This window comes from Massilia orientalis (assembly GCF_030411975.2).
Taxonomy (GTDB): domain Bacteria; phylum Pseudomonadota; class Gammaproteobacteria; order Burkholderiales; family Burkholderiaceae_D; genus Telluria; species Telluria orientalis.
The window spans coordinates 115,344-173,014 of the sequence record NZ_JASNRB020000012.1 but is presented as its reverse complement, the minus strand read 5'-3'; the positions used below and the strand labels follow the sequence as shown (position 1 = coordinate 173,014).

General features: G+C 66.0%; 45 protein-coding genes (1 of these 45 only partly in view). 30 read left to right on the top strand and 15 right to left on the bottom strand.

Annotated elements, in window-relative coordinates:
- Nucleotides 1-59: 59 nt before the first annotated feature.
- The 6 genes from QPK29_RS19980 to QPK29_RS19955 all read right to left on the bottom strand — a co-directional run bounded on the left by QPK29_RS19980 (nucleotide 60) and on the right by QPK29_RS19955 (nucleotide 7,805).
- Entirely contained in the window at nucleotides 60-938 is an 879-nt protein-coding gene (locus QPK29_RS19980; protein ID WP_105378297.1) for an NmrA family NAD(P)-binding protein, read from the bottom strand.
- 183 nt (nucleotides 939-1,121) lie between these two features.
- Nucleotides 1,122-1,397, bottom strand: a complete 276-nt coding sequence (locus QPK29_RS19975) for an Rrf2 family transcriptional regulator (protein ID WP_219845308.1) — start codon at nucleotides 1,395-1,397, stop codon at nucleotides 1,122-1,124.
- A gap of 783 nt (nucleotides 1,398-2,180) precedes the next feature.
- Nucleotides 2,181-2,396, bottom strand: coding sequence for a hypothetical protein (locus QPK29_RS19970; protein ID WP_371770852.1), 216 nt, complete (start codon nucleotides 2,394-2,396; stop codon nucleotides 2,181-2,183).
- Nucleotides 2,397-2,467: 71 nt separating this feature from the next.
- Nucleotides 2,468-2,836 carry a hypothetical protein gene (locus tag QPK29_RS19965; protein WP_258848608.1) on the bottom strand — a complete coding sequence of 123 codons (369 nt, stop codon included), beginning with the start codon at nucleotides 2,834-2,836 and terminating at the stop codon, nucleotides 2,468-2,470.
- 166 nt (nucleotides 2,837-3,002) lie between these two features.
- The gene (cphA, locus tag QPK29_RS19960; protein ID WP_371770851.1) at nucleotides 3,003-5,573 is read right to left on the bottom strand and encodes a cyanophycin synthetase; all 2,571 of its coding nucleotides are present in this window, start codon (nucleotides 5,571-5,573) and stop codon (nucleotides 3,003-3,005) included.
- A 54-nt stretch (nucleotides 5,574-5,627) separates the two neighbouring features.
- Nucleotides 5,628-7,805, bottom strand: a complete 2,178-nt coding sequence (locus QPK29_RS19955; RefSeq protein ID WP_371770850.1) for a cyanophycin synthetase — start codon at nucleotides 7,803-7,805, stop codon at nucleotides 5,628-5,630.
- Between the two features lie 307 nt (nucleotides 7,806-8,112).
- On the opposite strand from QPK29_RS19955, the gene QPK29_RS19950 reads away from it, so the two are divergent.
- Both QPK29_RS19950 and QPK29_RS19945 read left to right on the top strand, forming a co-directional pair.
- The gene (locus tag QPK29_RS19950; RefSeq protein WP_160410266.1) at nucleotides 8,113-10,401 is read left to right on the top strand and encodes a cyanophycin metabolism-associated ABC transporter; all 2,289 of its coding nucleotides are present in this window, start codon (nucleotides 8,113-8,115) and stop codon (nucleotides 10,399-10,401) included.
- Nucleotides 10,402-10,404: 3 nt separating this feature from the next.
- The gene (locus QPK29_RS19945) at nucleotides 10,405-10,872 is read left to right on the top strand and encodes a cyanophycin metabolism-associated DUF1854 family protein (protein WP_056136659.1); all 468 of its coding nucleotides are present in this window, start codon (nucleotides 10,405-10,407) and stop codon (nucleotides 10,870-10,872) included.
- A 44-nt stretch (nucleotides 10,873-10,916) separates the two neighbouring features.
- Here QPK29_RS19945 and QPK29_RS19940 read toward each other — a convergent pair whose 3' ends face one another.
- Nucleotides 10,917-11,087: a hypothetical protein gene (locus QPK29_RS19940; RefSeq protein ID WP_371770849.1), complete on the bottom strand. Its 171-nt coding sequence runs from the start codon at nucleotides 11,085-11,087 to the stop codon at nucleotides 10,917-10,919.
- Here QPK29_RS19940 and QPK29_RS19935 point away from each other — a divergent pair.
- Together QPK29_RS19935 and QPK29_RS19930 are read left to right on the top strand one after the other, a co-directional pair.
- A complete protein-coding gene (locus QPK29_RS19935; protein WP_371770848.1) occupies nucleotides 11,086-11,205 on the top strand; it encodes a PEP-CTERM sorting domain-containing protein in 120 nt (39 codons plus the stop codon). The two genes, QPK29_RS19940 and QPK29_RS19935, sit on opposite strands and share 2 nt — an antisense overlap.
- 6 nt (nucleotides 11,206-11,211) lie before the next feature.
- The gene (locus QPK29_RS19930; RefSeq protein WP_371770847.1) at nucleotides 11,212-12,054 is read left to right on the top strand and encodes a sterol desaturase family protein; all 843 of its coding nucleotides are present in this window, start codon (nucleotides 11,212-11,214) and stop codon (nucleotides 12,052-12,054) included.
- Here the strand turns inward: QPK29_RS19930 and QPK29_RS19925 are convergent.
- On the bottom strand, nucleotides 11,999-13,603 hold the full coding sequence (locus QPK29_RS19925; RefSeq protein ID WP_371770846.1) for an ABC-F family ATP-binding cassette domain-containing protein: 1,605 nt from the start codon (nucleotides 13,601-13,603) through the stop codon (nucleotides 11,999-12,001). The genes QPK29_RS19930 and QPK29_RS19925 overlap by 56 nt on opposite strands.
- A gap of 137 nt (nucleotides 13,604-13,740) precedes the next feature.
- Between QPK29_RS19925 and QPK29_RS19920 the strand changes: the two genes are divergently transcribed.
- From QPK29_RS19920 to ahpF, 9 genes are all read left to right on the top strand, one after another.
- Nucleotides 13,741-14,994, top strand: coding sequence for a nucleotide disphospho-sugar-binding domain-containing protein (locus tag QPK29_RS19920; protein ID WP_371770892.1), 1,254 nt, complete (start codon nucleotides 13,741-13,743; stop codon nucleotides 14,992-14,994).
- A 27-nt stretch (nucleotides 14,995-15,021) separates the two neighbouring features.
- A complete protein-coding gene (locus tag QPK29_RS19915; RefSeq protein WP_371770845.1) occupies nucleotides 15,022-16,101 on the top strand; it encodes an SDR family oxidoreductase in 1,080 nt (359 codons plus the stop codon).
- 439 nt (nucleotides 16,102-16,540) lie between these two features.
- Nucleotides 16,541-19,066, top strand: a complete 2,526-nt coding sequence (locus QPK29_RS19910) for an excinuclease ABC subunit UvrA (protein ID WP_371770844.1) — start codon at nucleotides 16,541-16,543, stop codon at nucleotides 19,064-19,066.
- Nucleotides 19,067-19,176: 110 nt separating this feature from the next.
- Nucleotides 19,177-22,647 carry a response regulator gene (locus QPK29_RS19905; RefSeq protein WP_371770843.1) on the top strand — a complete coding sequence of 1,157 codons (3,471 nt, stop codon included), beginning with the start codon at nucleotides 19,177-19,179 and terminating at the stop codon, nucleotides 22,645-22,647.
- A gap of 8 nt (nucleotides 22,648-22,655) precedes the next feature.
- Entirely contained in the window at nucleotides 22,656-23,483 is an 828-nt protein-coding gene (locus QPK29_RS19900) for a CheR family methyltransferase (protein ID WP_160410269.1), read from the top strand.
- Entirely contained in the window at nucleotides 23,480-24,112 is a 633-nt protein-coding gene (locus QPK29_RS19895) for a chemotaxis protein CheB (RefSeq protein WP_056136672.1), read from the top strand. The genes QPK29_RS19900 and QPK29_RS19895 overlap by 4 nt, the downstream gene beginning before the upstream one ends.
- Nucleotides 24,109-25,326 (top strand): hybrid sensor histidine kinase/response regulator, encoded by a 1,218-nt coding sequence (locus tag QPK29_RS19890; RefSeq protein ID WP_056136674.1) that lies wholly within the window; start codon nucleotides 24,109-24,111, stop codon nucleotides 25,324-25,326. Before QPK29_RS19895 ends, QPK29_RS19890 begins: the two co-directional genes overlap by 4 nt.
- A 154-nt stretch (nucleotides 25,327-25,480) precedes the next feature.
- Nucleotides 25,481-26,044, top strand: coding sequence for an alkyl hydroperoxide reductase subunit C (gene ahpC / locus QPK29_RS19885; RefSeq protein WP_056136676.1), 564 nt, complete (start codon nucleotides 25,481-25,483; stop codon nucleotides 26,042-26,044).
- A gap of 217 nt (nucleotides 26,045-26,261) precedes the next feature.
- A complete protein-coding gene (ahpF, locus tag QPK29_RS19880) occupies nucleotides 26,262-27,839 on the top strand; it encodes an alkyl hydroperoxide reductase subunit F (protein WP_371770842.1) in 1,578 nt (525 codons plus the stop codon).
- Nucleotides 27,840-27,923: 84 nt separating this feature from the next.
- On the opposite strand, the gene QPK29_RS19875 is transcribed toward ahpF, so the two are convergent.
- The 4 genes from QPK29_RS19875 to QPK29_RS19860 all read right to left on the bottom strand — a co-directional run bounded on the left by QPK29_RS19875 (nucleotide 27,924) and on the right by QPK29_RS19860 (nucleotide 32,175).
- The gene (locus tag QPK29_RS19875; protein ID WP_371770841.1) at nucleotides 27,924-28,541 is read right to left on the bottom strand and encodes an NF038129 family PEP-CTERM protein; all 618 of its coding nucleotides are present in this window, start codon (nucleotides 28,539-28,541) and stop codon (nucleotides 27,924-27,926) included.
- 11 nt (nucleotides 28,542-28,552) lie between these two features.
- Nucleotides 28,553-30,052: a glycoside hydrolase family 30 protein gene (locus tag QPK29_RS19870; protein WP_400189808.1), complete on the bottom strand. Its 1,500-nt coding sequence runs from the start codon at nucleotides 30,050-30,052 to the stop codon at nucleotides 28,553-28,555.
- A 76-nt stretch (nucleotides 30,053-30,128) separates the two neighbouring features.
- Nucleotides 30,129-31,355, bottom strand: coding sequence for a glycoside hydrolase family 30 protein (locus tag QPK29_RS19865; RefSeq protein ID WP_056136922.1), 1,227 nt, complete (start codon nucleotides 31,353-31,355; stop codon nucleotides 30,129-30,131).
- Between the two features lie 373 nt (nucleotides 31,356-31,728).
- Nucleotides 31,729-32,175 carry a response regulator gene (locus QPK29_RS19860; protein ID WP_371770839.1) on the bottom strand — a complete coding sequence of 149 codons (447 nt, stop codon included), beginning with the start codon at nucleotides 32,173-32,175 and terminating at the stop codon, nucleotides 31,729-31,731.
- A gap of 437 nt (nucleotides 32,176-32,612) precedes the next feature.
- Between QPK29_RS19860 and QPK29_RS19855 the strand changes: the two genes are divergently transcribed.
- The 6 genes from QPK29_RS19855 (at nucleotide 32,613) to QPK29_RS19830 (ending at nucleotide 41,469) form a co-directional block, all read left to right on the top strand.
- The gene (locus tag QPK29_RS19855) at nucleotides 32,613-34,325 is read left to right on the top strand and encodes a RecQ family ATP-dependent DNA helicase (RefSeq protein ID WP_371770838.1); all 1,713 of its coding nucleotides are present in this window, start codon (nucleotides 32,613-32,615) and stop codon (nucleotides 34,323-34,325) included.
- Nucleotides 34,326-34,344: 19 nt separating this feature from the next.
- Entirely contained in the window at nucleotides 34,345-35,385 is a 1,041-nt protein-coding gene (locus QPK29_RS19850; protein ID WP_371770837.1) for a ligase-associated DNA damage response exonuclease, read from the top strand.
- Nucleotides 35,378-37,009: an ATP-dependent DNA ligase gene (locus QPK29_RS19845; RefSeq protein ID WP_371770836.1), complete on the top strand. Its 1,632-nt coding sequence runs from the start codon at nucleotides 35,378-35,380 to the stop codon at nucleotides 37,007-37,009. Before QPK29_RS19850 ends, QPK29_RS19845 begins: the two co-directional genes overlap by 8 nt.
- A complete protein-coding gene (locus QPK29_RS19840) occupies nucleotides 37,006-39,492 on the top strand; it encodes a ligase-associated DNA damage response DEXH box helicase (protein WP_371770835.1) in 2,487 nt (828 codons plus the stop codon). Before QPK29_RS19845 ends, QPK29_RS19840 begins: the two co-directional genes overlap by 4 nt.
- A complete protein-coding gene (gene pdeM, locus QPK29_RS19835; protein WP_371770834.1) occupies nucleotides 39,489-40,154 on the top strand; it encodes a ligase-associated DNA damage response endonuclease PdeM in 666 nt (221 codons plus the stop codon). The genes QPK29_RS19840 and pdeM overlap by 4 nt, the downstream gene beginning before the upstream one ends.
- 214 nt (nucleotides 40,155-40,368) lie before the next feature.
- Nucleotides 40,369-41,469 (top strand): glycine zipper 2TM domain-containing protein, encoded by a 1,101-nt coding sequence (locus QPK29_RS19830; RefSeq protein ID WP_371770833.1) that lies wholly within the window; start codon nucleotides 40,369-40,371, stop codon nucleotides 41,467-41,469.
- Between the two features lie 72 nt (nucleotides 41,470-41,541).
- Here QPK29_RS19830 and QPK29_RS19825 read toward each other — a convergent pair whose 3' ends face one another.
- The 3 genes from QPK29_RS19825 to QPK29_RS19815 form a co-directional block, all read right to left on the bottom strand.
- On the bottom strand, nucleotides 41,542-42,336 hold the full coding sequence (locus QPK29_RS19825) for a Crp/Fnr family transcriptional regulator (protein ID WP_371770891.1): 795 nt from the start codon (nucleotides 42,334-42,336) through the stop codon (nucleotides 41,542-41,544).
- A 419-nt stretch (nucleotides 42,337-42,755) separates the two neighbouring features.
- Nucleotides 42,756-43,400, bottom strand: a complete 645-nt coding sequence (locus QPK29_RS19820; protein ID WP_036232923.1) for a response regulator — start codon at nucleotides 43,398-43,400, stop codon at nucleotides 42,756-42,758.
- Nucleotides 43,401-43,535: 135 nt separating this feature from the next.
- Nucleotides 43,536-44,000 (bottom strand): universal stress protein, encoded by a 465-nt coding sequence (locus QPK29_RS19815; RefSeq protein ID WP_056136694.1) that lies wholly within the window; start codon nucleotides 43,998-44,000, stop codon nucleotides 43,536-43,538.
- 369 nt (nucleotides 44,001-44,369) lie between these two features.
- Here QPK29_RS19815 and QPK29_RS19810 point away from each other — a divergent pair, with 369 nt between their 5' ends.
- The 11 genes from QPK29_RS19810 to trpB form a co-directional block, all read left to right on the top strand.
- A complete protein-coding gene (locus QPK29_RS19810) occupies nucleotides 44,370-45,242 on the top strand; it encodes a protein phosphatase CheZ (RefSeq protein WP_371767587.1) in 873 nt (290 codons plus the stop codon).
- Complete coding sequence (locus QPK29_RS19805) at nucleotides 45,242-47,140, top strand: chemotaxis protein CheA (RefSeq protein ID WP_371770832.1); 1,899 nt, start codon at nucleotides 45,242-45,244, stop codon at nucleotides 47,138-47,140. Before QPK29_RS19810 ends, QPK29_RS19805 begins: the two co-directional genes overlap by 1 nt.
- Before the next feature lie 230 nt (nucleotides 47,141-47,370).
- Nucleotides 47,371-48,771, top strand: coding sequence for a 3-isopropylmalate dehydratase large subunit (leuC, locus tag QPK29_RS19800; RefSeq protein WP_371767585.1), 1,401 nt, complete (start codon nucleotides 47,371-47,373; stop codon nucleotides 48,769-48,771).
- A gap of 66 nt (nucleotides 48,772-48,837) precedes the next feature.
- A complete protein-coding gene (locus tag QPK29_RS19795; protein ID WP_082577193.1) occupies nucleotides 48,838-48,960 on the top strand; it encodes an entericidin A/B family lipoprotein in 123 nt (40 codons plus the stop codon).
- A gap of 2 nt (nucleotides 48,961-48,962) precedes the next feature.
- Complete coding sequence (leuD, locus tag QPK29_RS19790; RefSeq protein ID WP_371770831.1) at nucleotides 48,963-49,610, top strand: 3-isopropylmalate dehydratase small subunit; 648 nt, start codon at nucleotides 48,963-48,965, stop codon at nucleotides 49,608-49,610.
- 14 nt (nucleotides 49,611-49,624) lie between these two features.
- On the top strand, nucleotides 49,625-50,695 hold the full coding sequence (leuB, locus tag QPK29_RS19785) for a 3-isopropylmalate dehydrogenase (RefSeq protein ID WP_371770830.1): 1,071 nt from the start codon (nucleotides 49,625-49,627) through the stop codon (nucleotides 50,693-50,695).
- A 49-nt stretch (nucleotides 50,696-50,744) separates the two neighbouring features.
- Nucleotides 50,745-51,866 (top strand): aspartate-semialdehyde dehydrogenase, encoded by a 1,122-nt coding sequence (asd, locus tag QPK29_RS19780; protein WP_082577194.1) that lies wholly within the window; start codon nucleotides 50,745-50,747, stop codon nucleotides 51,864-51,866.
- 243 nt (nucleotides 51,867-52,109) lie between these two features.
- Nucleotides 52,110-55,052 carry a FimV/HubP family polar landmark protein gene (locus QPK29_RS19775; protein ID WP_400189807.1) on the top strand — a complete coding sequence of 981 codons (2,943 nt, stop codon included), beginning with the start codon at nucleotides 52,110-52,112 and terminating at the stop codon, nucleotides 55,050-55,052.
- 11 nt (nucleotides 55,053-55,063) lie between these two features.
- On the top strand, nucleotides 55,064-55,885 hold the full coding sequence (gene truA / locus QPK29_RS19770; RefSeq protein WP_160410285.1) for a tRNA pseudouridine(38-40) synthase TruA: 822 nt from the start codon (nucleotides 55,064-55,066) through the stop codon (nucleotides 55,883-55,885).
- A gap of 188 nt (nucleotides 55,886-56,073) precedes the next feature.
- Nucleotides 56,074-56,769: a phosphoribosylanthranilate isomerase gene (locus tag QPK29_RS19765; protein WP_371770828.1), complete on the top strand. Its 696-nt coding sequence runs from the start codon at nucleotides 56,074-56,076 to the stop codon at nucleotides 56,767-56,769.
- On the top strand, nucleotides 56,750-57,671 hold the 5' portion of the coding sequence (gene trpB, locus QPK29_RS19760; RefSeq protein ID WP_160410287.1) for a tryptophan synthase subunit beta. Its footprint extends 335 nt past the window's final position; 922 of the gene's 1,257 nt are visible here — the first part of the coding sequence; it begins with the start codon at nucleotides 56,750-56,752; its stop codon lies off the right edge, out of view. Before QPK29_RS19765 ends, trpB begins: the two co-directional genes overlap by 20 nt.

Sequence of the window (57,671 nt, the reverse complement as noted above, 5' to 3'; positions counted from 1 at the left end):
CGACCGGCCGGCTGGCCGGTCCTTGAATCGAAGAATGGCGACCAGGCGGCCGTCTGTGCTCAGCCGAATGCGGCGCGGTGCTTGTCCACGAACGCCTGTACCGTCATCGGAGGCGTTCCGGTGAGACGCTCGATGACCTGGTCGGTGCCTTCGAACACGCCGTTGCTGCAATCGATGCCCACTTCCACGAGGTGCTGGATGAGGTAAGGCCACAGCCCGCTTGCAGCGAGACGTTCGCGGTAGTCATCGATGGAAATCGGTTGGTAGCGCACGGTCTTGCCGAGCGCTTCCGAGACCGCGGCGGCAATACCGTGTTCGTCCATCTCGACCGGGCCATTCAGCACATGGGTCTTGCCGATGTGCTGCGCCGGATCGGCGAGGATGGCGGCGATCGTGCGGCCCTGGTCCTCGGCCGCAATGGGCGCGTGGCGGCCATCGCCGAAAGGCAGCTTGATCGCGCCTTCCTCGCGGATTCCGGCGCGCACGTGCGGATACAGCAGCCATTGCGCGAAATAGGTGGGACGCACGTGTACCGTCGGCACGTCCGACCAGTCCAGAATGCGTTCGCCGATCCAGTGATTGCGTGCGGCGTTGCTGGCTGCGTCGCGGCGCGCGGAGATCTGCGACATGTTGACGACGACCGGAGTCCCGACTTCCTTGGCAGCCTGGGCGAAGTAGGCGGTGGCGTCCAGCAATCCCGGGCGCAGGGGATAGACGAAATAGGCGCCCGCAGCGCCGTCGAGCGCGGTTTTGACGCTGTCGATGTCGAGCAGGTCGCCCTGGACGATGTCCGCGCCGGCCTTGCGTAGCGCGTCGGAACGCTCGTCGAGAGTGTGGACGAAAGCGCGCACGCCCAGCCCCCGGTCGAGCAGGGAAAGGGCGGTATGGCGGCCGGTATCGCCAGTGGCGCCGGTAATCAGATAGGTTTTGGTGGTCATTGCAGCTCCTTGGATGCGCTCTAATTAAGATGTCGAGCGACATCTTAATTAGAAGCCCTGCACCGTAGCTGCGTCAAGGCGCCACCGGCGGCTGCCTTGAATGCTTCCGCGGTTTTTTTGAACGTTCTTCGGAGATTCGGCGTCGATCACCACTGACACCACACGACGGCCAGCGCCGACGCTTCAGTCCGGCGCGCCGTTGGCCGTGTGGATCTCGGTCAGCAGCGCAGCCAGCGTCTGCTGCCCCAGCGCCGCCTCGAACGCGACCTGGGCGTGATCGAGCATGCCCGTCATCGCGGGGCGGATCGCCACGCTGACCGGGCAGTCCGGCTGCAGCGGATAGGCGTGCGGGATCGCGGCCGGAGGCGCCTCGGCGGCGCGGTAGATATCGAGCAGGGTAATCGCCTCGGGAGGACGGGCCAGGGTGCACGCGCCGGTCTTGCCGCGCGTGGTCGTCACCAGGCCGCCGGTGCTTTCACCAACTGGCTGTCAACGATGCCCGCCGAAGGGGGGACCTCGTGTCGTTCACACATCCGGTCGAGCATTAGGGCCAGATCGTAGATCGTTCGCAACAAGAAGCGTCGCATCAGGCGTCTGAACCAGTAACACACCGCCTGGTAGGGAGGAAATCATTGGGCAGCGTGCGTCATTTGCAGCCCGATCTCACCAGGTAACGCAGCGCATTGATCACCTCGCGAAGCGATGTTTTTCGTGGGTCCCCGGTACGGGCCGGAGGAATGCTGGGAGCCGTAACTTGAGCAGCCGAACTCTCTCCTAAATCGAGTAAACAGTATAAATCATTTGCCTCGTTGACTCGACTCTATCGCGCGAAGAAAGTGGCCCATATTGCGCTTGCAGTGACAAGAAGCGTCGCGAGAATCAACGAATTGCCGCGCTTCATCGGCGTAGCATCCGGCGTAGGTTTCCCTGATTATCCCGGTTTCTCAGTCGAGAACACACCCATGCATCATCGGGGTGTGCTTTTCGGTCGCGAGGCGTTTGGCCGCGTCGGCGTTGATTTCGCGTGGAACGTTCATGTGGTCAAGATCGGGAACAGCGGGGCAGGGGGGGCGCCAAGTCCGAACTTTGCGGGGAGAGCGGATCGTACGGTTTTGCGACGTTTGTGGGGATACGGCCCACGGTGTGCACGGCTGGGCGACAGCGTGCTGGTGACGGAATGAAATCCAGGAAGCGAACGGGGCGTGAACACGGTCAGACTTGGCGCCCCGCAGAACCGTTTGTTCAGGTCGGCATGTTTCTTCTCCGGGCGCCCGGTACCGCCAACACCCTGAGCGCCGTCTCCAGCTGCACGCGCCGGTACTCCATCGCCCTTGCCGCCGCATGCACACCCCGCGCTCGCAACGCATCCTGCACGTTCTCGGCCGTCCAGCGGTCGATTCGCCGTTCACCCAGCATTTTCTTCAGCAAACCCTGGTCGTCGATCCATCGATAAGTCATGACGTCCTCCTTGTGGTTGAGGACCTCAGTTTCTCGTCAATTGCACCAGGGTAATTTACTGAGCATCAAGCTCAGGACAGCCGCGCGTGATTGAGGATGAGCCAGGCCACCGTGATGACGACCATGCCGGTAAAGGTCACGCACGACCAAGTAAAGAACCAGGCGGACACGATCCCGGCCTGCAGCACCTTTTCGAACAGGATGCCGAGCGCGAAATCGAACGCGGTGAGAAAGGACCAGCGCCGCAGGTAGACGGGCAGGTAGCGGCTCATCTTGCGGTTGTGCTGGCGCGCGGCATGCCGTTCGATGCGGTCGCGCGCGGCGCTGACGTCGCGGAACAGCCAGTCGAAGAACAGGAAGCGGTACAGGAGGCGCCGGAACGGCATCTCGGGGGCCGGGTCGTTGTCGGCAACGGGGTGGGATTGCTTGTCGATCGTCATGGTTGCACCGCTCGCTCGAATTCTCACTCATGGTATGCCAGATGCCGCGTCTAGCCACGTTCGTTTCCTAACGTAGCGTGCGCGGCGTCCGACGTTTCTGCGCGGCACCAACAAAAAGCAAAACGGGCGCACGCGGCGCCCGTTCAGCAACAACACGACAAAGACCTTAGCCTTCCTTGACCCGCTTGGCGATGTGCGCCAGCGCCTCGTCCACCTGGTCGATCAGGATCAGCGCCAGGTCGCCCGGCTGCAGGCGTTCGAGCGCCTTGTCGATGGCGACGAACTCGCCCTTGATCTCGTCGATGTGCGTCGTCCGGGGCGCGCCGGCGAGGCCCTCGCGCAGCAGGCCGACGACTTCGCCCTCGAGGCGGCCGCGCTGGCACTGGTCTTCGTACAGCAGCACGTCGTCGAACGCTCTGCCCAGGATGCGGGTCTGGTCGCGGATGTCCTCGTCGCGGCGGTCGCCCGCGCCGGAGATCACCACCGCGCGGCGCTTGGCCGGCATCGATTCGACGGCGTTCACGAGGGCCTGGATCGCGTCCGGGTTGTGGCCGTAGTCGGCGATGACGGTGGCGCCGCGGTAGTCGAACACGTTGAAGCGGCCCGGGGCATTGTCACTTTCGCCGACGAACGTCTTGAGGCCGACGCGGATCGCATCCCACGAGATGTTCACGGCCCAGGCGGCGGCCACGGCGGCCATCACGTTCTCGACCTGGAAGCCGATCACGCCGCCGCGGGTGATGGGCACGTCAAGCAGCGGCACGCGTTCTTCGTTCTTGCCCTGCGCCGCGACGAGGTGGCCCTTGTCGACGTAGACGATGCGGCGGCCCTGCGCGCGGTGCTTCTGCATGACGGGCAGCGAGGCGTCCGCGGCGAAGTAGGTGATGTCGCCCTTCGTGTTCTCGGCCATGCCCGCGACGATCGGGTCGGCCGCGTTCAGCACGGCCATGCCGTTCGGCGCGACGTTCTGGACGATCACGCGCTTCAGGACCGCGAGGTCTTCCAGGGTGGTGATGAAGTTCAGGCCCAGGTGGTCGCCGGAGCCGATGTTCGTGACCACGCCGACCTGGCAGCGGTCGTACGCGAGACCCTCGCGCAGGATGCCGCCGCGGGCCGTCTCGAACACGGCCGCGTCGACGTCCGGATGCAGCAGCACGTTGCGCGCGCTGCGCGGACCGCTGCAGTCGCCGCTGTCGATGCGGCGGCCCTGGATGTACACGCCGTCCGTGTTCGTCATGCCGGTGCGCAGGCCCGAGCTCGCGAGGAGGTGCGCGATCAGGCGCACGGTCGTCGTCTTGCCGTTCGTGCCCGTCACGGCGACGACCGGGATGCGGCCGTCGTCGCCCGGACCGTACAGCGTGTCCATGATGGCTTCGCCGACGGCGCGGCCCTTGCCGAACGACGGCGAGATGTGCATGCGCAGGCCCGGCGCGGCGTTCACTTCGACGATGCCGCCGCCCTGGTCCTCGATGGGTTTCAGCACGCTGTCGCACACGAGGTCGACGCCGCAGATGTCCAGGCCGACCATGTGTGCGGCCGCGATGGCGCGCGCCGCCACTTCCGGATGCACGTCGTCCGTGACGTCCGTCGCCGAGCCGCCCGTCGACAGGTTGGCGTTGTTGCGCAGGGTGACGCGCTGGCCCTTCGGCGGGACCGATTCCGCGTCATAGCCCTGCTTCGCCAGCGAGCCGAGGGCGATGTCGTCGAAGCGGATCTTGGTGAGCGACGTCGCGTGGCCGTCGCCGCGGCGCGGGTCCTTGTTGACGATGTCGACGAGCTGGCGCACGGTGTGCACGCCATCGCCCACCACGTGCGGCGGGTCGCGGCGCGCGGCGGCGACGAGCTTGTTGCCGACGACGAGCAGGCGGTAGTCATGGCCCGGCAGGTATTTTTCGACCATGATCTCGTCGCGGAACTCGGACGCGGCGGCAAAGCCCTTGTCGAGCTGCGCGCGCGTGGTGACGTTCACGGTCACGCCCTTGCCCTGGTTGCCGTCCTTCGGCTTGATCACGACCGGCAGGCCGATTTCCTGCGCGGCGGCCCACGCGTCGTCCGGATCGCTCACGCTGCGGCCCAGCGGCACAGGCACGCCGGCCGCGTTCAGCAGGGTCTTGGTCAGTTCTTTATCTTGCGCGATGGATTCCGCGATGGCACCCGTGGCGTCGATCTCGGCGGCCTGGATGCGGCGCTGGCGGCTGCCCCAGCCGAATTGCACGAGGCTGCCCTCGGTCAGGCGGCGGTACGGGATGCCGCGCGCGACGGCGGCGTGCACGATCGAACCCGTCGACGGGCCGAGGCGCACGTCCTCGTCCAGGTCGCGCAGCTGCTTCAGGGCCGCATCGAGGTCGAATGGCTGGTCGTTGCGGGCGGCGGCGCACAGCTGTTCCGCCAGTTCCATCGCGAGGCGGCCCACGTCTTCTTCGCTGTACTCGACGACGACCTGGTAAATGCCGCGCTCCAGCGTGGCGGTGGTGCGGCTGAACGTGACGGGGCAGCCGGCCTGCGCCTGCAGGGCCAGCGCGGCGACTTCCAGCACCTGGGCCAGCGGGATCGTGTCGTCATGGCCGGTCGGCTGCAGCGGCCAGATTTCCGGGAACAGGGCGCGCAGGCGCGTCTCGAAGCCGGGCAGGGCGCCGATCGATTCCTCTTCCGGCAAGCAGGCGACGATCGCCTCGATCGACGTGTGGTGGCTCCAGAGGTTGGGACCGCGCAGGGCGCGTACGCGTGATACTTCCATAAGTCTTTCCTTTAGGGTCTTGCGGCATCGGCCCGGTCAATGCCGGGCTCGTCATCAGGCCTTTTTCTTTTTGCCGGCCGGGTCGAACGTGCGCAGGCCGGCGCAGATCAGGTCCGTCGGCACGTCCAGCGCCCAGCCGGCCAGCGCGGCCGCGAGCAGGGCATTCGGCTGCGCGGCGGTGGCGGGCTTCACTTTGTCGATGCCCAGCAGCGGCATTTCCTCGCTGCCCTGGGCCAGGACGATGTGGTGGTTGCGCACGAATGCGACGCGGCCGCCGCCCGCGCGGTGCGCGGCCAGGGTGGTGTTGGCTTCGTCCGGCGCGTAGTACAGCACGGCGCCGTCGGACAGTTCGGCCAGCGCGGCCACGCGTTCATCGGCCGCGTTCAGCACGGCCGCGCCATCGGACAGCACGACGTCGACCTGGCTGCGTACGACGTTGTAGAGCGCATCGTCGTCGCGCACGTACAGGTCGGCCACGTCGGCCACGTCGCCCATGTCGGTCACGATGCCGACGAGGCAGCGGTCGTACGGCAGGCCCTCGGTCAGGATCGTGCGCGCGTTCGATTCGAACACGGCGGCCTGCACGGTGCGGTTGATCAGCAGGCGCTGGCCGGCGTCGAAGCGGGTGCCGTCCTGCGCCGTGACCTGGCGGCCGTCGAGGAACAGGCCCTCGCGGTTGGCCACGCCCACGTGCTTGCCGGCCAGGTTCAGCACGGTGCCGACGAGGCGCGCGGCGAGTGCGGCGTCCGTGGTGCCCGTGACGCCCACGAGCGGAATGCGGCCCGTCTCGCCCTCGGCAAACAGGTGCTCGACGATGGCCTTGCCCACGTTGCGCGGCTCGCCCTGGGCGGGCTTGATGTGCGCGAGCAGGCCGGGGCTGGAATTGACTTCGATGATGGCGCCGCGCTGTTCTTCCAGCGGACGCGAGATGTCCTCGCACACGAGGTCGATGCCGGCGATGTCCAGGCCCACGACGCGCGCGGCCAGCGCGGCCACGTGCGCGACTTCCGGGTGGACCTCGTCCGTGACGTCGTCGGCCACGTTGCCGTTCAACTGGATCAGCACTTTCTGGCCCGCCTGCGGGACCGAATCCGGCGTGAGGCCCTGGCGTTTCAGGTCCAGCATGACTTCATCGCTTTCGGCCGGCACGACGGGGCTGAGCGGGAATTCTTCGGAATTGCCGCGGCGCGGGTCGATGTTGATCTGGCTGTCGCACAGCTGGGTGACGGTGGAGGTGCCGTCGCCGACGACCCACAGCGATTCGCCTTTGGCGGCGGCGACGACTTTCGAACCGACGACGAGCAGGCGGTGTTCGTTGCCGGGAATGAAGCGCTCGACGAGGACGGCGCTGGAATCGCCTTCTTCGGCCGCGATGGCGTAGGCGGCATGCACGTCCGCTTCCGACATCAGGTTCAGCGACACGCCGCGGCCATGGTTGCCGTCGACGGGTTTGATGGCGACGGGCAGGCCGATGTCCTGCGCTTCTTCCCACGCCGCTGCCGCGCTGCGAACCACCGACCCCTCGGGGACTGGCACGCCGCAGGAGGCGAGCAGGGTCTTGGTGAGGTCCTTGTCGCTGGCGATGGATTCGCCGATGGCGCTCGTACGGTCCGTCTCGGCCGTCCAGATGCGGCGCTGCGCGCTGCCGTGGCCCAGCTGCACGAGGTTGCCTTCGGTCAGGCGGATAGAGGGGATGCGGCGGTCGGTGGCGGCGTCGACGATGTGGCCGGTCGACGGACCCAGGCAGTAGCGGTCGACCAGTTCCGTCAGCTCATCGACCTTGGCCTGCAGGTCGAACGGGGTGTCGTTGATGGCGGACATCAAGAGCGCGTGGCCGGCTTGCAGGGCGGCACGGCCGACGGTCTCGTCGCGTGTGCGGAATGCCATTTTATAAATGCCGTGGTCGGCGGTGGAGCGGGTCTTGCCGAAACCGGTCTTCATGCCGGCCAGGTTCTGCAATTCGAGGACAATGTGTTCGAGAATGTGACCGGACCAGGTGCCGTCGCGCAGGCGCTCCAGGAAGCCGCCCCGTTCGCCGACGCCGCAGCGGTGTTCGATCAGGCCCGGCAGCCAGGCGGTGAGGCGTTCATACAGGCCGGGAAGTTTATTCGAAGGACATTCTTCGAGTTCGCCGATGTCGAGCCACGTTTCGATGACAGGGCGGTAGGTCCAGATGTTCGGTCCACGCAGGTGGTTTACACGAAGAATTGCAATGTCTTTCTTATTTGTCATGAAAATATCCAGCCACGCGACGACCGCTCTCTCATCGCGTGGCATTGCCTAAGTTTGCACATCGATGGCCAAAGACGCTGCCGGATCGCGGCCCCGTCTTCCTCTCTTTCCATAATGCACATGTTGTATACTTGCCGGAACGAAGCTTACCGTGCCGAACCGATTTCTGCCACTCTGGCCCCTCCGATAGAATACCGTACACGCCGAAGCGCCGCGTTTCGGAAGGTGCGCGTGTCAACGGCAACACCGCCCTCAACGTTCCATCGTACAGATCAGAACCAAAACTCGCCTTTGCCGGCGGCATCACATGACAACTCAACAACTTGTTCCCTCCGGTCCGCAGGCGTCGACCGCCGGTTTCCTGCCTGAGCACTGGCAGGCGGACGTCGCGAAGAAGCTTGCGCCAGGGGAAAACGTTTTAAACAGCGTCGAGGTTGACCTCGATGCGAAATTACGTTTCACCAAAGGTATTCTTGTCGTCACGAATTACCGCCTGCTGACCCGCGCGCCCGGCGACACGATGTGGCGCGACTGGCCGTATCGTGCCGGTTTGACAATGCGCCACCACGACCATGCGGGCGTCGGCCACCTCGAACTCGTCGACCAGAACGGCCTGCTGGCTGCCTGGCGCTTTACCTTGGGCCAGAACCTGCAAGCCATCCGCGTCGTCGACCAGTTCGAGGACCAGGTCGAAAGCCACGTCAGCGGCGTCGCCGTGCAAGCGCCCGAGCAACATACTTGCCCGAGTTGCAAGGCGCCGCTGGAACCGGACCAGGAAGACTGCCCGATCTGCACCAAGGTGCTGCATACGCCGCCGTCGACCTGGACCCTGTTCCGCCTGTGGCGCTTCGCCCGGCCATACAAGGGTCAATTGCTCCTCGGATTCTTGCTTATGTTGGCAAGTACCGGCGCACACATGATTCCGCCGTATCTGACGATGCCGCTGATGGACAATGTGCTGATCCCTTACCAGAACGGCAAGCACATCGACACGCACCTCGTCTACATGTACATGGGCGGCCTGTTCGCATCGAGCATGCTGGCCTGGGCGCTGGGCTGGGGCCGCACGTACATCCTCGCCCTCGTGTCCGAGCGGATGGGCGCCGACATGCGTTCCGAGACCTATGAACACCTGCTGAGATTGTCGCTGGAATTCTTCGGCGGCAAGCGCACGGGCGACCTCATGTCGCGCATCGGCAGCGGCTCGGACCGCATCTGCGTGTTCCTGTCGCTGCACCTGCTGGACTTCCTGTCCGACGTCCTCATGATCATCATGACGGGCGTGATCCTGTTCAGCATCAATGCCAAGCTGGCCCTGATCACGCTGGTGCCGCTGCCGTTCATCGCGTGGATGATCCACGTCGTACGCGACAAGCTGCGCACGGGCTTCGAAAAGATCGACCGCGTGTGGGGCGAGGTCACGAACGTGCTGGCGGACACGATCCCCGGCATCCGCGTCGTGAAGGCGTTCGCGCAGGAGCACCGCGAGGCGTCGCGCTTCCGCGAGGCCAATAAACACAACCTGGCCGTCAACGACAAATTGAACAAGGTGTGGTCGCTGTTCTCACCGACCGTGTCGCTGCTGACGGAACTGGGCCTGCTCATCATCTGGTGCTTCGGCATCTGGCAGGTCAGCCAGCAGGAGATCACCGTCGGCGTGCTGTCGGCGTTCATCGCGTACAGCGGCCGCTTCTACGTCCGTCTCGATTCGATGAGCCGCATCGTGTCCGTCACGCAGAAATCCGCGTCGGCCGCGAAGCGCATCTTCGACATCCTCGACCACGTGTCGAGCGTTCCCGACCCCGTCAATCCGGTCAAGCTGGACAAGGTCGAGGGCAATATCGCGCTGCGCGAAGTGGGCTTCCGCTACGGCAACCGCGCCGTCAACCGCGGCATTTCGCTGAACATCAAGGCCGGCGAGATGGTGGGCCTCGTGGGCCACTCCGGCTCGGGCAAGAGCACCCTGGTCAACCTGATCTGCCGCTTCTACGACGTGGCGGAAGGCGCGATCCTGCTGGACGGCCGCGACATCCGCAGCTTTGCCGTCGCGGACTACCGCCGCCACATCGGCCTCGTGCTGCAGGAGCCGTTCCTGTTCTTCGGCACCATCGCGGACAACATCGCCTACGGCAAGCCGGATGCGACGCGCGAAGAGATCATCGCCGCCGCCCGCGCCGCGCACGCCCACGAATTCATCCTGCGCCTGCCGCAGGGGTATGACTCGATGGTCGGGGAGCGGGGCCAGGGCCTGTCCGGCGGCGAGCGCCAGCGCATCTCGATCGCCCGCGCGCTGCTGATCGACCCGCCGATCCTGATCATGGACGAAGCGACGTCGTCCGTCGACTCGGAAACGGAAAAGGAAATCCAGAAGGCGCTGGACAATCTCGTGCAGGGCCGCACGACGATCGCCATCGCGCACCGCCTGTCCACCTTGCACCGTGCCGACCGCCTCGTCGTGCTGGACCGCGGCCAGGTGGTGGAAGAGGGCAACCACGACGAACTGATGGCGCGCGAAGGCGCGTATTACCGCCTGTACGAAGCGCAGGCGCGCAACGTGGACCAGGATCCGGACGACGACGGCAGCAAGGACGACTGAACGATGAATGCAACTTTTCAATTGAGGCGCGACCCGTTCGGGAAGCTGGTCCTGACGAATGCCGAGGGCGAGGAATTCGTGGGCGTCACGCCCGTGCGCTCATTCCCCGTGCAGGCGCCGTCGAAAGGCATCTCGCTCGTGCGCGACGGCGGCAAGGAAGTCGCCTGGATCGACGACATCGACACGGTGCCGGCCGACATCCGCTCGCTCGTGACGGAAGAACTCGACGGCCGCGAATTCATGCCCGAGATTTTGTCGATCAAGGACGTGTCCAGCTTCGCCACGCCGTGCACGTGGACGGTGAAAACCGACCGTGGCGACACGGAATTCGTGCTCAAGGGCGAGGAAGACATTCGCCGGCTGGGGACGTATTCGCTGCTCATCGCGGACAGTCATGGGATTCACTTTCTCATCCGCGACATGTTTGGGATCGACAAGGGGAGCAGGAAGATTCTCGACAGGTTCCTCTAATCGCTGGGCCAGCGGGCCGGTTTCGACGGCGCCAACCTGAACAACTACTGGAAAGTCGGATTCGGCGACACCACCGTCAACGCGGGCGCGCTGTCCATCGACAACGGCGGCTTCAGCGGATGGAAGACGGCCAGCCTGACGTTCACGGCCACCAGCGCCAGCGAGGTGCTGTCCTTCCTGGCGGCGAGCAATTCGCCGGGCGCGCCGCCCTTCATGCTGCTCGATAACGTGTCGATGCAGGCTGCCGTGCCCGAACCGTCGACCCTGAGCCTGATGCTGGGCGGCGTGGGCCTCGCGGCGTTCCTGGCACGCCGCCGCCAGACGAAGGCCTGAGCGGCCATGCCCGCGTCCTTGCACGACTGGGCGGTGAGCGCGCTGCGGATGGGCGCCTGGCTGGTGCTGCTGATGGCCGTGTTCGTGCCGCTCGAGCGCTGGTTCGGCATGCGCGGCAACGGCTTGCCGCGGCGCGCGTGGCGTCACGACCTTGCGTACTACGTCATCAGCAGCCTGGTCCCGATCGTGGTGCTCGCGGTGCCGGCGGCGCTGCTGGCCGCCGCGGCGCAGCGCATCGTGCCGGCCGCGCTGACATCGACGGTGCAGGGATGGCCCACCCCCGTGCGGGTGGCGCTGGCCTTCATCGTCGGCGAAACAGGCTTCTACTGGGGACACCGGCTCAGCCATGAACTGCCGTGGTTATGGCGTTTCCACGCGCTGCACCACAGTACCGAGCGGATGCACTTTCTCGCGAATACCCGCTCGCATCCCGTCGACATGGTCGTGACGCGGCTGTTCGGCCTCGTGCCGTTGTACCTGCTCGGCCTGGCGACGCCCGGCGCCGCCGGCAGCGGCACCCCGCCGCTGATCCTGGTGCTCGGCACGTTCTGGGGATTCTTCATCCACGCCGACCTGCGCTGGCGCCTCGGGCCGCTGGAGCGGCTGGTGACGACGCCCGCGTTCCATCACTGGCACCATACCCGGCACGACCACGTCGACCGCAACTACGCGGCGACGCTGCCGATCCTCGACCGCCTGTTCGGCACCCATTACCTGCCGGCCCGCTGGCCGTCCGACTACGGCACCGATACGCCGCACGCGCCCACGCTGGCGGGACAGTTGATGGGTCCACTCACGCCGGGGCGCCGGCCAGCCACCCACCCGCCGTCCACTCGAGCCGGTGGGTGAGCGCCAGCGTGTCCAGGAAGCGCCCGTCGTGCGACACGACGACGAGCGCCCCCGGCCACGACCCCAGCATCGCTTCCAGCGCCTCCACGCTCGCGAGGTCGAGGTGGTTGGTCGGCTCGTCCAGCATCAATAGCTTCGGTGACGGCTCGCGCAGTACGGCCAGCAGCAGCGCGCCGCGCATGCGTTCGCCGCCGCTCAACTCGCCGCTGGGACGCAGGATGCGGTCCGGGCCCAGCCCCGCGAGCGCGAGCATCTGGCGCAGGCGGCCCGCGTCGTGTGTGCTTTTCAGTTGATCGAGCAGGCTGCGCGCCGGGTCGAGCATGGCCAGGTGCTGGTCCAGCAGCACGCCGGGCAGCCCGTGCACGCTGCCGGACAGCGGTGCGATCTCGCCGGCGATCGTGCGCAGCAAGGTGGACTTGCCGCAGCCGTTCGGCCCCGACATCGCGATGCGCGCCGCGCCCTGCACGCGCCAGTCAAGTGCCTGACGCGGACCGCGACGCGCGACGAGCGCGTCGAATGCGAGCGCCGTCTGCCCGGGCGGGATGTCGACGTCCAGCTGCGGAAAGGCCGGCTGCCGGTGCAACGCGTCGAAGGTCGCGAACGCGTCGGCCACGTCATCCTGTAACGCCTGCCGCGCGCGCGCGTGGCGCTCGAGCCGGGTGCCGTCCGTCTGCTCGGCGCGCTGGGGCAGGGCGTTCAGGACGATCTTCGGCATGCCGCCGTCCGCCTTCGCGCGCGCGCCGCGGGCGCTTCGGCGCGCGGCGCGCGAGGCCTGTTCCCGCATCTTTTGCTCGCCCTGGCGGCGCTCGACCTTCGTACGTTCCAGCTTCGCGCCGGCGGCCGCCAGTTCCGCGTCGCGCTGTTCGGCCACGAGCGACCACCCGCCGCCGTAGCGCCGCAAACCGCCCGCATGGACTTCCAGCGTGCGCTCGACGTGCTCCAGCAGATCGCGGTCGTGGCTGATGAGCAGCAGGCCACGGCCGGACTGGCGCCACGCGCGCATCTGGTCGAGCAGGAAGGCGCGGTTGCCAAGGTCGAGGTGGTTGCCCGGTTCATCCAGCACGAGCAGGTCGGCGTCCGAGCAAAAGGCGCCGATCAGCGCGAGCAGCGTGTGCTGGCCGCCGGACAATGCTTGCGGTTCGAGGTCCGCGTCGAGCCCGGCGCCGTCCAGCATCGCCTTCCAGCGCGCTTCCAGGTCCCAGCGGTCGCCGATGAGGTCGAAATCCTCGTCGCGTGCCTCGCCGTCCGCCAGCCGGTGCAGGGCGGCCAACGGCGCGTCGAGACCGGCGACTTCGGCCAGGGAGCGTGCGGACGTGGCCCCGGTCTGCTGCGCCACGTAACGGATGCGCCCCGGCCGTTCGATGCGGCCGGCGGCTGGCGGCATGTCGCCCGCGAGCACGCGCCCGAGCGTGGACTTGCCGCTGCCGTTATGGCCGATCAGGCCGACCGTTTCCGCTTGAAACGGCTCGTGCAGGTTCGTGAAGAGAATGCGCCCGTCGGGCAGGATGATGTCGACCCCGTGCAGGGCCGCGAAGTAGGGATGCGCCATGTGGAACTCCTGGATGCCAAGGAAAGCCGGAAGGGTTTCGAGGCCGTGGCAGTGCGAAAAGCATGCGAACGGCGGGCATTACAGGCGCATGGGTAGAATCTCCTGAAGACGAACCCATATTCTAGCAGGAGTGCCGCATCGAACCCCAACACTACGTCGTCGTCACGATCGGCTCGGCCGGCGACCTGTTCCCGTTTCTCGCGCTGGCGCTCGCCCTGCGTGCCCGCGGCCACCGCGTGAGCTTCCTCGCGCCCGAGCAGCACGGCCCGTGGGTACGGCCGACCGGCTTGCCGTTCACCGGCCTGCCCGCCGACGAAGCCGTGCTGCGCGATCCCGACCTGTGGCATCCCACGCGCGGCTTCGGCGTCGTGTGGCGCGCGACGCGGCCCGCGATGGCGCGCATCGTGCCCTTCGTCGCCGCGCTGCCGCAGGATGAATCCTGCGTGCTGCTCGTGCATCCGCTCGCGCTGCCCGAGGCCGACTTGTGCCGCGTGGTGCATCCTGGCGTGAGGATCGCCGCCGCCTACCTCGCGCCGGCGAACCTCATGACGGTACACGATCCGTTGCTGGTGGGCCCGTGGCGCGTGCCCGCGTGGGTGCCGCTGTCCGCGCGCCGGGCGTTCTGGCGCTGGGTGGGCAGGCGCTTCATCGATCCCGTCGCGCTGGCGGACGTGAACGCGGCGCGCACGCCGCACGGCCTGGCACCGGTGCCGTCGCTGATGGACTGGATCGCGTCCGTGCCCGACCTGTCGGTGACGCTGTTCCCCGCCTGGTTCGCGCCCACGCAGCCGGACTGGCCGCAACCGCTGGTGCGCGGCGATTTTCCCTTGTTCGATCCGCATGGCGATGCGTCGCTGGCGCCCGGCCTGACGGCGTTCCTGCAGGCCGGTGCACCGCCGCTCGTGTTCACGCACGGCACCGGCAACACGCAGGCAGCTGCATATTTTCGTGACGCCGCCGCAGCAGCCACGCGGCTGGGGCGGCGCGCGATCTTCCTCACGCCGCACCGCGAGCAGGTGCCGGCCGACCTGCCGCCATCGATGCTGTGGCAGGACTACGTGCCGCTGCGGGCACTGCTGCCGCAGGCGGCGGCGCTCGTCCACCACGGCGGCATCGGCACGACGGCGGAGGCGCTGCGCGCGGGGACGCCGCAACTCGTCGTGCCGCTGGCGCACGACCAGTTCGACAACGGCGCGCGCGTGACGGCGCTCGGCGTCGGCGCGAGCCTGCCGGCCGGGCGGCTGAACGAACGGCGGCTCGTGCGTGCGCTGGACGGTTTGCTGGCGGCGCCCGGCCTGGCGGCTCGGACGCGTGCGGTGGCGGCGCGCTTCCCGCCGGGCGGCGGCATCGACAAGGTGTGCGACGCGCTTTCCCTAAGCGGGCAAGAATAGCGGTTGCCATCGACAAGGAGAAGCGGCATGAAAAGAAGCGCACTCGTCGTGGGCGCCAGCGGGATCGGCGGCCATGCCACGGCACGGGAACTGCTGGCCCACGGCTGGACCGTGTACGGCCTCGCGCGCCGCCCGCCCGCCGACCTGCCGGGCCTGATCCCCGTGCCGGCCGACCTGATGGATCCGGAACGGCTCGGCGCAGCGCTCGCCACGGCATTTGGCGACGGAGGCCCGACGCACGTCTTCATCACGACGTGGATGCGCCAGGACAGCGAAGCGGAAAACATCCGCGTCAACGCCACGCTCGTGCGCAACCTGCTCGATGCCCTCAGCCGCCGCAAGACGCTGCGCCACGTGGCGCTGGTGACGGGCCTGAAGCACTACCTCGGCCCGTTCGAGGCGTACGCCAGTTCCGGTACCTTGCCCGACACGCCGCTGCGCGAATCGCAGCCGCGCCTGCCCCTCGATAATTTTTATTACGCGCAGGAAGACGAGGTCTACGCGGCGGCCGCCCGTGACCGCTTCACGTGGACCGTGCACCGGCCCCACACCGTCATCGGCATGGCGGTCGGCAATGCGATGAACCTGGGCACGACGCTGGCTGTGTACGCGTCGATCTGCAAGGCGACGGGCCGGCCGTTCCGCTTCCCCGGTTCGCGGGCGCAGTGGGAAGGCCTGTCCGACGTGACGGATGCGCGCATGCTCGCGCGGCAGCTGCGCTGGGCCGCCGACCACGACGCCGCGCGCAACGAGGCCTTCAACATCACGAACGGCGACTACTTCCGCTGGAGCTGGCTGTGGCGCCGGCTCGCGGCATGGTTCGGCGTCCAGGCCGCCGGTTTCGAGGGCGAGATGCGGCCGCTCGAAGCCGAGATGGCGAACGACCACGCCGTCTGGCGCGAGCTCGCCACGCGCCACAAGCTCGTCGAGGCGGACCTGAACCGGCTCGTGTCGCCGTGGCACACGGACCTCGACCTCGGCCGTCCCATCGAAGTGATGACGGACATGGCGAACAGCCGCCGCCTCGGCTTTGCCGCGTGGCAGTCGACCGAGGATTCGTTCTACGACCTGTTTGCCGAGTTGCGGGCGCGGATGCTGATCCCCTAGCCGATCCGTCGTTCCCGCGAAGGCGCACTGCTGTCCGGAATAATTTTTACCGTCGAAAATAGGCCCGCCATAGGGAAATACCGTCGTTCCCGCGAAAGCGGGAACCCATGCTGACTGCTCGAAGTCGACTCTTTGTAGCCAACGAGGTGGAAATGAAGAACGTAGTTAGCATACTCAGTATGGATTCCCGCTTGCGCGGGAATGACGATGCTATTTCTGACGGTTTTTGAAAACAATATTCCGGACACTAGTGCGCGAAGGCGAGAACCTGAGTTTTGTGCACACCGACTACGTGTAACGGTAGCGGCATGCGGGCAATTGGGTTCCCGGCAAGGGGACGCCTGGTCGGGGAACGACGGTCTAACTGTGTTCGACCGCACCGACTGCCGGGTTTGCATGTGCTGGAATGAGGCATCGTGAAGCATCCGGAGCCGCAGGCATGCGCGACCAAACATTGAAGACAGGCCACGTGCGCGTGCGCGGCGCGCGCGAGCACAATCTGAAGAACGTCGACCTCGACATCCCGCGCGACGCGCTCGTCGTGTTCACGGGCGTGTCCGGCTCGGGCAAGTCGTCGCTCGCGTTCGGGACACTCTATGCGGAAGCGCAGCGGCGCTACCTGGAATCCGTCTCGCCCTACGCGCGCCGGCTGTTCCACCAGATGCCCGTGCCGGAAGTGGACGACATCGACGGCCTGCCGCCCGCCGTCGCCCTGCAACAGCAGCGCGGCACGCCGACGACGCGGTCCTCGGTCGGCAGCGTGTCGACCCTGTCGAACTCCCTGCGCATGCTGTACTCGCGCGCCGGCGATTATCCGCCCGGCCAGGAGCTGCTGTACGCCGAATCGTTCTCGCCCAACACGGCGGAAGGCGCGTGTCCGCAATGCTCGGGCCTGGGCCGTGTGTACGACGCGACGGAAGCGTCGATGGTGCCGGACGACAGCCTGACGATCCGCGAGCGCGCCGTCGCCGCGTGGCCGCCCGCGTGGCACGGCCAGAACCTGCGCGACATCCTCGTCACCATGGGCTACGACGTCGACACGCCGTGGCGCGACCTGCCCAGGAAGGACCGCGACTGGATCCTGTTCACCGACGAGACGCCCACCGTGCCCGTGTACGCGGGCCTCACGCCGGAGGAAACGCGCCGCGCCCTGAAGCGCAAGGAGACGCCCAGCTACCAGGGCACGTTCAGCGGCGCGCGCCGCTACGTGCTGCAGACGTTCGCGAACACGGAAAGCGCGTCGATGAAGAAGCGCGTGGCGCGCTACATGGTGAGCACGGAATGCCCGCTGTGCCAGGGCCGCCGCCTGCGCCAGGAAGCCTTGTCCGTGACGTTTGCCGGCATGGACATCATGACCTTGTCGCGCGTCCCGCTGGAACGCCTGGCGCAGATGCTGCGTCCTTACGCGGATGGAACGGCAGCCAGGCGTGCCGATAAACACCCGGAGCAGCTGATCGTCACGCAGCGCATCGCCGCGGACCTGTGCGCGCGGCTCGACACGATGCTGGCGCTGGGCCTGGGCTACCTCGCGCTGGAACGCAGCACGCCGACCCTGTCGCCGGGAGAATTGCAGCGCCTGCGCCTCGCCACGCAGGTGAGGTCGAACCTGTTCGGCGTCGTGTACGTGCTGGACGAGCCGTCGGCCGGCCTGCATCCGGCCGACACCGAAGCGCTGCTGGACGCGCTCGCCCGCCTGAAGGCGGCCGGCAATTCGCTGTTCGTCGTCGAGCACGCGCTCGATGTGATCCGGCACGCGGACTGGATCGTCGACGTCGGTCCGCAGGCAGGCGAGAAAGGCGGCCAGATTCTATACAGCGGCCCGCCCGATGGCCTGCGCGATGTGAAGGGCTCGCACACGCGGCGCTATCTGTTCACGGATGCGCAGGACGCCGCACGTCCGCCCGTTCGCACACCGCGCGAGCCGGCCGGGTGGCTGCGGCTGGAAGGCGTCACGCGCAACAACCTGCACGATCTCGCCGTCTGCTTCCCGCTCGGCGTGATGACGGGCGTGACGGGCGTCTCCGGCTCCGGCAAGTCGACGCTCGTGAGCCAGGTGCTCGTCGACCTCGTCGGCGCGGCGCTTGGACAGGGAGCGGCCGACGCCGAGACGGAGGAAGGCATGGACCTGGAGCGCGAGGCCGACATCCCGACCGTCGGCCATATCGCGGGCCCCATGCACGGCATCCGCCGCCTCGTGCGCGTGGACCAGAGGCCGATCGGCCGCACCCCCCGGTCGAACCTCGCCACGTACACGGGCCTGTTCGACCAGGTGCGCAAACTGTTCGCGGCGACGCCGGCCGCGAAAAAGCGCCGCTACGACGCCGGCCGGTTCTCGTTCAATGTGGCGAAGGGCCGCTGCGAACATTGCGCGGGCGAGGGCTTCGTGATGGTCGAGCTGCTGTTCCTGCCGAGCGTGTACGCGCCTTGTCCCACATGCGGCGGCGCGCGCTACAACGCCGACACGCTGGCGATCCGCTACAACGACCGCAACATCGCGGACGTGCTGGGCATGACGGTCGACGAGGCACATGCGTTCTTCGCGGACGAGGAAGCCGTCGCGCGGCCGCTCTCCGTGCTGCGCGAGGTGGGGCTCGGTTATTTGCGGCTGGGGCAGAGCGCGACGGAGCTCTCGGGCGGCGAGGCGCAGCGCATCAAGCTGGCGACGGAGCTCCAGCGCGCCGGCCGCGGCGGGACGCTGTACGTCCTGGACGAGCCGACGACGGGCCTGCACCCGCTCGACGCCGACCGCCTGCTGGCCCAGCTCGACCGTCTCGTCGATGCGGGTAACACCGTCATCATGGTCGAGCACACGATGCGCGTGGTGGCTGCGTGCGACTGGGTGATCGACATCGGCCCGGGTGCGGGCGAGGCGGGCGGCAAGGTGGTGGCGGAGGGGCCGCCGGCGCACGTCGCCAGGGAAAAGGGCAGCCGCACCGCGCCGTATCTTCGGCGATCTTTGTCGTAAATACGTCGCAACGCCGTCGACTTGACAAAAAGTCACGTTCAAGCGAACACCTCGGATTCTTTGCTTGCGTTACACTTGGGATATTTTTTTCATAAGAGTAACCACACAGCATGCCCGGTTCGAGTATCGATAGTGACCAATTCCGCCGGATCCTGTCGCGCAACGTCGCCATGCCGCTGGGCATGGGCGTGCTCAGCGCGCTCGTCTTCGTCGGTATCATCGCCTACCTCATCAATGTCCTGAGCTGGGTCGAGCATTCCGAGCACGTGATCGGCCGCGCCAACGAGGTCAGCCGGTTGTCGTCCGACATGGAGGCCGGCATGCGCGGCTACGTGCTGTCCGGCGACGACGATTTCCTCGAGCCTTACCTGTCGGCCAAGCCGCGCATGGATGCCGAGCTGAAGAATCTCGAGCGGCTCGTGGACGACAACCGGGCCCAGCTCGACCGCATCGAACGGGTGCGCGCGGCGCAGGCCCAGTGGCAGGCGTTCGCCGAAGAGATGATCGGCATGCGCAGCAAGAAGAGCGACTTCGTCGAGATCATCCAGAACATCAAGGCCGGCCGCGGCAAGATCCTGACCGACCAGGTCCGGCGCGAGTTCCTCGATTTCATCCTGGAAGAACAACGCATCCTGCAGGAACGGAACGCCACGTCGCGCTCCGTGATCGCGTGGTCCGTCGCCGCCTTCCTCGCGTTCAGCCTGATCGTGGCCGGCCTGCTCGCCGTGTTCGGCCGGCGCGACCTGCAGGCGCTGTCCAAATCGTACGGCGATATCCTGCAGCACGAAGAAGACCACAATACCCAGCTGATGCAACAGGCGTGGCTGCGCTCGGGCCAGACGGAACTGGTCGGGAAGACGACGGGTATCATCAGCCTGGAACCGCTGGCCGACGCCGTGCTGAATTATGTGGCGAACTACCTGAACGGCGTCGTGGCCGCGATGTACGTGCGCGCGGAGGACGGTACGTTGACCCGCATCGGCGCCTACGGGTTCGCGCATGCGGACACGGACCGCGCGCGCATCGTGCATCCGACCGAGTCGCTGGCCGCGCAGGCCGCCAACCAGAACCGCATCGTCACCTTGCGCGACCTGCCGCCGGACTACATCAAGGTCGGCTCGGCGCTGGGCGAGACTGCGCCGCGCGAACTCCTGATCGCGCCCGTGTCGAACTTCGGCAAGATCAAGGGCGTCATCGAGATCGGCTTCCTGCACGGCGTGCGCGAGCGCGACGTCCAGTTCATGGAGACGATCGCCGCGTCGGTCGGCGCCGCCGTCGCCAACGTGCTGCACCGCCAGCGCCTGCAGGCCGCGCTGGAAGAGCAGCAGGCCCTGAACGAGGAATTGCAGGTGCAGCAGGAAGAACTGCGCACGGCGAACGAAGAGCTGGAAGAACAGTCGCGCGCGCTGGAGGAATCGCAGTCGGCGCTGGAAAACCAGCAGGCCGAGCTGGAGCAGACGAACGAACAGCTGGCCGAGCAGGCCACCAACCTCGACAACAAGAACAGCGCGCTGGTGCAGGCCCAGGAACAGTTGCGCGAGCGGGCGCTGGAACTGGAGCGCGCAAGCCGCTACAAGTCCGAGTTCCTCGCGAACATGTCGCATGAACTGCGCACGCCGCTGAACTCGTCGCTGATCCTGGCGAAACTGCTGGCCGACAATACGGCCGGCAATTTGAACGACGAGCAGGTGCGCTTCGCCCAGACGATTTATTCGGCGGGCAATGACCTGCTGAACCTGATCAACGACATCCTCGACATCTCGAAGGTCGAGGCCGGCAAGCTGGAGCTCGTGCCGGAAGACTTGCCGCTGCGCCGCGTCATCGAGGGCCTGGCCCGCGTGTTCGAACCGCTGGCGCGCCAGAAGAGCCTGGACTTCAGCCTGACGGTCGAGCCGGACGTGCCGATCAGCATCCACACGGACCGCCAGCGCCTGGAGCAGATCCTCAAGAACCTGCTGTCGAACGCCGTCAAGTTCACGGACAAGGGCAAGGTGCATCTCACCGTGAGCGCCAACACGGATGGCTGGATCCAGTTCACCGTGCAGGATTCCGGCATCGGCATCGCGCCCGAGCAGCAGGACAAGATCTTCGACGCGTTCCACCAGGCCGACGGCTCCACCGCGCGCAAGTACGGCGGCACGGGCCTGGGCCTGTCCATCTCGCGCGACCTGACCGCTTTGTTGGGCGGCACCCTGACGCTCACGAGTGCGCCGGGCGAGGGCAGTACGTTCGTGCTGAGCCTGCCGCGCAACGGCACCGTCGCCGCGACGCCGCCCGTGCTGCCGCCGGCGCAGCCGCCCGTACGCGCACCCGTGCCGGAACCGGAGCCGGTAGCGCCGGCGCAGGGCCTGGCGTTGCCGGCGTTCGCCGACGACCGCGCCCAGCCCGCCGCCGGCGTGCGCACGGTGCTCGTGGTCGAGGACGAGCCGGAATTCGCGCGCATCCTGTACGGCCTTGCGCACGACATGGAATTCCGCTGCCTCGTCGCGCTGACGGCACAGGAAGGCCTGGAACTGGCGACGAACGAGAGTCCCGACGCGATCCTGCTCGACATCCGCCTGCCGGACGGCTCCGGCCTGTCCGTGCTGCAACAGCTGAAGGACAATCCGGGCACGCGCCACATCCCCGTCCACGTCGTCTCGAGCCAGGAGAACGGCGGCGAGGCGCTGCACCTGGGCGCGATCGGCTACGCACTGAAACCGACGTCGCGCGAGCAGCTGGAAGACGTGTTCCGCAAGCTGAAGGACAAGTCGTCGCAGGAAATGAAACGCGTGCTGCTCGTGGAAGACGACGAACGCCAGCGCGACAGCGTCGTGCAATTGATTTCCGATACGGACGTCGAGATCGCGGCCGTCGGATCCGCCACGGAAGCGCTGGACCTGTTGCGCACGCAGACGTTCGACTGCATGATCATCGACTTGAAGCTGCCGGACATGCAGGGTAACGAGTTGCTCAAGCGTATGTCGTTGGAAGAACTGTGTTCGTTCCCGCCCGTCATCGTGTACACGGGACGCAATCTGACCCGCGACGAGGAAGCGGAACTGCTGAAATATTCGCGCTCGATTATCATCAAGGGTGCGCGCTCGCCGGAGCGCCTGCTGGACGAGGTCACGCTGTTCCTGCACAAGGTGGAATCGGAACTGTCGTCGGAACGCCAGTCGATGCTCAAGACGGTGCGCGGACGCGACCGTGTGTTCGAAGGCCGCACGATCCTGCTCGTGGACGATGACGTGCGCAATGTGTTCGCGTTGACCAGTGCCCTGGAGCAACGCGGCGCCAGGGTGGAGGTGGGGCGCAATGGGTATGAAGCCATTGCCAAGCTCGATGAACATGAGTCGATCGACCTGGTCCTGATGGACGTGATGATGCCGGGCATGGACGGACTGGAAGCGACGCGTCGCATCCGCCAGGACAAGCGCTTCGCGCGCCTCCCGATCATCGCGATCACGGCGAAGGCGATGAAGGACGACCAGGAACAATGCCTGGCCGCCGGCGCCAATGACTATCTCGCCAAGCCGATCGACCTGACCCGGCTGTACTCGCTGCTGCGCGTGTGGATGCCGACGCTGGAGCGCATTTGAAAAAGACAATGCACAGCCTGCCGAGCGACGACATCGAGTTGCGGATGTTGGTCGAGGCTGTCTACCTCAAGTACAACTACGATTTCCGCGACTACACGGGCGCCTCGCAAAAGCGCCGCGTGCTTGCCGCGTTGCGCGCGATGGAATGCGAAACGATCTCGGCTTTGCAGGCGCGCGTCATGCACGACCCTGCCGCGTTCGCGCAGCTATTGCAGTTTTTGACCATCCCGGTGACGGAAATGTTCCGCGACCCGGATTATTATCTGGCTGTACGCCGGCTCGTCGTGCCGTTCCTGAAGACGTACCCGTCGCTGAACGTGTGGGTGGCCGGCTGCAGTACGGGCGAGGAAGTGGTTTCGCTCGCGATCCTGCTGCACGAGGAGGGCCTGCTGGAGCGCACGCAGATGTACGCGACCGACATCAATCCGGAGTCGCTGGAAGCGGCACGACGCGGCGTGATGCCGCTGGATAAGATGCGCGTGTACACGGAGAATTACCAGAAGGCGGGCGGCACGCGCGCGTTTTCCGATTACTACACGGCGGCCTATGGCGGCGCGCTGTTCGACCGCGCGCTCGTCGAGAACGTCACGTTCGCGGACCACAGCCTCGCCACGGACAGCGTGTTCGCGGAGACGCATTTCATCAGCTGCCGCAACGTGATGATCTACTTTAACCGGCGCCTGCAGGACCGGGTGCTGGGCCTGTTCCACGAATCGCTGTGCCACCGCGGCTTCCTCGGCCTCGGCAGCAAGGAAAGCATCGACTTTTCCACGTATGCCCGGCAATTCGAGCCGCTCGCGCGGCGGGAACGGGTGTTCCGCAAGGTGGCGCCATGAGCCCCGGCTTCGATCCCGGTCCGCAGGAAGGCGCGCTGCGCGCGGCACTGCGCGGACGGCGCTTCGAGGCCGTCGTGATCGGCGGCTCGGCCGGCGGCGTGGATGCGCTCGTCGCGCTGCTGCCCGCGATTCCGGCGGCCTATTCTTTGCCCGTGTTCTGCATCCTGCACATGCCGGGCGACCGCGAAAGCCGCCTGGCCGAGCTGTTCGACGAGCGCCTGCCCGTGCGCGTGAAGGAGGCGGCCGACAAGGAAGAGATCGTGCCCGGCACCGTGTACTTCGCCGCACCGGGCTACCATCTGTCCGTCGAACGCGACCGCACGTTCTCGATCAGTTGCGAGCCGCCCGTGCACTTCGCGCGGCCCGCGATCGACGTGCTGATGGAATCCAGCGCGGACGCCTACGGTCCGGCCCTGGCCGGCATCCTGCTCACGGGCGCGAACCACGACGGCGCCGACGGCATGGCCCACATCCGCGCGCGCGGCGGCTTCACCGTCGTGCAAGATCCCGCCGACGCCCAGGTGCCCACGATGCCCGTGACCGCCATCAACCGCTGCAAACCGAACCTGATACTGCCTCTGGCGCGCATCCACGCCTTGTTGCCCATGTTGGAGATGAATGAACCATGAGCGCACATGACCCCAGTAAATTGCTGATCGTCGACGACCTGCCGGAAAACCTGCGCGCCCTCGACGCGCTGATCCGCGACGAGCAGCGCCTCGTGTTCCAGGCCCAGTCCGGCGAGGAAGCCCTGTCCCTGATGCTCGAACACGAGTTCGCGCTGGCCATCCTCGACGTGCAGATGCCCGGCATGGACGGCTTCGAACTCGCCGAGCTGATGCGTTCCACCTCGCGCACCCGCAATATCCCGATCGTGTTCGTGTCCGCCGCCGGCCGCGAGCTGAACTATGCGTTCAAGGGCTACGAGACGGGCGCCGTCGATTTTCTCTATAAACCGCTGGACCCGGACGCCGTGCGCAGCAAGGTGCACGTGTTCGTCACGCTGGACCAGCAGCGGCGCGAGATGCAGCGCCAGATGGAAGCGCTGGAAGCGGCGCGGCGCGAGCAGGAGGTGCTGCTGGGCGAGCTGAACGCGACGCAGGCCGAGCTGCAGCGCTCGCTGCGCATGCGCGACGAATTCATGTCCCTCGTCGCGCACGAGCTGCGCACGCCACTCAACACGCTGTTCCTGGAAACCCAAATGCGCAGCCTGCAATTGAAGCGGGGCAATTTGCCGGCGTTCAATCCGGACCATATGAACAGCATGATCAAGCGCGACGAGCGCCAGATCAAGGCGATGATCCGCCTGATCGACGACATGCTGGACGTCTCGCGCATGAAGAGCGGGACGCTCTCCATCCGTCCCGCCAGGGTCGAACTGATGGCCTTGCTGGAGCGCGTGGTGAACGATTTGTCGTTGCAGGCCGCGGCGGCCGGCGCCAACGTCGTGCTGGCGCCGCATCACCCGGTCGAAGGATTCTGGGACGAATTCCGTATCGAACAGGTCGTCGTCAACCTGCTGACCAATGCGATGCGCTATGGCGGCGGCGGCGCGGTCGAGGTCAGTGTCCATGCTGAGGGTTGCAACGTCCGCATCGCCGTGCGCGACCACGGCAAGGGCATCGCGCCCGACTTCATCGAACGCATCTTCGAACCCTACGAGCGCGGCGCGAAAAGCGGCGAGCCGAAGGGCCTGGGCCTGGGCCTGTACATCTCGCGCCAGCTGGCCGTGTCGCATGGCGGCCAGTTGACGGCCGAGAGCACGCCGGGGCAGGGGGCGACGTTCAGCCTCGTCCTGCCGTGCACGGAAACGGCGTTGCAGCCGGCGGCCGCGCCTGCCTGATCCTTGTGCCGCCAATGTTCACGATAGGCACAGGCTATCCACGCTCGATAGCTAAAATCAATTGATAGAATCTGTTCAATCAATTTCACATGAATGGTGTGACAGGGTATAGTTCACACCTAAGCTTTTTTTAACCCCGAAAGAGGAGTACTGAATGTCCATCATCAACACCGAAATCAAGCCGTTCAAAGCAACCGCTTACCACGCAGGCAAGTTCATCGACCTGACCGAAGCCGATTTCAAAGGCACGTGGTCGGTCCTGATGTTCTACCCGGCGGACTTCACCTTCGTCTGCCCGACCGAACTGGAAGACCTGGCTGCTTTCCAGCCGGAATTCGAAAAGATGGGCGTCAAAGTCTACGGTGTGTCGACCGACACCCACTTCGCCCACAAGGCGTGGCACGACACGTCGGACGCGATCAAGAAGGTCAACTACCCGCTGATCGGCGACCCGACCGGCCTGCTGTCGCGTAACTTCGAAGTCATGATCGAAGAAGAAGGCCTGGCCCTGCGCGGCACCTTCGTGATCAATCCGGAAGGCCAGATCAAGGTCATGGAAGTGCACGACAACGGCATCGGCCGCGACGCGTCGGAACTGATGCGCAAAGTGAAGGCAGCCCAGTACGTCGCATCGCACCCGGGCGAAGTCTGCCCGGCCAAGTGGACCGAAGGCGCCGAAACGCTGAAGCCGTCGCTGGACCTGGTCGGCAAGATCTAAGACCTGAAGCAGCACCTGTAACACCGTAGTACCAGGCACCGGCCGCGAGGGGCGGCCGGTGCCTCCCCTCCCACGAGCCCAACCGGAATGGGCCCGCACGAATAACACAGGCGATCTCGCTAGTCGATCTGCCGGTCCAGATTCACTATTTAGATTATCGGATGCGTCCTCGATGGACCGCATCGGCCTGAACACGACTGAACGAAAGGATACGATCATGCTCGAACAAGAACTGAAAAACCAACTCGCCGGCTACCTGCAACGCGTCCAGCAACCGTTCGAGATCGTCGCCTCGCTCGACGACAGCGACACGTCGAAGCAGATGCTCGACCTGCTGCAGACGATCCAGGGCCTGCGCGCCGACAAGATCACGCTGCGCACGGACGGCAACGACGCCCGCAAGCCGTCGTTCACCCTGACGCGCGTCGGCACCGACATGCACCTGCGCTTCGCCGGCCTGCCGCTGGGCCATGAATTCACGTCGCTCGTACTGGCGCTGCTGTGGACGGGCGGCCATCCGCCGAAAGTCGAGGCCGAGACGATAGCCGCGATCAAGGCGCTGGACGGCGATTATGAATTCGAGATGTACATGTCGCTGACGTGCCATAACTGCCCGGACGTCGTGCAGGCGCTGTCGCTGATGGCGATCCTGAACCCGCGCGTGAAGACGACCGTGATCGAAGGCGGCGCGTTCCAGGCCGAAGTCGAGTCGCGCAAGGTGATGGCCGTGCCGATGGTATTCCTGAACGGCGAACTGTTCGGCTCGGGCCGCATGCTGATCGAAGAGATCGTCGCCAAGCTGGACAAGGGCGCCGGCGCCCGCGACGCCGCGAAACTGAACGCGAAGGATCCGTACGACGTGCTGATCGTCGGCGGCGGCCCGTCGGGTGCGGCAGCGGCAGTGTACGCGGCCCGCAAAGGCATCCGCACCGGCGTCGCGACGGAGCGCTTCGGCGGCCAGGTGAACGACACGATGTCGATCGAGAACTACATTTCGGTGCTGGAAACGGACGGCCCGAAATTTTCAAGCGCGCTGGAAGCGCAGGTGCGCCACTACGGCGTGGATATCATGACGCAGCAGATCGCGGCCAAGATCATTCCGCCGGCCGCGCCCGGTGAACTGGTCGAAGTGCAGTTCGAGAATGGCGGCTCGCTGAAGTCGAGCACCGTGATCCTGTCGACGGGTGCGCGCTGGAGGAACGTGAACGTGCCGGGCGAGCAGGAGTACAGGAACGCCGGCGTGAACTACTGCCCGCACTGCGACGGTCCGCTGTACAAGGGCAAGCGCGTGGCGGTCATCGGCGGCGGCAACTCGGGCGTGGAAGCGGCGATCGACCTGGCCGGTATCGTCGAGCATGTGACGCTGATCGAATTCGCATCGCAGCTGAAGGCGGACGCGGTGCTCGTCAACAAGGTCGAGAGCCTGTCGAACGTGACGATCCACGTGAACGCGCAGACGACGGAAATCACTGGTGACGGCAGCAAGGTCAACGGCATCAAGTTCAAGGACCGCATCAGCGGCGAGGAACACCACGTGCCGCTGGCGGGCGTGTTCGTCCAGATCGGCCTCGTGCCGAACACCGAGTTCCTGAAGGGCACGGTGGAACTGTCGCGCTTCGGCGAGATCGTCGTGGACGCCCACGGCCGCACCAACATCCCGGGCGTGTTCGCCGCGGGCGATGCGACGACGACGCCGTTCAAGCAGATCGTCATCGCGGCGGGCGAGGGCGCAAAGGCGGCGCTGTCCGCGTTCGACTACCTGATCCGCATGCCGGTGGCCGTCGAAGCAGCGTAAGCGTGTAGCGTGAGATCAAAGCCCGGACGGAAAACCGCCCGGGCTTTTTTGTTTCCAAAAACCGGGGTCAGAGCCCGGTTTTGATCAATTTCCCAAATTCGGGCTCTGACCCCGGTTCCGGCGGCGCAGCGTCAGGGCGGCCAGCACGCAGCCTGTCGCGAACACGGGCAGGCCGGCCGGTTCCGGCACCTTCGTGGCGGTCACGAACGCGGCGTCGGCCCAGACCGTGGCGGGTGCGCCCGGCATCAGGTCGATCGACGCGACGTTGCCCATCGTGCCCGGCACGTAGTTGTCGAGCGCCGCGTTCACCAGGGCGATCCCGAAGCCGGTGCCGATCGTGCCGCCGGGCGCGATGTCGAACGCGGCGTCGAAGCCGAGCAGGCCGCCGAACGTCACCGCCTGCAGCAGTTCGTTGAATGTCTGCCCGTTGCCGAGCGTGACCGCGGTGCCGATGTCGCCGCCGACGTCGCCCGTCGGCAGCGCGGTGCCGCCGAACGCGCCCGTGAAATGGGTCAGCGTGGCCGTCGCCGGCGTCGCGCCTGCCAGGGCCGCGAACGTCAGGTCGAGATAGCCGGTGCCCGTCAGGTTCGTCGTGTCGACGGTGAAGTGATACATCGGCCCGGCGAACGCCGTGTTCGCGCCGCCGGCGAGGGCCAGCGCCAGCAGGGCGCGTGTGAAGAAGGAGGTCAGGTGCTTGATCATGGCGAAGTCTTTCAGAACGTGATGCCTTGGAGTTTCGGGGTGTAGGCGATGGCGCCTTTCGATGGGTTGCCGAACGTCGTCGTCACGGTGACGGTGGCGCCGGGCGCGAGCTGGTTCACGGGCAGCGCGATGTACGGGACGCCGTTCACGTCACCCTGTTTGTTGTCGAGCGTGACGCCGGGCGTCAGGCCTTCCAGCACGAGGCGCAGCGTCGATGCCGTGAGCGTCGCGCCCGTCGTATTCGTGAACGACACCGTGCCGCTGAACTGGCCCGTGAAGCGGTTCGCCGTCAGGCCGCCCTGCACGATCTTCACGCTGCCGGTGAGGTCGGCGACGCCCGGCTGGCTCACGAAGGTGCTGATGCTGGACGGTTCCAGGTCGGCGCTGGCGCCGCCCGCGATGACCGGGTAGTCGCCCGCATAACTCTCGTTCGCGGCGGCCGACGTGACATAGCGCTGCAGGGTGCGGGGCGCGCCGCTGCCGAACGTCAGGTCGACGCGGCGCTGGGCCGTGCCGTTGTTGACCGCCACGACGACGACCTTGCCGTCGCCGCCCTTGTACGCGGTCACGTACACGTCCGGGTAGGGATTCTGCGTGGCGCCGATGCGCACGTAGCCAGGCCGCACGAATTTCGCGTACTGCGACATGATCCAGCCGCGCTTGCTGACGTTGCCGTCTTCCGTGATCAGCCCGTAGAACCGGCGGATGTACCACCACACGTACGCGCTGTAGTTCGCGGCCATGCTCCGGTGGACCTCGATCGCGACGGGCATCGCCTTCGCCCAGTCGTTGGCGTCCGACGTACTGTCCGTGTAGTGCTCCGTCATCCACACCTCCTTGCCCTTGGCGCGCGCGAGCGGGTAGTCGCTGGGCGTCGTGCCGTACAGATGGCCCGCCACGATCGAGAGCTGGGCCGCCGCGCCCGCGTCGTTCAGGATCGGATCGGACAGCACCTTGCGCATGCCCAGCGATTCCGGCGCCATCAGCTTGAGGCCGGCGAAGCGCGGGCCCTGCGACTTGATGAAGTCGATGAACTGGGCCGACGTCCACGTGCAGCCTTCGTAGTCCGGATCCCAGTCCGGCTCGTTCTGCACGGAGATGCCGTACAGCTGGGCGCCGTTGGTGCGCATGTAGTCCGCGAAGCCCAGCAGGTGCGTCGCGTAGTCCGGGTAGTAGCTCGGAATCAGGCTGCCGTGCGCGATGGCGTTCGACGTCTTCATGTACGGCGGCGGCGTCCACGGCGTGGCGAACAGGGTGACGCCCTTGGCCTTCGCCAGCTTCGCCGTCGGCAGCTGCGTGGCCCACGCGGTGCTGGACGCGTCGATGCGCATCCGCATGATCGTCAGGCCGATCTGGCCCTGTCCCGTGCCGAACGCGGTGTCGACCTGCGCCGGCGTGAGGTCGGCGATCCAGCCCGCGCCGTTATGCCCGCCGAACCCGCGGATGACCTGGTAGGTCGTCGCGGGATCGATGGCGACCGTCTGCGCGACGGCCGCGGGGAGCGCGGACATCGCGAGCAAAGGCAGGCTCCATCGTAGTAAACGTTGTTTCAACATGACTCATCTCCTCCTGGTGGGTTTTATTGACTTACTGACTTACAAAAGTGTTGACGCTGCCGGGATCGATCCACGCGGTCGCGACCCCGCCCGTCACCGTGTACTGGCCCGCATAGCCCGTGTTGTCGGTCGACGTGGTGCGGTATTTCGTGAAGCCGGGGGCGGCGCTGCCGACCTGCAACTGCAGCTGGCGCTGCGACGTGCCGTTGTTGATGGCCACGACGACCAGCTTGCCGGCGGTGTTCTTGTAGGCGGTGACAAAGACGTCGGCATACGGTTTTTCCGTCGCGGCGACGCGCACGGAACCGGGGCGGACGTATTTCGCGAACTGCGCCATGATGTAGCCGCGCTTGCTGACGTTGCCGTCCTCCGTCAGCAGGCCGTAGGAGCGGCGGATGGTCCACCACACGTAGGCGCTGTAGTTGGCCACCATGCTGTTGTGCAGTTCCAGCGCCACCGGCATCGCCTTCGACCAGTCGTTGGCGCTGGACGTGCTGTCGGTGAAGTGCTCCGTCATCCACACCTCCTTGCCCTTCGCGCGGGCGAGGGAATAGTCGCTCGGGTTCACGCCGTACAGGTGGCCGCCGACGATGTCGAACTGCGGCGCGGCCGTCGCGCTGCCCAGGATGGGATCGGTGAGCGGCTTGTAGAAGGTGGCGGACTCGCCCGCGATCACCTTGTAGGTGCCGAAGCGCGACCCCTGGCTCGACAGGTAATCGATGAATTGCTGCGAGTTCCACAGGCAGCTTTCGTAGTCCGGGGCGAAGTCGGGTTCGTTCTGGATCGAGATGGCGTACAGCGCGGCGCCGCCGGCCTGCATCGTGCTCGCGAAGTTCAGCAGGTGCGTGGTGTAGTCGCCATAGCGGCTCGGCAACAGGCTTCCCTGGACCAGGCTGTTGTTCGTCTTCATGTTCGCCGGCGGCGTCCACGGCGTCCCGAACAGGATGGCGCCCTTCGCCTTGGCGAGCTGCGCGGACGCCAGTTGCGTGGACCACTTGCTTGGGTCCGGATCGATGCGCAGGCGCATGATGGACAGGCCGATCTGGCCCGTGCCGGTGCCGAACGCGGCGTCGACCTGGGCAGCGGTCAGCTCCGCCGCCCAGCCGGCGCCGCTGAAGCCGCCGAAGCCGCGCACGGTCTGGTACGTCGTGGCCGGGTTGATGGCGACCGTCTGCGCGGACGCGCCGGCGGCAAAGGCGGACAACAGGACGATCGCCGACGCGGCGCGGCGGGTGGTGCGCGAAAAAGCATGGGGCATGAACATCTCCGTGGTTCGGGTTGATTGCCGGGCGGGGGCGGCCCGGAGTTCACTGCGTGTGCTGCTTTTACTGCGGACCCGTGCCGGGATCGCCGGCGGGCAGGATGAGCGACGCCCGTGCCCGCTGTGAGGGCACAGGATCATCGTGAAAAAATGCGGACTGTCGGGGCGCGCGTTCAGCGCGGGGCGGGACGAGAGGGAGGACGCGGTCGGCGCTGCGGGATCAGGGTGTGCGGCATATCTCCTCCGATTATTGTTATTTACTGTTATTTCACAAAATTATGTTTGCGATAACATTTTATGGCAACTATCTTATGCCTCGGTGGATGCCTGATCAAACCAAAGATTGTTAGCAATAATTCACAAATTGTATTTATGCCAACCGGGTGGAGGCCATGTCGCGCGTGTGCCGGCGCCGCTGGCCGTCGCGCCGCTCCAAGTGGGGGCGAGAGGGGACCGGATGGGCGCCCGTACCGTCCAGCCCGAACTCCAGCGCATGGCGCAGCGCGCGCACGGTGACCGGTTTCGTGACGGTGGCGCTGAACGCGTAATACAGCGGCGGGAAGGGTTCGTCCTCGTCGAGCAGCAGGATCGTGGGGGTGTCGGGCGCAAGGCGGGAGAGTTCGCCGGGCAGCGAGCGCCGGTCGCCGGCGGCGTGCGCGCTGGAGGTGAGGATCACGTCGAAGTGCAGCGCCTGCATGGCGTTCAGCGTCGCCTGCGCCGTCGTCGTCTGGGCGACAACGTAGCCGAGCGACTTGAGCAGGGTGGCACTGTGGCGGCGTGCGGCCGCGTCATCGTCGTAAATCAGGGCGTACTTCATGATGAGTCCTCCTGGCTCAGGTATGGCGACCTCCTCATACTGTTCAACTGTCAATTTGTAACAAATGATACGGACGACAACGAGAGGATACGTGGCTTCTTCAGTGGTAAAACAGCGGCGCGAAGCCGTTCAATGCATCGGTTTCGCACAGGAGCCACGTCGCCGCGCTCGTGAGCGCGAGCCAGGCTGCGGTAAAGGGAGCGGGCAGGAAGCGGACCATGATGAACCTCCGAATGCGGATTGCTGTCGTGTTGATGTTGATGTCATCTTAGAACGCGTTCTTTAGAGAAACTATCGGCTGGCAATCCCTCAACCTGTAGGAATAAACCTCGTCGCTCTGTCTGACCGCATGGGGTCGCTCGTGCATAGCCTCCTACGGTGGCTGTAGGTTGCGTCCTATGGTGTGTGGCCGTGCTCAGGCTTACATTGGCTGCATCATGACCACACACGATCCCAAACTCCTCCACAAGGGTGTGCTCGCGGTACGCCGCAACACCATTCGCCGCCTGCTGCATACGGTGTTCGGCATCGAACACCTGCGCGACGGCCAGCAACGCGTGATCGACAGCGTCCTCGATGGCAGGGACACGCTGGCGATCATGCCGACCGGCAGCGGTAAATCGCTGTGCTACCAGATCCCCGCCCGCATCCTGGACGGCATGACGGTCGTCGTCTCGCCGCTGATCTCGCTGATGAAAGACCAGCTGGAAAAGCTCGGGGAACTCGGTATCCGCGCCGAGCAGGTCAACAGCAGCCTGTCGGCGGAAGAGGAGAGGAACGCATTGGCCGCGATCGCGGAGGGCCGCTGCGAGATCGTGTTCTGCACGCCCGAGCGCCTCGTCATGCCCGAATTCGTCGACGTGCTGAAGGCCGTGAACATCGCCCTCGTCGTCGTCGACGAAGCCCACTGCATCTCGCAATGGGGCCATGACTTCCGCCCGGCCTACCTCGAGATGGCCGGCGCGATCGAGGCGCTGGGCCGCCCGCCCGTGCTGGCGCTGACGGCCACCGCGACGGAAGACGTCGTTGACGACATCGGCCGCCAACTCAATCGCCCGCGGATGAACGTCATCAACACAGGCATCTACCGGCCAAACCTGCAGTACGCCGTCGTGCAGGTGACGAACCCGGACGAGAAACTGCAGGAGGCGCTGCGCCTCGTGCGCGAGACGGCAGGCACGGGCATCGTCTACGCAGCCACCGTCAAGATGGCCGAGGAGATGCACCAGGTGCTGCTGGACGCCGGCGAATCCGTCACGCTCTACCACGGCAAGCTGGCAGCCAGCGAGCGCAAGGCGAACCAGGACCTGTTCATGAACGACGAACGGCGCGTGATGGTGGCGACGAACGCGTTCGGCATGGGCATCGACAAGCCCGACACGCGCTTTGTCATCCACCTGCAGATCCCCGCGAACCTGGAAGCCTACTACCAGGAATCGGGCCGCGCGGGCCGCGACGGCCAGGGCGCCAGCTGCACCCTGCTGTTCCTGCAGGACGACAAGCGCGTGCAGCAGTTCTTCCTCGTGAAGCACTACCCGACGGCGGACGAGATCCGCGCCGTGTACGAGGCCGTGCACGCGCTCATGGAAAACGAGACGGCGACGCCGGATCGCGTGGATGACGTAGCCGGCGAGCTGGCGGGGCCGCACCTGAAGGTGTGTTTGAAACTGCTGAAGGATGCGAAGCTGCTGCGCCAGAACCGCAAGCTCGCGTACCTGCCCGGCAGCGCGTCGCCCGAGGATAAACTGTTCGCGGCGATGGCCGAGATGTATCGCCAGAAGCAGGAGCGCGACAAGGAAGCGCTCGAACAGATGGTATCGTATGCCGTGAGCGGTTTCTGCCGCTGGAAGCTGCTGCTCGATTATTTCGGCGACGAGGTCGAAGGCTTCGAGAAGTGCTGCCGCTGCGACAACTGCCTGAACCCGCCGGCCGCCGTGCTGACGGAAGATATCGACATCCGCGACGACGAGTTCGACCGCGAACCGGACGCAGACGCGCCGGCCGGCCCCGCGTTCGACGCGGGCGCGCGCGTGACGGTGCCGAAGTATGGCGAAGGCGTCGTGCTGTCCGTGGCCGGGGACCAGGTCCACATCGAATTCCCGGACGGCGAGCAGCGCGTGTTCCTCGCCGATTTCGTGACGCCAGCATAACAAGGAGGACGCCGAACGCATGGGCGACATGGTCATCGTAAGGAAGGAAGGCCTGTACTGTGTGCCGGGCCAGTTCTATATCGACCCGTGGCGGCCGGTCGACCGGGCCGTCATCACCCATGCCCACGGCGACCATGCGCGCTGGGGCCACAAGCACTACGTGGCCTCGCAGCAAAGTGTCGGCATCCTGAAGTCGCGCCTCGGCCAGGACATCAACATCGAGGGCCTCGAATACGGCGACAAGGTCGTCCACAACGGCGTGACGATCTCGCTGCACCCGGCGGGGCACGTGCTCGGCTCCGCCCAGGTCCGGATGGAGCACCAGGGCGAGATCTGGGTCGCGTCGGGCGACTACAAGGTCGAGCCGGACGCCACGTGCGCCCCGTTCGAGGCCGTGCGCTGCCACACCTTCATCACGGAATCCACGTTCGGCCTGCCGATCTACCGCTGGGACCCGCAGCAGGAAGTCTTCGACGACATCAACCGCTGGTGGCGTCGCAATGCCGACGAGGGCCGCACGAGCGTCCTGTATGCCTATGCGTTCGGCAAGGCGCAGCGCCTGCTCTGCGGGTTGGACCCTTCTGTCGGGCCCATCGTCTGCCACGGCGCCGTCGAGCCTTTGAACCGCATCTACCGCGAGGGCGGCGTGGTCCTGCCACATACGCAGATGGTCAGCGAGACGGACAAGGCGGACCTGAAAAAGGCGCTCGTGCTGGCGCCGCCTTCCGCATCGGGCTCGCCGTGGACGCGCCGCTTCGGCGACTATTCCGACGCCTTCGCCAGCGGCTGGATGCTGCTGCGCGGGGCACGCCGGCGGCGCGGCGTCGACCGCGGTTTCGTGTTGTCCGACCACGCCGACTGGCCCGGCCTGCTGGACGCGATCCACGCCACCGGTGCGCAGCAGGTGATCGTCACGCACGGCTCGATTCCCGTGATGGTGCGCTGGCTGTGCCAGATCGGCCTCGATGCGAAAGCGTTCGACACGGAATACGGCGAGGAGGATGACGAAGCCGTGACGGCCACGCCGGGTGAGCCCGTGGAGGAGGCGAAGGATGCGTGAATTCGCCCGCCTGTACGCCGAACTCGACGAAACCACCGCCACCAACCGCAAGCTCGAGGCGCTGCAGAATTACTTTGCCAGCGCCGCCCCGGAAAACGCCGCCTGGGCCGTGTACTTCCTCGCGGGCGGCAAGCCGCGCCAGGCCGTGCCGAGTAAACTCATGCGCCAGTACGCCATCGAATACGCGGGCCTGGACGAGTGGCTGTTCGACGAATCGTATGCGGCCGTCGGCGACATGGCCGAGACCATCGCCCACATCCTGCCGCCGCCCAAGCGCCACAGCGATGTCGGCCTGGCCGTGTGGATGGAAGAGCGCATCGGCCCGTTGCGCGGTGCCGATCCGGGCACGATCCGGGAAGCGCTGTTCTCGTACTGGGACGAACTGACGTGGCGCGAACGCTTCCTGTTCGTGAAGCTGATCGGCGGCGGCTTTCGCGTGGGCGTGTCGAAGCTGCTCGTCACGCGCGCGCTGGCGTCCATCGCCGCGGTCGATTCGAAGCTGATCGCGCAGCGCCTGATGGGCTGGACGGATGGCCGTGTCAAGCCGACGGCGACGGGCTTCCTGCAACTGATCGCGGCGCAGACGGACAACGAGCACCAGCTGCGCGGCGGCCAGCCTTACCCCTTCTTCCTCGCCCACCAGCTGCAGGGCGAGCCTGCTGCGTTGGGCGACATGGGCGACTGGCAGGTCGAATGGAAGTACGACGGCATCCGCGCGCAACTCGTGCGGCGCGGCGGCCAGAACTACCTGTGGTCGCGCGGCGAGGACCTGATCACGGAGCGCTTCCCGGAGCTCGCGAGTCTATCCCTGCCGGAAGGCACCGTGATCGACGGCGAGGTACTGATCTGGACGACGGGCGATTCGCCGGCACCGTTCGCCGACCTGCAGAAGCGCATCGGCCGCAAGACGTTGTCCGCGAAACTGCTGGCCGAGCTGCCCGCGGTGCTGCTCGCGTACGATCTGCTGGAACTGGACGGTGTCGACACGCGCGCGCTGCCCCAGCATGAACGGCGCGCGCTGCTCGAGACGCTCGTCACGGGCGCGGCGCGACCGCAGCTGCGCATCTCGCCGCTCGTGACGGCCGACAGCTGGGACGATCTCGGCAAGCTGCGCGCGGAATCGCGGGCGCGCGGGGTCGAGGGGATGATGCTGAAGGCACGGAACGCGCAGTACGGCGTAGGCCGCACGAAGGACGTGGGCACGTGGTGGAAGTGGAAGATCGACCCGTACGCCGTCGACGCGGTGCTGATCTATGCGCAGGCGGGCAGCGGGCGGCGCGCGTCGCTGTACACGGATTACACGTTCGCCGTGTGGGATGGCGAGGGCGACGCGCGCAAGCTCGTTCCGTTCGCGAAAGCGTATTCCGGCCTCACGGATGCGGAAATCGCGCAGGTCGACAACATCATCCGCAAGACGACGGTGGAAAAATTCGGGCCCGTGCGGTCCGTGAAGCCGACGATGGTGTTCGAAATCGGCTTCGAAGGCATCGCGCTGTCCGCGCGTCACAAGGCGGGCATCGCCGTGCGCTTTCCCCGCATCCTGCGGCGGCGCGACGACAAGCCCGTCGACGAGGCGGATACGCTCGATACGTTGAAAGGCCTGCTGGGAGCCGTCACGCCATGACCAGGACCCAGGCGGAAGCGGCCGTCGACGCGTGGTTCGCATCGCGCGGCTGGAAGATCTTTCCGTTCCAGCGCGCGGTGTGGAAGGCCGCGCTGGCGGGCGAATCGGGCCTGCTGCATGCGAACACGGGTGCCGGCAAGACGTACGCCGTGTGGTTCGCGGCGCTGCTGCGTGGCGCGAATCGTACCCGGCGCGCAAACACGGGCCTGCGCGTGCTGTGGATCACGCCGATGCGCGCGCTGGCGGCGGACACGCAGCGGTCGCTGGAAGTGTCGGCGGCCGAACTGGGCGCCGCGAGCCCGGACGTCATCGGCACGTGGTCGATCGGCGCGCGCACGGGCGACACGGGCGCGGCCGAGCGCGCGCGCCAGTCCAAGTCGCTGCCCGGTGCGCTGATCACGACACCGGAAAGCCTGTCGCTGCTGCTGTCGCACGCGGCAGCGCGCGACCAGTTCAGGCACCTGGACATGATCATCATCGACGAGTGGCATGAGCTGATGGGGAGCAAGCGCGGCGTGCAGGTGCAGCTCGCGCTGGCGCGGCTGCGGCGCTGGAATCCCGGTCTCGTCGTCTGGGGCCTGTCCGCGACGATGGGCAATCTCGCCGAAGCGCGCGGCGTGCTGCTGGGCGATCCGGAAGCCGGCGTGCTCGTTGAAGGCGACCTGAAAAAACAGATCGTCGTCGACTGCCTCGTGCCCCAGGGCGTGGCGCGCTTTCCGTGGGCAGGCCACCTGGGCCTGCAGATGCTGCAGCCGGTGATCGACGAGATCGAGCAGCATGCCGCGACGCTGGTCTTCACGAACACGCGCTCGCAATCGGAGTTGTGGTACCAGAACATCATCGAGGCGCGCCCGGACTGGGCCGGCCTCGTCGCGCTGCATCACGGCTCGCTCGACCGCGAGGTGCGCGAATGGGTCGAGACGGGCCTCAAGCGCGGCGACCTGAAAGCCGTCGTGTGCACGGCGAGCCTGGACCTGGGCGTCGATTTTTTACCCGTCGAGCGCGTGCTGCAGGTCGGCAGCGCGAAAGGCATCGCGCGCCTGCTGCAGCGCGCGGGGCGCAGCGGCCACGCGCCGGGGCGCATCTCGCGCGTGACGCTCGTGCCGACGAACAGCCTGGAATTGCTGGAAGCGGCGGGCGCCAAGCGCGCCGTCGCCACGCGCCGCGTCGAGGCCAGACAAGTGCCGAACAAGCCGTTCGACGTGCTCGTGCAGCACCTCGTCACCGTCGCGCTGGGCGGCGGCTTCCGTTCTGAAGCGTTTTACGAGGAAGTGAAAAGCGCGTGGTCGTACCGCCACCTCACGCCGGAAGAATGGCAGTGGGCGCTGGATTTCGTCGCGCGCGGCGGCCAGAGCCTGACGGTCTATCCGGAGTACAAGCGCGTGCTGCCGGACGAGGAGGGCGTCTACCGCGTGCCCGACGTGAAGATCGGCCGGCGCCACCGCATGGGGATCGGCACCATCGTGTCGGACGCGCAGATGCAGGTGAAGTACGTGAGCGGCGGCCGTATCGGCAGCGTGGAGGAATCGTTCATCGGGCGCATGAAGCCGGGCGACCGCTTCCTGTTCTCCGGCCGCATCCTGGAACTCGTGCGCGTGCACGAGATGACGGCGTACGTGAAGCGCTCGGAATCGACGCGCGGCGCCGTCAGCCGCTGGCAGGGCACCAAGATGCCGCTGTCGTCCGAGCTCGCGCACGCGGCGCTCGAAGAACTGAAACTCGCCGGGGAGGGCATCTACGACGGGCCGGAAATGCGCGCGCTGCAGCCGCTGCTGGAGATCCAGGCCCGCTGGTCGGCGCTGCCCGACAGCGACGTGCTCGTCGTGGAAAGCATGAAGAGCCGCGAGGGCTATCACCTGTTCGTGTACCCGTTCGCGGGACGCGCCGTGCACACGGGGCTCGCATCGCTGTTCGCGTACCGCGTCGGGCGCGTCATGCCGAGCACCTTTTCCATCGCCGTCAACGATTACGGGTTCGAGCTGCTGGCGCCCGAAGCCGTCGACTGGGCGACCGTGTTCGCTGCGGAGACGGGCACCGACGTCGGCCTGTTCGACACGTCGCACCTGCTCGAGGACGTGCTGGACAGCCTGAACGCGACGCAGTTGTCGCAGCAGCGCTTCCGCGAAGTGGCGCGTATCGCGGGGCTCATCTTCCAGGGGTATCCGGGCCAGCACAAATCCATGCGCCAGGTGCAGGCGTCGTCGTCGCTGTTCTTCGAAGTCTTCCGCAAGCACGACAGTGGCAACCTGCTGCTCACGCAGGCCGAGCGCGAAGTGCTGGAGCAGGAACTGGAGCTCACGCGGCTGCGCGACACGCTCGTCGAACTGCACGCGCGCCGTATCGCCTTCCGCGAGGTGAAGCGCGCCACGCCGTTCGGTTTTCCGCTGATGGTCGAGCGCTTCCGCGAAAAGGTCAGCACGGAAAAGCTGGCGGACCGCGTCGCGCGCATGGTGCGGGAACTGGAAAAGGCGGCCGGGGCATGACCAGTGTGACGGTCGACGCCGCCGGCGAGCAGCTCGTGCTGCTGCCGCAGAAAGCCGTGTACTGGCCGCGCGAAAAACTGCTGGCCATCGCCGATATCCACTTCGGCAAGGCGGCCGCGTTCCGCTCGTTCGGCATCCCCGTGCCGCGCGGGACGACGACGGAAAACCTCGACGCCCTCGACGCCCTCATCGACGCGACGGGCGCGAACCACGTGCTGTTCCTCGGCGACTTCCTGCATGCGCGCGCGGCGCACGCGGCGGGCACGCAGGCCGCGCTGCTCGCATGGCGCCGGCGGCGCTGCGACCTCGTGCTGACGCTCGTGCGCGGCAACCACGACAAGCATGCGGGCGACCCGGCCGACGTGCTCGGCATCGACCTCGTCGACGAGCCGTACACGGTCGGCCCGCTGTCGTTCTGCCACCACCCGGACCTGGACGCGCCCGGTTTTGTGCTGGCGGGGCACGTGCATCCAGTGTATGTCTTGGCGACACGTTTCGATGCCCTGCGGCTGCCGTGCTTCGTCCTAGGCCCGCGTCGGATGATCCTGCCGTCTTTCGGATCTTTTACCGGCGGACACGCCATCCGTCCGGAGGAAGGCGATCGCATTTTTATTACCTCCGGGGAAGCCGTGCACAGCGTTAAGGCGAACCTATCTCGGTAGTCGACGTCGCTGCTGGCGCGCCTGACGAGCTCGTGCTGCGTTGCTCGTCGTTGCATGGATTGACCATGCGGCCTCCTCGCGCCTTGCCCGCGCTCGCCATGCATCGCCATCAGCTTCCGTCTCCCTACCGAGATAGGTTCGCTATCGCACCGAGCCCGTCCAGTGCGCGGCGTAAGCTGGTCTTATCGACAACAAGACGAAGTCGGAGGACCCCATGGCAACAACCCGACAGACATTGGCCGCAGCCGTCGTGGCTGCGCTGCCTCTGCTCTCGATGACCGTGACGACGCCCGTGCAAGCGCAGGATCATCCGCGCGCAGCCAGGCTGGCACCCCGCATCGATGGTTTCAACGTGGACGAAGTGCGGCGCCTGGAACCGGGCACCGAGCTGAACTTCGACCTGTACGGCACGCCGGGCGGCTATGCCACCCTGCGCATCGATGGCGCCACGCGCAACCTGACCCTGCAGGAAACGTCGCCGGGCACGTACCAGGGCACGTACACGATCGGCACGCACGACCGCATCAACCCCGGCAGCGCCGTCACCGCGAACCTGCGCGTGAACGACATGGTCACGACGCGCTTGCTGGCCGAATCGATCGTGCGCGGACCGGGCCGTGACGACCGCAGCGACCGCACCGCGGCCAACATGCCGCACGTGGACCGCTTCGACGTACGCGGCAGCGACGACCTCGGGCCGGGCAACGAATTGAAATTCACCGTGCGCGGCACGCCGGGCGCGAAGGTCGAGGTGCAGATCGCCGGTTCGCGCGGCATCTTCTTCCTGCCGGAAGTGCGGCCGGGCGAGTACAGCGGCCTGTACACGATCCGCCGCGACGACCGTATCGCACCGGATGCGGCCGTCACGGCCACGATTCGCGACCATGGCCGTTATTCGACGGCCACGCTGGGACAACCGCTGATGGCGGGCGGCAACGGCCAGGGCCTCAATCCGAATAACCAGCCGCGCGTGGCGCGTTACTGCACGAATTGCGCGACGGTGGAAGCCGTCAACGTCGTGCAGGTCAGCGGCGACGGCAGCTACCTGGGCACCGGTGCCGGCGCCGTCGTGGGCGGCCTGCTGGGCAACCAGGTGGGCAGCGGCGGCGGGCGCACGGCGGCCACGGTCGCGGGCGCTGTCGGTGGCGCGATCGCGGGGCGCGAGATCGAACGCAATGCCCATACGCGGCAGCGCTTCGAAGTCGTCGTGCGCTACGCGAACGGTGCCACGCAGACGATCCCGTACGAAAACAATCCGGGCTTCCGCGTGGGTGACCGCGTGAAAGTCAGCGATGGCATGCTGATCCGCGACTGACGGCCCGCACCAGAAAACAGAAAGCCGGCTTCCGCGAGGAACCGGCTTTTTTCGTTTGACGCAGAAAGTAGTTCAGACCGTGGCGAGGACCTGGCCGCCGCCGGCGCTGTCCGCTTCGGCCTTGTGCTTGGCGTTCTGCTTGGCACGCGAGCGCGACGGCGGCAGGCGGCGGAGCGTCTTGAGGGCTTCCGGATCCTTGATGCCGATGGTGCGCTGGTCGACCGTGATCAGGCCGATTTCGTTGAAGGCGGACAAGGTGCGGCTGACCGTCTCGAGCGTCAGGCCGAGATAGCTGCCGATCTCGTGGCGCGTCATGCGCAGGTTGAACAGTTTGCTCGAATACCCCATCGCGGCGAAACGTTCCGCCAGCGAGATCAGGAAACGGGCCACGCGCGCTTCGGCCGACAGGGCGCCGAGCATGCCGATCATGGCCTGTTCGCGCACCAGTTCGCGGCTCATCACGCCATACATCAGGTTCTCGAGCTCGGCATGCACGCGACCGAGCGCGGTGAGCTTCTTGAACGGCACGAGGATCAGGTCGCAGTCGGACAGGGCGACGGCTTCCGACGCGTAATGGCGCGTGTGAATGCCGTCGACGCCGAGCATGTCGCCCTTCATCGGGAAGCTGAGCACCTGTTCGTTGCCGAATTCGTCGATCAGCACGGTTTTCAGGAAACCGGAGTTGACGATGTACAGGGTGTCGAAAGCCTGGCCGATCGTGTGCACGCGCTGTCCTGTCTTGAACTGTACGTGCTGGAACAGCAATTCCTCGGTGTTCATCGAGACGGCGGCCGGGATGTGGAGCAGGTCGCAGACCTCTTTCAGGTTCGACCAGAGACGGCCCTGGCGTTGGCGTCCGGCTTCCATCTGTGACGAGTGCAGGGTCGACGGGGAGGCGTTACGTTGTTCTGAAGTTAGCTGGGACTGCATACTCATCTCCAGGTTTAGGATTTCAAAGAACCAAGCTGCGGTCCGGTGGTGCCAGTGCGGTATCGGAGCCACAGAGCTGACTGGATACGGATATGGACCGCAGGCAAGTCGAAACGCTGAAGTCAGTATGCCAACACGAGTCCGGCATTAATATCAGCAACGGCTGAATGTGTAGTAGGAGGGAGCGTCAGCTTGTAGGAATTTTCTTACTGCCAAGCTGCCGATGGAGGGGGAGTCACGAGTGAGACGCGTGTAGGATTACGCGAGCGGGCGGCAGGCCCTGCATGGCCGGAAAACGCCGGGGCAGGGCACGAAAAGTGTCGCTTGAATGTCAAATCTGTTTCGTGCCTGCCCGTTCAGGCTTTCATCGGCGCAAGCAGACGATGCGCCACCGCGTACTGGACCATTTCGGACAGCGAGGTCATGCCCATTTTCTGCATGATGCGGGTCTTGTGGGTACTGACGGTCTTGACGGACAAATGCAGGTTGTTGGCGATCTCCGTGATTGATTTGCCGCCCACGAGGAGTGAGAATACCTCGAATTCGCGATCCGAGAGCTGCTTGTGCAGTAGCTGTTCGTTCGGCGCCATGATGTTCAGCGCCAGCTGCTCGGCCACTTCCGTGCTGATGTACGGGCGGCCGGATGCCACCTTGCGGATCGCCCCGACGAGCTGCGTGCCGGCACTTTCCTTGGTGAGATAGCCCTGGGCGCCTGCCCGGATGGCGCGCACGGCGTACTGCTCTTCCTCGTGCATCGTCAGGATCAGGATGGCGAGCTTGGGCGCTTCGCTGCGCACCTGGCGGATCAGGTCGACGCCGCTGCGGCCCGGCATGGACAGGTCCAGCAGCAGCAGGTCGAAGCCGCCCTGGCGTACCAGCGACAACACTTCGAAGCCGTTGATGGCTTCGCCGACGATCTCGATGTCGAGCGCGCCGTCGAGGATACGCTTGAGGCCCTCGCGCATGATCGTGTGGTCGTCGGCGATGACAATGCGAATCATAAGATGTCCCTTGGGGATCAATTGTAAAATGAAGGTAAAAAGATATCACAGCAGCAACACTGACGTTGCTTTTTTTCGGACAACGCCTGCTGTCCGATGGCGCGCCGCGGAGCCGCGGTTACTTCGGTAGGCGCGTCAGGTGCCGGGCTCCCGGATCAGGCGGTGCACCAGCACGGGCTTGGTCGTATGGGACAGCACCTTGTTGGTCACGCTACCTAGCAGCAACTGTCCCCAGCCGCTGCGGCCGTGCGACCCCATGAAGATCAGGTCGCAGTGTTGCTGTTCCGCCACGTCCACGATCTTCAGCGCCGCCGCGTCGGAAAACGCCGTCATGCAGGCGTGCTTCAGGCCGCAGCCTTCCGCCGCACGCATGATGGAGCCCATGTACTCCTCGCCGAGGCGCTTCATCTGCTGGACGTACTCCTCTTCGCTGGGGTAAGCGGGCGGCACGATCTCGACATACACGGGGTACTGGTACTCGGGCGCGACGAACAGGGCGAGCACTTCGGCCCCCATCTGTCGCGCGAATTTGACGCCGGCACAGGCGGTATGCTGCGATACCGAGGAGCCGTCGGTGGTGATCAGAATTTTCTGGTACATGGTGAGCCCTCCCTCACGTCACGCTACCTTCTCATTGTAGTTCGCGTTTATCCTCTTGGCGGAATGTAAATGCTTGATCTTGCTCAGGGATGTGCTCGGCATTCGGCGCCCAAATACCGGATGTCACAAATGCCTCCGCGATAAAAAAATACAACACATGCTTTGTGAAAATATTCAGAAAATCCTGTAAAAGATTGTCGACAGGCCAAGATTACTCACCAATCGGCAACTCCGGCATTTCAGAAGATTTACCTACGGCAACCACGCTGATACACTCGTCGGGAATTTGTACCGTCAGCGTAATGACGGCAGCCGTACCGCACACAGCAAAGATGATCGCGACATTTAAATTATGGAGAAGCAGGGACTATGACCGACGCCGCTGACGATTTCGACGCATTATTCGAGGAAGTGGCAGCGCAGCGTGCCAGCGCACCCGCTGCCGCTCCGACGCCGGCGCCCGCGCCCGAGCCCGCCGCCGGCGGCGACAGCGGCGATACCGACGACCTGGAGGCCCTGTTCGACCAGGTCGCGGCCACCAGCGCGCCGGCCCCGGCCGTCGTGCCTGCTCCGGCCGCTCCGGCCGCTGCCGCCCCGGCCGAGGGCGGCGAGGAAGAACACAAGGGGATGTACGAGCGCCTCGGCGGCATCGTGCGCCTGCTGCACGACTCGCTGCGCGAGCTGGGCTACGACAAGGCCCTGACCGAGGCGTCGTCCCAGATCGTGGACGCCCAGGACCGCCTGGAATACGTCGCCACCCTGACCGAACAGGCCGCCAACAAGGTGCTGAACACCCTGGACGACGGCATGCCGGCCCAGGACCTGCTGTCCAAGCAGGCCAAGGACATGGAAAACCGCTGGGACGACCTGTTCGCCGGCAAGCTCTCGATCGAGCAGTTCAAGGCCCTGGCCGGCGATTCGAAGCAGTTCGCCCAACTCGTGTCGGAAGCGACCGAAGCCGAGAAGGCGCGCCTGCTCGAGATCATGATGGCGCAGGACTTCCAGGACATCACCGGCCAGCTGATCAAGAAAGTGGTCGTGATCACCAAGACGGTCGAGAACGAGCTGACCCAGCTGCTGAAGGACAGCGCACCGCCCGACGTGAAAGAAAAACTGGCGCAGAAACAGGCCGCACAGGAACAGCCGCAGCCGCCGCAGCAACTGATGTCGGGTCCGTCGGTGCCGTCCGCGGCGCTCGACCAGGACAGTGTCGATGACCTTCTTGCCGATCTGGGATTCTAATGGATGAAATGCTCAAGGATTTCGTCGTCGAGGCGATGGATCTTGCAGCGAATGTCGAAGAGCATCTGCTGCACCTCGAACGCGATCCCGACAACAAGGAAACGCTGAACGCGGTCTTCCGCTCGTTCCACACGATCAAGGGTGGCGCGGGTTTCATGGGGTTGCCGGCGCTCGTCGCCGCCTGCCACCTGACGGAAAACCTGTTCGACGCGCTGCGCACCGGCGCCGCCCCTGTCACGCCGGGCGCGATCGAAGCGTCGCTACAGGCGTCGGGCTTCGTGGCCGACCAGCTCAATGACCTGAACAACGGCGCCACGCCGGACCAGCTGCCGCAGATGCCGGCCGATCTCGAGCGCATGCTCAAGGACGCCATCGCCGGTACGGACGCCGCGCCCGCGCCGAAGGCCGCGCCCGCGCCCGTGAAGGCTGCTCCGGTCGCACCGGCACCGGCACCGGCACCGGCACCGGCCGCGCCGGGCGCCGACGGTCTCGATTGGGAAGCGATGTACATGGCGGTCGTCCCGGCCGGCACGTACACCCCGGCCGAGGCGCCTGCCGTCGCGCCGGGCACCGCCGTCGAGGCAGTGGCTGCACCCGCGGCTGCCGCGCCGCTGGAAGCCGCGGCAGCGGCTGCACCCGCCGCCGCGTCCGGAAAGCCGGGCTGGGACGGCGTCGAGCGCCGCAACGAGAACAAGCCCGCCAGCACCGGTCCCGCGAAGGACGAGAGCATCCGTATCGACGCGGTCAAGCTGGACGCCCTGCTGGAAGTGGCCGGCGAATCCGTGCAGGCCGCGAACCAGGCGGCCGTGCTGCTGGAGCGCCTGTCGCAGTTCAAGTTCGAAGGCCAGGCCGCCACCTTGATGGCCACGCTGACGGAGACGCTGGAGCGCGCGTCGCGCTACTCGGCCGAACTGCAGCGCGCCACGCTGGCGACCCGCATGCAGCCGGTGGGCCGCCTGTTCCAGAAATTCCCGCGCCTCGTGCGCGAGCTGGCGAAGGACCTGGGCAAGGACGTCGAGCTGACCATCGAAGGCGCCGAGACGGAAGTCGACCGCGTCGTCGTGGACAGCCTGTATGACCCGCTCGTGCACATGCTGCGCAACGCGCTGGACCACGGCGTCGAGTCGCCGGAAGACCGCGTCGCCAACGGCAAGCCCGCGAAGGCTTACATCCTGCTGAAGGCGTGGCAGGAAGCGAACAGCGTCATGATCGTGCTGCAGGACGACGGCCGCGGCATGGATCCGGCCAAGCTGCGCAAGAAGGCGATGGAGAAGGGTCTCATTTCCGAGAACCAGGCGACGAGCGACGACGAGGCGTACCAGCTGGTGTTCCTGCCGGGCTTCTCGACCAAGGAAGTGGCGTCGTCGGTCTCGGGCCGCGGCGTGGGCATGGACGTGGTCAAGACGGCCGTCGAGAAGAACCGCGGCGCGATCCGCATCGATTCGAACCTGGGTACCGGTACGAAGTTCTCGATCCGCCTGCCGATCGAACTGTCGATCGTGCCGACCATGCTCGTGTCGACGTCGGGCGCGCAGCTGGCCCTGCCGATGGCCGTGGTCGAGCGCGTCGTCGAACTGCCGGAGACCTTCATGCAGGTCGGCGGCGCCCCGGTGCTGAAGGACCAGGGCCGTCCGCTGCCGGTGCGTTCGTTGGCGCTGTCGCTCGGCTACGAGGCATGCGTCGAGCGCGTGGGCATCGTCATCAACGCCCCGCAGCCGTACATCATCGCGGTGGAAGCCGTCGACGGCACGGCCGACCTGGTGATCAAGCCGATGACCGCGCTGAACGTCGAAGGCATCACTGGTACGGCGCGTTCGGCCGAAGGCTCGCTCGTGCTGGTCGTCGGCCTGTCGTTCCTGATGGACGGCTGCCGCACGACCGTCCGCCTTGCAGCATAAAAGGACCTGAACAGCGGTTGCGTCATTTTTGCCACAAAGCTACGAAAAGCCTGCGCAGGAAATGCGCAGGCTTTTTTTATTTGTATGTCTGCAAATGGGTCCGAACAAAATTTTTATACGGATGAGTTCATTGGAATAATCGTGCTCGAAGGGCATTGCTTCCGCATTGCACAAATATGGCATAATCAAAGACCATGCCCGCATGTAGCGGTCGCTTTACTGGATTTAACATGTTAAAAACGCTCTACGACAAACTTTGGGATTCGCATGTCGTGCGTGCCGATGCGGATGGCACCACCGTGCTGTATATCGACCGTCACCTGGTCCACGAAGTCACTAGCCCGCAGGCGTTCGAAGGCCTGCGCGAAGCCGGCCGCCCGCTATGGCGCACTTCGGCCAATCTTGCCGTAGCCGACCACAACGTGCCGACCACCGACCGCTCGCATGGCATCGCCGACCCGACCTCGCGCCTGCAGGTCGAGACGCTGGACAACAACACCAAGTCCTTCGGCGTCACGTACTTCAACATGAACGACAAGCGCCAGGGCATCGTGCACGTGATCGGCCCGGAGCAGGGCGCGACCCTGCCGGGCATGACCGTCGTGTGCGGCGACTCGCACACGTCGACGCACGGCGCGTTCGGCGCGCTGGCCCACGGCATCGGCACGTCGGAAGTCGAGCACGTGATGGCCACGCAGACGCTGCTCGCGAAGAAATCCAAATCGATGCTGGTGCAGGTCGACGGTGAACTGCCGGCCGGCGTGACCGCCAAGGACATCGTGCTGGCGGTGATCGGCAAGATCGGCACCGCCGGCGGCACGGGCTATGCCATCGAATTCGGCGGCTCGACGATCCGCTCGCTGTCGATGGAAGGCCGCATGACCGTCTGCAACATGGCGATCGAAGCGGGCGCGCGCGCCGGCATGGTCGCCGTCGACGACACGACCATCGAGTACGTCAAGGGCCGCCCGTTCGCACCGGTGGGTCCGCAGTGGGAACAGGCCGTCGCCTACTGGCGCACCCTGCACTCGGATCCGGGTGCGAAATTCGACCTCGTCGTGCAGCTGAATGCCGCCGAGATCCGTCCGCAGGTGACCTGGGGCACGTCGCCCGAGCAGGTCACGACGATCGACGGCCGCGTGCCCGATCCGGACAAGGAAAAAGACCCCGTCAAGCGCGACGCGATGGAAAAAGCGCTGGTCTACATGGACCTGAAGCCGAACACCGCGATGGAAGACATCCGCATCGACAAGGTGTTCATCGGTTCCTGCACCAACTCGCGCATCGAAGACCTGCGCGCCGCCGCCGCCATCGTGCGCGGCCGCCAGCGCGCGTCGAACGTGAAGCTGGCGATGGTGGTGCCGGGCTCCGGCCTCGTGAAGGAGCAGGCGGAACGCGAAGGCCTGGACCAGATCTTCAAGGCCGCCGGCTTCGAATGGCGCGAGCCGGGCTGCTCGATGTGCCTTGCGATGAACGCCGACCGCCTGGAACCGGGCGAGCGCTGCGCCTCGACGTCGAACCGCAACTTCGAAGGCCGCCAGGGCCAGGGCGGCCGCACGCACCTGGTGTCGCCGGCCATGGCCGCGGCGGCAGGTATCGCCGGTCATTTCGTCGATGTTCGTAAAATCTAAACCGACAATTCGGGGTCAGAGCACGGTTTTCCCGGGTGTGCTCTGACCCCGACTGACTAAGCTCATATGAAGAAAATCATTGCTCTCGCACTCATCGCAATCGCCGCAGCCGGCTGCAACACCATTTCGGGCGTCGGGAAGGACGTGCAGAAAGTTGGCCAAGTGATCACGGGCGCTGGTGGTAAATAATCATGGATAAATTCACCGTACACGAAGGACTGGTGGTCCCGCTGGACCGGGCCAACGTCGACACCGACGCCATCATTCCGAAGCAGTTCCTCAAGTCGATCCGCCGCACCGGCTTCGGCCCCAACCTGTTCGACGAATGGCGTTATCTCGACCACGGCGAACCGGGCATGGACAATTCGAACCGTCCGGTCAATCCGGACTTCGTGCTGAACCAGCCGCGCTACGCCGGCGCGTCGATCCTGCTGACCCGCAAGAACTTCGGCTGCGGCTCGTCGCGCGAGCACGCGCCGTGGGCCCTGCAGCAGTATGGCTTCCGCGCGATCATCGCGCCGAGCTTCGCCGACATCTTCTTCAACAACTGCTTCAAGGGCGGCCTGCTGCCGATCGTGCTGGACGAAGCGAAGGTCGACCAGTTGATGAATGAAGTGAAGGCATTCCCCGGCTACAAGCTCGTCGTCGACCTCGAAAAGCAGACCGTGGGCACGCCGGACGGCACATTCGCGTTCGAATTCGCCATCGACGACTTCCGCAAGTACTGCCTGCTGAACGGCCTGGACGACATCGGCCTCACGCTGCGCCACGCCGACGACATCCGCGCCTACGAAGAGCGCCACCTGCGCGCGCAGCCGTGGCTCGCCAACACCATCTGAACGAGAACAAGAACATGAAGATTGCCATCCTGCCGGGCGACGGCATCGGTCCCGAAATCACCGCGCAAGCCGTCAAGGTGCTGAACGTGCTGGGCGAGTCCTTCGAACTGGAAAGCGCGGACGTCGGCGGCGCCGGCTATGCCGCGCACGGCCACCCGCTGCCGCAAGGCACGCTGGCGCTGGCGAAGGCCGCGGACGCCGTGCTGTTCGGCGCCGTCGGCGACTACAAGTACGATTCGCTGGAGCGCGCGCTGCGTCCGGAACAGGCCATCCTGGGCCTGCGCAAGGAGCTGGGCCTGTTCGCCAACCTGCGTCCCGCGATCCTGTATCCGGAACTGGCCGGCGCCTCCACGCTGAAGCCGGAAGTCGTGTCGGGCCTGGACATCCTGATCATCCGCGAACTGACGGGCGACATCTACTTCGGCAAGCCGCGCGGCGTGCGCGAGTGCCCGGACGGTCCGTTCGCGGGCCAGCGCGAAGGCTTCGACACGATGCGCTATGCGGAAGGCGAGATCCGCCGCATCGCCCACGTCGCGTTCCAGGCCGCGCGCAAGCGCGACCGCCGCGTGACGAGCGTCGACAAGGCCAACGTGCTGGAGACCTTCCAGTTCTGGCGCGACATCGTCACCGACGTGCACAAGGAATACCAGGACGTCGAGCTCGAACACATGTACGTCGATAACGCCGCGATGCAGCTTGTGCGCGCGCCGAAGAAGTTCGACGTGATCGTCACCGGCAACATGTTCGGCGACATCCTGTCCGATGCGGCCGCGATGCTGACCGGTTCGATCGGCATGCTGCCGTCGGCATCGCTGGATGCGAACAACAAGGGCCTGTACGAGCCGTCGCACGGTTCGGCGCCGGACATCGCGGGCAAGGGCGTCGCGAATCCGCTGGCGACGATCCTGTCCGCCGCGATGATGCTGCGCTTCTCGCTGGGCAAGGCGGAACAGGCCGACCGCATCGAGAACGCCGTCAAGAAGGTGCTGGCCCAGGGCCTGCGCACGCCGGACATCTACGAAGAAGGCACGACGAAGGTCGGCACGGAACAGATGGGCGACGCCGTCCTCAAGGCATTGGGTTGACCAGGAATACGCCCGGCTTGGGCGGAACATTTTTAAAAGAGGGATCAAAATGAAACTAGTAGGTCTGGTTGGTTGGCGCGGCATGGTCGGTTCGGTCCTCATGCAGCGCATGCAGGACGAGGGCGATTTCGCCCACATCGAGCCGGTGTTCTTCACCACGTCGAATCCGGGTGGCATTGCCCCGAAAATGGCGAAGAACGAAACCAAGCTGAAAAGCGCAACCGACATCGCCGAACTGTCGAAATGCGAGATCATCATCTCGTGCCAGGGCGGCGACTACACGACCGAAGTGTTCCCGAAGCTGCGCGCCGCCGGCTGGAACGGCTACTGGATCGACGCCGCGTCGACCCTGCGCATGAGCGACGACGCCGTCATCGTGCTCGACCCGGTCAACCTGAACGTCATCAAGGACGCGATGGTGAACGGCGTGAAGAACTTCATCGGCGGTAACTGCACCGTGTCGTGCATGCTGATGGGTCTCGGCGGCCTGTTCAAGAACGATCTGGTCGACTGGATGACGTCGATGACGTACCAGGCCGCATCGGGCGGCGGCGCGCAGCACATGCGCGAGCTGCTGACCCAGTTCGGCACCATCAACTCGGCCGTCAAGAACCTGCTGGACGACCCGGCATCGGCGATCCTGGAAATCGACCGCGGCGTGTTGGCCACCCAGCACGGCCTGTCGGCCGAAGAAACGAAGCAGTTCGGCGTGCCGCTGGCCGGCAACCTGATCCCCTGGATCGACAAGGACCTGGGCAACGGCCAGTCGAAGGAAGAGTGGAAGGGCGGCGCCGAGACCAACAAGATCCTGGGCCGTCACAACGGCTCCAATGTGATCCCGGTCGACGGCCTGTGCGTCCGCATCGGCGCGATGCGCTGCCACTCGCAGGCGCTGACGATCAAGCTGAAGAAGGACGTGCCGCTGGACGAGATCAACGACATCATCGCGAACGACAACCAGTGGGTGAAGTTCGTGCCGAACACGCGCGAAGCGTCGGTGCGCGACCTGACCCCGGCCGCCGTCACGGGCAGCCTGACGATCCCGGTCGGCCGCGTGCGCAAGATGTCGATGGGCCCGGAGTACATCTCCGCGTTCACCGTCGGCGACCAGCTGCTGTGGGGCGCCGCCGAGCCGCTGCGCCGCATGCTGCGCATCGTGCTGGACAAGTGATGCGTATCACCTGCGGGTGAAGGAAGGGCGGCCCCCAGCCGCCCTCTGTCATTCTGGATCTGGTAGCGAATTGACACCGGATCATCCAAAAAACATCATAAGTCTGAATAGACCGTCTACATACGTCAGACTCCTTGAATGTTTCTCCCTGCGGAACTTGCATGCCACAGTGCATGATGATATGTTCCTGAGACCTCCGGCCACGTCGCTCTCGAACCTATGCATGTCACTCCCCGCCTCCCGATGAAGTCGTCCGCACTGAAAAAGCTCACTGCGGCGGTCGCAAGTGCGCTGGTCCTGACGTCGGCGGCCCACGCGGCCGGCCTCGGCAAGCTCACGGTGTTGTCCGCACTCGGCCAGCCCTTGCGCGCCGAAATCGAACTGACGGCGGTGTCCGGCGACGAGGCGTCCGGCCTCACCGCGAAGCTGGCGTCGCCGGAAGCGTTCAAGGCGGCCAACATCGATTTCAATCCGGCGCTGCTGTCGCTGCGCTTCAACGTCGAGCAGCGCGGCGGACGCCAGTTCATCCGCGTCAGCTCCACGCAGCCGCTGAACGAGCCGTTCGTCGACATGCTGCTCGAACTGTCGTGGAATAACGGCCGCCTCGTACGCGAATACACGTTCCTGCTCGATCCGGCCGAGCTGCGCGCGACGCAGTCGGCGCAGGTCGCGGCGAGCGAATCCGCGCGTCCGCGCACGGAAGCGGCGCCCGCGCCGGCGCAACCTTCGACCGCGCCGGCTGCCGAGCGTCCGCGCCGTGCCGCCCGTGCCGAGACCACGGAAGCGCCCAGGCCGGCGGCCGAGACGGCAGCGTCGTCACGCTACCGCGTCAAGCCGGGCGACAGCCTGGGCCGCATCGCCACCCAGCTGAAACCCGTCGACGTGTCGCTCGACATGATGCTCGTGGCGCTGTACCGCGCCAATCCGGATGCCTTCATCGGCAACAACATGAACCGCCTGAAATCGGGGCGCATCCTGACCGTGCCGGCGGGCGATGCCGTGCGCGCTACGGACGATACCGAGGCACACGGCGTCGTCGTCGCCCACGCGGCCGACTTCAACGCCTACCGTAACAAGCTGGCGGGCCAGGTCGGCGCCTCCGAACCCGTCAAGACCCCGCAGGCGGGGCAGAGCGCGGCCGGCAAGATCACGGCCAAGGTCGAGGAGCGCCCGACCGCCGCGAACGAATCGCAGGACCAGCTCCGCCTGTCGAAAGCCGCCCCGAGCACCCCGGCCGGCAAGGGCACGACGATGAGCGCCGAGGACCGCATCGCCAAGGAGAAGGAACTGGCCGACGCGCAGACGCGCGTGCGCGAGCTCGAACGCAACGTGAACGACCTCGAGAAGATCGCCACCATCAAGAGCAAGGCCGGCGCCGAGGCGGAAAAGAACGCTGCCGCGCCTGCCGCCACGACACCGCCGGCACAGCACGCACAAGCGCCGGCACCGCAAAAGCTGCCGACCATCAAGCCGGCCGCGAAGCCCGCCGGCGCGCCGCCGGAACCGGGCCTGATGGACTTCATCATGCAGAACCTGTCGCTGGTCGGCGGCGGCGCGGCCGCGCTGCTGCTCGGCGGCCTGCTCGTCGCCCAGCGCCGCAAGAAGAAGGTCGTCAAGGTGGTGCCGGAACCGGCTATCCTCGGCGTGCCGAGCGAACCCGCGCACTCGATGTTCGCGGAGACGGGCGGCCAGAGCGTCGACACGAACAACAGCGTCTTCAATTCCAGCTTCGCGCCGTCCGCCAGCCAGCTCGACACGAACGAGGTGGATCCGGTGGCGGAAGCCGACGTCTACATCGCCTATGGCCGCGATGCCCAGGCCGAGGAAATCCTCAAGGAAGCCCTGCGCACGCATCCGGAACGCTATCCGGTGCGCCTGAAGCTGCTCGAGATCTATGCCGCGCGCAAGGACCAGCGCGCGTTCGAGACGCAGGCCGCGGAACTCTACAGCATGACGCGCGGGCAGGGCGACGAGTGGGCGCAGGCCGCCGCGCTGGGCCTCACCATCGATCCGCTCAACCCGCTGTACCAGCACACCGCCGCACCAAGCGGTCCGGTGGCGAGCACCGAAGAACTGGGCCAGCAGGCCCTGCTGTCGAAGGAGCTGGACGACGTGTTCAGCGCGCCCGACCCGCAGGCCACGCCGACGGCGGCGCTGGCGGGCGAGCCGCTGGACTTCAGCCAGCATTTCGCCGACGCGATGGCGACCGCGCAGCCGGCCCCGGCGCCCGTCACCAACGCCCCGTCGACCGAACCCGCGCCGATGGAAGACGATCACGTGCTCGACTTCGACCTGGGCGGCCTCGCCTTCGAACCGGTCGAGCCGGCGCCCGCGCCGCAAGCGGCCGCGGAACCAGCCGCCGACCTGGGCGGCGTGCACGATCTCGACTTCGACATGAGCGCGTTCGAGAAGCCGGCCGAGCCGCCGGCGGCCGAGCCGGCTGTCGCACTCGACAAGGCCGAACACGACCCGCTCGACTTCTCGTTCGACATGGACTTCGCCGCCCCGGCCGCGAACCCGGTGCCGCAACTGGAAGTGCACACGGACGATGATTTGCTGGCGCCGGCGGCGGCTGCGGCTGCAAGCACCGCTGCCGCCGCCGACATCGAGATGGCCAACCTGGCCCGCGAATTCGACCTGCCCGACCTGCCGACGGAACTGCAGGCCAACCTGCCGCCGGAACCGGAGCAGCCGGCGCGCGATCCGCTGTTCGACCTCGACGCGATGGACTTCGGCCTGGACGAGACGCCGCGTGCAGAAGGTTCGGTTGCAAATTCGGCGGCCTCGATCCCGACGGCCGCGCTGGACGAGCACCTGTTCGACATCCCGGCCACGCCGGCACCGGCCGACGCGCCGTTCGCCGAGCATGACCGCATCGTGCTGGAACCGGCCACGCCGCAGTTCGACGTCGGCGGCTTCGACCTCGACCTGCCGGCCGACGGTTCGCTGCCGCTGCCGGAAGTGCAGTCGCTGTCCGAGCCGCAGTTTGCCGCGCCGGCCGAACCGGCGGAGCCGGCCGCGTTGTCCGCCTCGCACATGGAGATGGAGACGAAGCTGGACCTGGCCATCGCTTACCAGGAGATCGGCGACAAGGAAGGGGCGCGCGAGCTGCTCGAAGAAGTCATCCGCGGCGGCAATCCCGAGCAGGCGGCACGCGCCAACTCGATGCGCGCGGCACTGGTGTAAGGCAGGACGATTTGACACGTATCGCATTGGGTGTCCAGTATGTGGGCACCGCCTGGAACGGGTATCAGAAACAACCATCGCGCGACACGGTCCAGGACCAGCTGGAGATCGCGCTCGAGAAATTTGCCTGCACGCGGCTCGCGACGACGTGCGCCGGCCGCACCGACGCCGGCGTCCACGCCATCGAGCAGGTCGTCCATTTCGACACGGACCTCGACCGCGCCCCGCAATCATGGGTGCGCGGTACGAACGCGTTCCTGCCCGAGTCGATCGTCGTGCGCTGGGCCCACGTCGTGGCACCGGACGCCGAAGGGCAGGACTTCCACGCGCGCTTCTCGGCCCGCTCGCGCACCTATCACTACGTGCTGTACAACCACGCCAATCCGTCGGCGCTGCTGGCCGGACGCGCCGGCTGGGTGTTCCGCCCGCTCGACGTCGAGCGCATGCGGGAAGCCGCCGCGCACCTGATCGGCACGCACGATTTTTCCAGCTTCCGCGCATCCGGCTGCCAGGCGAATTCGCCGATCAAGCAGATGCATGAGGTGAACATCGAACGGATGGGCGACATCATCGTGTTCACGGTGCGCGCGTCCGCGTTCCTGCATCACATGGTGCGCAACATCGTCGGCTCGCTGATCTACGTGGGGACCGGACGCAACGAGCCTGGCTGGATGGCCGAGGTGCTGGACGCGCGCTCGCGCGACGCCGCGGCGCCCACCTTCATGCCGGATGGGCTTTACCTTGCTACAATCGACTACGATCCGAAGTGGGGGCTGCCGCAGGAGAGGGGTCAGGAGAGGGGTCAGAGCCCGGTGTTTCCTTTAGGGCTCTGACCCCGGTGGTGAGTGGTAGCGCCCGTTATAACCCATATTTGGCTGAGCAACGGCCGGCGACTCCGGGGTCAGAGCCCCTCGACTCCGGGGTCAGAGCCCCTTAAAAAGCAACACCGGGCTCTGACCCCTCGATAACCGCTCGATAACCGCTCGATAACCGCTCGATAACCGCTCGATAACCCCTCGATATGCCCCGTACCCGAATCAAAATCTGCGGCATCACCCGCGAACAAGACCTGCACGCTGCCGTCGACGCCGGCGCCGACGCCCTCGGCTTCGTGTTCTACGCCAAGAGCCCCCGTTACGTCACCGCGGAGCGCTACGCCGAGCTGGCCCGTGAACTGCCGCCATACGTGAACGCCGTCGCGCTGTTCGTCAACGCGACCGTGGACGAGGTCCGTGCCGTTGTCGCGGCGGGGCCGGTGTCGCTGCTGCAATTCCACGGCGACGAAACACCGGAGGCATGCGCGCAACTGGCGCAGGCGGTGCAACGCCCGTTCACGCGGGCATTCCGGGTAAAACCTGACACGACCGCCGCCGATTTGCTAGAATCGGAAACTCAATACCGCGCCGATTCTCCCTGGTTCTCGGGTTTGCTGCTCGACACGTACGTGGATGCCTACGGCGGCGCAGGAAAGGTTTTCGATTGGTCTCTTATTCCAAAAGAGCTCGCGCCTCGGGTCGTTTTGAGTGGTGGCTTGAGCGTACACAACGTGACTGGCGCGGTGGCGCAAGTACGCCCCTTCGCGGTCGACATCAGTAGCGGTGTCGAGGCGGCGAAGGGGATCAAGGATGCCCGCAAGATTGCCGCGTTCATCGACGCGGTGCGGGCAGGCGATGCCACCCATTTGAGCCAGGAACACCATGAAAGCGAATCAAGTTAACGGCGCCCAGGCGCTGTTCAAGACCTCCGACTATCAGCTGCCGGACACCACCGGCCACTTCGGCCCGTACGGCGGCTCGTTCGTCGCCGAGACGCTGAGCCACGCGCTGGCCGAGCTGAACGACGCGTACGCGCGCTACAGCCAGGATCCCGAATTCCTCGAAGAATTCCGCTACGAGCTGGCGCACTTCGTCGGCCGGCCGTCGCCCGTCTACCACGCCCGGCGCTGGTCGGAACAGAATGCTAAGGAAAATCGCGGTGCGCAGATCTTCTTCAAGCGCGAAGACCTGAACCACACGGGCGCCCACAAGATCAACAACGTGATCGGCCAGGCGCTGCTCGCGAAACGCATGGGCAAGCCGCGCATCATCGCCGAGACGGGCGCCGGCCAGCACGGCGTCGCGACGGCCACGATCTGCGCCCGCTTCGGCCTCGAATGCGTCATCTATATGGGGAGCGAGGACGTCAAGCGCCAGGCGCAGAACGTCTACCGCATGAAACTGCTGGGTGCGACCGTCGTGCCGGTGGAGTCGGGCTCCAAGACCTTGAAGGACGCGCTCAACGAAGCGATGCGCGACTGGGTCACGAACATCGAGAACACGTTCTACATCATCGGCACCGTGGCCGGTCCGCACCCGTATCCGATGATGGTGCGCGACTTCCAGTCCGTGATCGGCGAGGAATGCCGCGTGCAGATGCCGCAGATGACGGGCCGCCAGCCGGACTACGTCGTCGCCTGCATCGGCGGCGGCTCGAACGCGATGGGCATCTTTTATCCGTACATCGACGAGCCGGGCGTGAAGCTCGTGGGCGTCGAGGCGGCGGGAGAGGGCCTCGACTCGGGCAAGCACGCGGCGTCGCTGACGGCCGGCTTCCCGGGCGTCCTGCACGGCAACCGCACCT

What these genes read in the sequence shown, in the direction of transcription:
- QPK29_RS19805 (WP_371770832.1), top strand. Translation starts at nt 45,242, where the DNA reads ATGGATGAAATGCTCAAGGATTTCGTCGTCGAGGCGATGGATCTTGCA.
- QPK29_RS19855 (WP_371770838.1), top strand. Translation starts at nt 32,613, where the DNA reads ATGACCACACACGATCCCAAACTCCTCCACAAGGGTGTGCTCGCGGTA.
- ahpC (WP_056136676.1), top strand. Translation starts at nt 25,481, where the DNA reads ATGTCCATCATCAACACCGAAATCAAGCCGTTCAAAGCAACCGCTTAC.
- QPK29_RS19765 (WP_371770828.1), top strand. Translation starts at nt 56,074, where the DNA reads ATGCCCCGTACCCGAATCAAAATCTGCGGCATCACCCGCGAACAAGAC.
- ahpF (WP_371770842.1), top strand. Translation starts at nt 26,262, where the DNA reads ATGCTCGAACAAGAACTGAAAAACCAACTCGCCGGCTACCTGCAACGC.
- QPK29_RS19870 (WP_400189808.1), bottom strand. Translation starts at nt 30,052, where the DNA reads ATGTCCGCGCTCCCCGCGGCCGTCGCGCAGACGGTCGCCATCGATCCC.
- leuC (WP_371767585.1), top strand. Translation starts at nt 47,371, where the DNA reads ATGTTAAAAACGCTCTACGACAAACTTTGGGATTCGCATGTCGTGCGT.
- QPK29_RS19955 (WP_371770850.1), bottom strand. Translation starts at nt 7,805, where the DNA reads ATGACAAATAAGAAAGACATTGCAATTCTTCGTGTAAACCACCTGCGT.
- pdeM (WP_371770834.1), top strand. Translation starts at nt 39,489, where the DNA reads ATGACCAGTGTGACGGTCGACGCCGCCGGCGAGCAGCTCGTGCTGCTG.
- QPK29_RS19925 (WP_371770846.1), bottom strand. Translation starts at nt 13,603, where the DNA reads ATGGCGCATCCCTACTTCGCGGCCCTGCACGGGGTCGACATCATCCTG.
- leuB (WP_371770830.1), top strand. Translation starts at nt 49,625, where the DNA reads ATGAAGATTGCCATCCTGCCGGGCGACGGCATCGGTCCCGAAATCACC.
- QPK29_RS19830 (WP_371770833.1), top strand. Translation starts at nt 40,369, where the DNA reads ATGGCAACAACCCGACAGACATTGGCCGCAGCCGTCGTGGCTGCGCTG.
- QPK29_RS19865 (WP_056136922.1), bottom strand. Translation starts at nt 31,355, where the DNA reads ATGCCCCATGCTTTTTCGCGCACCACCCGCCGCGCCGCGTCGGCGATC.
- QPK29_RS19930 (WP_371770847.1), top strand. Translation starts at nt 11,212, where the DNA reads ATGCCCGCGTCCTTGCACGACTGGGCGGTGAGCGCGCTGCGGATGGGC.
- QPK29_RS19820 (WP_036232923.1), bottom strand. Translation starts at nt 43,400, where the DNA reads ATGATTCGCATTGTCATCGCCGACGACCACACGATCATGCGCGAGGGC.
- QPK29_RS19905 (WP_371770843.1), top strand. Translation starts at nt 19,177, where the DNA reads ATGCCCGGTTCGAGTATCGATAGTGACCAATTCCGCCGGATCCTGTCG.
- QPK29_RS19950 (WP_160410266.1), top strand. Translation starts at nt 8,113, where the DNA reads ATGACAACTCAACAACTTGTTCCCTCCGGTCCGCAGGCGTCGACCGCC.
- QPK29_RS19910 (WP_371770844.1), top strand. Translation starts at nt 16,541, where the DNA reads ATGCGCGACCAAACATTGAAGACAGGCCACGTGCGCGTGCGCGGCGCG.
- QPK29_RS19965 (WP_258848608.1), bottom strand. Translation starts at nt 2,836, where the DNA reads ATGACGATCGACAAGCAATCCCACCCCGTTGCCGACAACGACCCGGCC.
- QPK29_RS19815 (WP_056136694.1), bottom strand. Translation starts at nt 44,000, where the DNA reads ATGTACCAGAAAATTCTGATCACCACCGACGGCTCCTCGGTATCGCAG.
- QPK29_RS19915 (WP_371770845.1), top strand. Translation starts at nt 15,022, where the DNA reads ATGAAAAGAAGCGCACTCGTCGTGGGCGCCAGCGGGATCGGCGGCCAT.
- QPK29_RS19980 (WP_105378297.1), bottom strand. Translation starts at nt 938, where the DNA reads ATGACCACCAAAACCTATCTGATTACCGGCGCCACTGGCGATACCGGC.
- QPK29_RS19850 (WP_371770837.1), top strand. Translation starts at nt 34,345, where the DNA reads ATGGGCGACATGGTCATCGTAAGGAAGGAAGGCCTGTACTGTGTGCCG.
- QPK29_RS19890 (WP_056136674.1), top strand. Translation starts at nt 24,109, where the DNA reads ATGAGCGCACATGACCCCAGTAAATTGCTGATCGTCGACGACCTGCCG.
- cphA (WP_371770851.1), bottom strand. Translation starts at nt 5,573, where the DNA reads ATGGAAGTATCACGCGTACGCGCCCTGCGCGGTCCCAACCTCTGGAGC.
- QPK29_RS19845 (WP_371770836.1), top strand. Translation starts at nt 35,378, where the DNA reads ATGCGTGAATTCGCCCGCCTGTACGCCGAACTCGACGAAACCACCGCC.
- leuD (WP_371770831.1), top strand. Translation starts at nt 48,963, where the DNA reads ATGGATAAATTCACCGTACACGAAGGACTGGTGGTCCCGCTGGACCGG.
- QPK29_RS19940 (WP_371770849.1), bottom strand. Translation starts at nt 11,087, where the DNA reads ATGAAGGGCGGCGCGCCCGGCGAATTGCTCGCCGCCAGGAAGGACAGC.
- QPK29_RS19895 (WP_056136672.1), top strand. Translation starts at nt 23,480, where the DNA reads ATGAGCCCCGGCTTCGATCCCGGTCCGCAGGAAGGCGCGCTGCGCGCG.
- QPK29_RS19825 (WP_371770891.1), bottom strand. Translation starts at nt 42,336, where the DNA reads ATGGAAGCCGGACGCCAACGCCAGGGCCGTCTCTGGTCGAACCTGAAA.
- QPK29_RS19945 (WP_056136659.1), top strand. Translation starts at nt 10,405, where the DNA reads ATGAATGCAACTTTTCAATTGAGGCGCGACCCGTTCGGGAAGCTGGTC.
- QPK29_RS19860 (WP_371770839.1), bottom strand. Translation starts at nt 32,175, where the DNA reads ATGAAGTACGCCCTGATTTACGACGATGACGCGGCCGCACGCCGCCAC.
- QPK29_RS19810 (WP_371767587.1), top strand. Translation starts at nt 44,370, where the DNA reads ATGACCGACGCCGCTGACGATTTCGACGCATTATTCGAGGAAGTGGCA.
- QPK29_RS19875 (WP_371770841.1), bottom strand. Translation starts at nt 28,541, where the DNA reads ATGATCAAGCACCTGACCTCCTTCTTCACACGCGCCCTGCTGGCGCTG.
- QPK29_RS19840 (WP_371770835.1), top strand. Translation starts at nt 37,006, where the DNA reads ATGACCAGGACCCAGGCGGAAGCGGCCGTCGACGCGTGGTTCGCATCG.
- QPK29_RS19935 (WP_371770848.1), top strand. Translation starts at nt 11,086, where the DNA reads ATGCTGCTCGATAACGTGTCGATGCAGGCTGCCGTGCCCGAACCGTCG.
- QPK29_RS19970 (WP_371770852.1), bottom strand. Translation starts at nt 2,396, where the DNA reads ATGACTTATCGATGGATCGACGACCAGGGTTTGCTGAAGAAAATGCTG.
- asd (WP_082577194.1), top strand. Translation starts at nt 50,745, where the DNA reads ATGAAACTAGTAGGTCTGGTTGGTTGGCGCGGCATGGTCGGTTCGGTC.
- QPK29_RS19775 (WP_400189807.1), top strand. Translation starts at nt 52,110, where the DNA reads ATGAAGTCGTCCGCACTGAAAAAGCTCACTGCGGCGGTCGCAAGTGCG.
- QPK29_RS19900 (WP_160410269.1), top strand. Translation starts at nt 22,656, where the DNA reads ATGCACAGCCTGCCGAGCGACGACATCGAGTTGCGGATGTTGGTCGAG.
- QPK29_RS19795 (WP_082577193.1), top strand. Translation starts at nt 48,838, where the DNA reads ATGAAGAAAATCATTGCTCTCGCACTCATCGCAATCGCCGCAGCCGGC.